Here is a 43,580-nt window from a genome sequence, read left to right as displayed (position 1 = left end):
GCTACGGCCGGCTTCGTGCATTAACTCGTCGATGCTGGCGCGGGTGTTCTGAATCAGATCGAGCATGGGCAACAGGAGCTGACTGTTCTCGGCAAAACAGGCGCGCAGCCCGTCCGGGTCCTGCTTGGGCACCACGTGCAACGGCGCGCTGGCGCTTTGGGGCTTCTTCTTGGTACGCTTCATTTGGCGGTTCTCCTTGGTCCCCTGTCCGGGAAGTTGGTCGTCGAAACCCGATTCTCTCGGATTTCCAACGGGGAACCGCCGCCTTCAACCTTCAACTACGCCCGGGACATTGCCAATTCTTTCCGCGGCCACGGTAAGTGCCATCGTCTTTCCCCAACATGTCGCGGAAACGTTACGGGACGTCGTACGCGCTCGCTACACGCGTTTTGCGAAAATCGTAACGGATGCTTTTTCCGCAAACGGTCACGATGCGAATAAATTAAGGTCATCCGCATTAAAAAGTCAGGGGAATTTGCGGGCATGCCCAGTCATAACAGGCGAGCAGACGTGCTTGAAGCTCCGCACGATGACGGGCAGCGTTCATCCTGTGCCGGGGCAAAGCTAAGTGCTGGCGGATGGGTGCGAAGCGGGAGAGAAATGACTGCGTGCGCCGCAGATCGCGGAAACCCTGCATCTGGCGCTCACGCCGACGTGTCGGTTGGGTGGCTGTTCTCCGCGCGGATGTTCGCCCTGGCCGAGGCCTTCACGAAGACGTGCTTCACGCCGGCCAGCTCCGGCACTTCTTCCTTCGCCGCCGGGTAACTGCGCAACTGGTCGGTGACGATCTTCCGGGGCACCGGGTATGAACGCAGCATCTTTCTGAAGAAGTGCCATCCGGCGCCGCCCTCAATTTCACAGAGCCCTCACCACGCATCAGTTTGGCTCATGCATGGATCGGTATAACTCGTTTGTGACAAAAAAAAAAGAGTTCTTAGACTGCCCTCAGTCTTAGTCCAGCAGTGCACCGCGGGACTACGGGAGGAGTAACTAAACTAGGAGACTATCGTGAAGAAGCGTTACAGAATTCGCGCCCTTATCGCGGCGGCAGTGTGCACCATCGGCCTTACCGCGACCTTTTCCGCAAGCGCCGCTGGGATCTCCAACGGAGTTGTCAAAATTGGTGTCCTGACCGATATGTCCGGTCCATTTTCGGACTGGTCCGGTAACGGATCGCTTACAGCCGTCCAGATGGCCGTCGCTGATTTCGGAGGCAAGGTAGCGGGTTTGCCGATCGAGATAGTCTCCGCCGACCATCAGAACAAGACCGACGTGGGTTTGAGTATCGCCCGCCAGTGGTATGAGAATGGCAAGGTCGACGCCATCTTTGATATCTCGAACTCCGTGGTCGCACTCGCGGTGATGGGTCTTACGAAAGAAAAGAACAAGATTGTTGTCCTCGGCGGCGTCAGCACACCGCGCGTTACAGAGGATGCCTGCACGCCCAACAGCATCCAGTACATCTATGACGCCAATGCCTTGTCAAACGTAATCGGCAAGGCTCTGGTTAAGCAAGGCGGTAAGAGCTGGTACTTCATTACCGTCGACTTCGCTTTCGGCATCGGCCTCGAGAAAACCACCACCACCGTCGTCGAACAGCAGGGAGGCAAGGTTCTAGGCTCCGTGCGGCACCCGTTGAACACGGCCGACTTCTCGTCCTACCTCCTGAAAGCACAAGCTTCTGGCGCAAACGTCATCGCGCTTGCCAACTCGGGTACCGATACTGTCAACGCCATCAAGGGCGCGAGCGAATTCGGCCTGTCAAATGGCGGCAAGCAACACGTTACCTCCCTCCTGACGTTCATCACCGACGTGAACAGTATGGGCCTCGATCAGGCCGGTGGACTCGTGTTGACCACGCCCTTCTATTGGGATGCGGACGATGCTTCACGTAAGTTCGCCAAGCGCTTCTTCGACCGGACAAAGAGGATGCCGACGATGGTCCAGGCAGGCATGTATTCCGCCGTTACGCACTACCTCCAGGCAATTGCAGCGACTGGCACCGATGATACGGCAACGGTCATGGCCAAGATGAAGTCAACTCCGATTAACGACTTCTTCTCGCGCAACGGTCACATCCGCCACGATGGTCTCGCACTACACGACATGTACCTGATGCAGGTCAAGACGACGGGCGAATCGAAGGGACCGTGGGACTACTACAAACAGATCACCACTGTTCCTGCAAGCGAAGCGTTCTCGCCGGAAAAGCCCGGCGCTTGCAAGATGTAACAGCAACAGATATCCCGCCACCCATCCCTTCCTGCACAGACGGCACTGATCGTTTGTGCAGGAACACACCGTCGTCATCAAGAGCCCGCCATGTTTGTTGATTCCTTATACCGGTATCCGGTGAAGGGGTTGTCCGCTGAACACCTCGGCAGCGTTTGTCTTAAAGAAGCGCAAGGCTTCCCGTTCGACCGGGCATACGCAATTACCGATGGGTCATTCTCGTTCGATCCGTCAGACCCCAAGCCAGAGCCGAAGACGAAGTTTTTGATGCTCGCCAAGTACGAACGACTGGCCAAGCTCAAAACACGATTTCTCGAAGAGACGTCAGAACTTGAGGTGACACACGAATCGGCCACGTCCCGCTTCAATCTTGCCTCTGATATCGGACGAGAAGAAGCAGCGTCGTTTGTGAGTGCGTTCCTCGGAGCCTCTTTCCCCGGCAAACCAAAATTCGTACATGCGCCCGGTCATCAGTTCACTGACGTCAGCGTCCATTCTGTCGCCTTGATGCGAAGCATCTCTTTCATCAATCTCGCGACGGTACGCGACCTCGGCGCCCGAGTCGGCATGGAACTGGCCCCCCTTCGCTTCCGCGCGAACGTTTACTTCGATGGATTCCCTGCGTGGTCCGAGATGGAATGGCTAGGCCGTCACATCCGCATCGGCGACGCTCGCCTCAAGATCGTCCGTCGTACGAAGCGCTGCGCGGCGACGAGCGTCAATCCCGCGACCGGTGAGCGAGACGTAAATCTGCCGATCGAGATCAGGGAGTACGTCAACCATGGTGACCTTGGGGTCTACGCCGAGGTATTGCAAGGCTGCACCATCAAGCCCGGCGATGCAATCATGCTGGCGGAGCATTGATGGATAACCACCAAATCGAGCTAACCAGCTATGCGTTGGAAACGCACTCCCTTAACAAGGAGTTCCTTGGCTTTCGTGCGATTTGCGACGTAAACCTCAGGGTACGTCGCGGTGCTATCCATGCGCTGATCGGCCCGAACGGGGCAGGCAAGACCACCATGTTCAACCTGCTCACCAAATTTGTTTCGCCATCTTCCGGAAAGATTCTGCTGAACGGGAAAGACATCACGACCGCTTCACCGGCTTCAATTGCCGAACAGGGCATGGTTCGCTCTTTCCAGATCTCCGCAATTTTTCCGGAAATGTCTGTCCTGGACAACGTCAAGATTGCCCTGCAAAAGCGCCACCGGTTGTCTCGGAACCTCTTCGGCAGCGCCAAGGCAACTCAACATCTCGATGATGAAGCGATGGCGTTGCTCTCCGAAGTGGGATTGAGCAGATGTGCCCGCTCGCTGGCGAAGGAGCTTCCCTATGGACAACGCCGCAGCATTGAGCTCGCCGCGACCCTTGCGATGGATCCGCAGGTTCTCCTGCTTGACGAGCCAACCCAGGGCATGGGGATCGAAGACGTCGACCTCATCTCACGACTGATCAAGAAGATTTCGGCTAATCGCACGATCGTAATCGTCGAACACAACCTCAAGGTCATCGCCAATATTTCCGACAGGGTGACAGTTCTGGCGCGAGGCAGTCTGCTTGCCGAGGGCACATACGCTGAAGTGTCCAAGAATGCCGCCGTGACGAGTGCCTACATAGGAGCCGCTCATGGATAACGTTCACACCAACGTGCTCGAGGTTTCGAATCTGCACGCGTACTACGGAGATTCGCACATTCTCCACGGTATCAACCTCAGCGTCGCTCAAGGCGAACTGGTCTGCTTGTTGGGGCGAAATGGGAGCGGTCGCACCACCACCCTCCGAGCGATCATGGGCTTGACCGGGAAGCGGACCGGTCAGATTCGGTTCGCGGGACGCTCAACCATGTCGCTTGCTCCACATTCGGTGGCCCGCTTAGGCATCGGCTACTGCCCCGAAGAGCGTGGAATCTTCGCTTCGCTGTCCACTGAGGAGAATCTGCTTCTCCCGCCGGTGGTAGCCAAAGACGGGCTCGGACTGGACGAAATCTACAAGCTCTTCCCTAATCTTCTCGAACGGAAAAACAGCCCGGCCGGGCGGCTCTCTGGTGGCGAGCAGCAGATGCTCGCGCTTGCCCGCATCCTGCGCACCGGCGCCCGCACGCTTCTTCTCGACGAGATTACTGAAGGCCTTGCGCCGGTCATCGTGCAGGCCCTCGAAGCCGCTGTCGTACAGCTCAAGCTGCGTGGCTTCACGATCGTGATGGCGGAGCAGAACTTCAACTTCGCTAGCAAGGTTGCTGACCGGCACTACGTACTTGATCGGGGCAATATCGCAATGAGCGTTACATCTACCAAGCTCGACTCGAATCGCAGTTTGCTCGACGAACTGCTGGGAGTCTAATCATGACCGAAATACTTGGCCAGCTGTTCATCGGCTTGATCAACGGATCTTTCTACGCATTGCTTAGCCTTGGTCTCGCGATCATCTTTGGCATGCTCAACATAGTCAATTTTGCCCATGGCGCCATCTACATGCTCGGGGCGTTTCTTGGATGGATTGGGCTCACACAGCTTTCAGTGTGGACAGGAATCAACGGCCTCAAAATCAACTACTGGCTCGCCCTGCTCATCGTTCCCGTCATTGTCGGCTTTCTCGGTGCCGGCTTTGAGCGGTCGTTGCTCCGGCGTCTACGCAAGGCCGATCCCGTGTACGGGATGTTGTTGACCTATGGCCTCGCCCTAGTGCTGGAGGGTGGTTTTCGGCACCAGTACGGCGTCTCGGGCCAGCCGTACGAAATCCCTGAAGCTTTTCGCGGCGCAATCAATTTCGGTTTCATGTTCTTGCCGAAATATCGTCTCTCGGTAGTTCTCGTGTCTCTCGCCGTCTGTGCCGCTGCGTGGTACCTCATCGAACGCACGCGCATCGGTGGCTATCTTAGAGCCGGTACCGAAAACCCTGTCATCGCTCAATCACTCGGTATCAATGTCCCAATGCTGGTCTCACTGACCTACGGCGTAGGCGTCGCACTCGCAGCACTCACTGGCGTCTTGGCCGCACCGATTCTCCAGGTGAGTTCTCAAATGGGATCGGAGCTGAACATCATCATTTTCGCCGTCGTCGTTGTCGGGGGAATGGGCTCTATCACAGGCGCCATTATCACGGGCATCACACTGGGGCTGGTTCAGGCAGTCGCCACGCTCGTGTATCCAGAGGCCTCATCCATCGTCATCTTCATCCTCATGTCGGTAGTGTTGTTCTTCAGGCCGGCCGGACTTTTCGGGAGAGAAGCATGAGCCATCGCTCCGGTTTCACTATCGGCCTCGCGCTACTGGTTGCGTTCGGCATCGCAGCGCCCTGGATCGGTTTTTACCAGTCGTTCCTGATGAAATTCTGGTGCTCCGCCCTCTTCGCCTGCGCGTTCAATCTTCTGGCTGGATACGGCGGTCTGATTTCATTTGGACATGCTGCCTTCTTTGGCGGTGCGGCTTACATCGCAGGCTACACGATCAAATCGCTCGGATTTCCGCCCGTCCTTGGGATTCTCGCAGGAGGCCTCTGTGGCGCCGGTTTTGGCGTGCTGGCCGGTTATCTGTCTGTGCAGCGCAAAGGAATTTACTTCTCCATGGTCACCCTCGCGATGGCACAGCTGATTTACTTTGTCTTTCTGCAAGCACCCTTCTCGGGAGGCGAAGACGGTCTGCAGAATATTCCTCGCGGACACCTGCTACCCGGTGTGAGCCTTGATAACAATGTGACGATGTACTACTTCGTCTTCGCGATCTTCCTGGCCGGGTTTCTCGCGATAGCCAGACTTGTCGACTCGCCGTTCGGCCAGGCCATCAAGGCGATTCGTCAGAACGAGCCGAGGGCAATATCACTCGGCTATCAAGTTCCCAACTACAAGGTCGCTGCGTTTGTCATCTCCGCGACGATTTCAGGAATCGCAGGTGCGACCAAGAGCGTCGTCTTCCAACTCGCTTCGCTCAGTGACGTGCACTGGATGATGTCCGGAGAGATCATTCTGATTACTCTGGTCGGCGGCCTAGGCACGCTCTATGGTCCGGTAATCGGTGCCTTCCTCATTGTCTCGCTTGAAAACCAGCTTGCAACCACGGCCGGCTCATGGAGCCAGGTGATTCTCGGCCTCGTCTTCATCGCGTGCGTCTCCGGATTCCGGCAGGGCATTGCTGGAACGTGGAATGAGTGGGCACGTATGCGGCTCACGTTCAAAGCGAAAACCGAACGATTCGTTCCACCAGACGGCCAGGCCGGGCCGCCAGCTCACTAAGAATTTCCTGGCCTTGTTGGAAGGGAAACTCTCGGAGTTGCAAAGAAAGCGATTCGGGCGTCCCTATCAACAATTTCTCTCCTGACAAGGTGATCGATCAGAGTTTCATCGCTGTTCGCTGCCTGGATTCTTTGGCGCGCGCCGACGAATGAATAGCCGTAATAGATAGACGAGAACAAATCATTTGTTAGTCGTCCATTACTTGTAGAAACTAGTCTTATTGCCACTGCAATTTGAATAAGTCAATCATGCAAAGCACTCCCCGAACGATGATGCTTCAGATCCAGAAGATTCGCTCAGTTGGTGCGAACGTCAAGGAATATGAGCTTGTATGCCCAGACGTAGCTTCTTTGCCTGAGTATGAGCCAGGGGCGCACATTGATTTGCATATCCCCGAACTTGGAGAGCGCCACTATTCGCTCGTCCAGCCGTGGACGCCACAGGGGGCCTACATCATCGCCGTCCAGAGCGAACCGATGGGGCGCGGTGGCTCTCGTTGGTTACACGCGAATCTCGCCGTCGGGTCGGTGATCGAGGCCGGCCTTCCGCGAAATCAGTTTCGGCTTCTCGAAGATGCCAAACACAGCGTTCTCATTGCGGGTGGGATCGGGCTCACTCCGTTGCTTTGCATGGCCAAGGTACTCAACGACCGACGGGCATCCTTTGAGCTTATCGTCTGCGCGCGCGACGAATCGCGATTGATATATGCGCACGAATTGCTCACACACGGCTTCGCACAGCATGTTCATTTCGTGCTGGATGGGAACGATCCCGACAAATTCCTCGATGTTCGAGAACTTCTGCAAGCCCAATCAAAAGGTACCGCAATCTATTGTTGTGGACCGAACACCTTGATGGACGCCGTACGCGCAGCAGGTTCGGACTACCCGCATCTCAGCCTTCATTTTGAGGCGTTCGGTGCAGCGCCAGCATCGGGTAACGCAGGGTTGAAGAACGAACCCTTTCAAGTCGTGTGCCAGGAGAACGGCATGACGATCGATGTGCGCGAAGACCAGTCATTGCTGGACGCACTTCTTGAGGCTGGCCTTGACGTTGACCACTCCTGCAAAGAGGGCTACTGCGGCACTTGTGTCACAAGGTGGGTTGAAGGCGATCCGATTCATCGAGACAGTTGCCTGTCTGAGAAGCAAAGAGAGAAGTACATCGCTGTATGCAGCGGACGGGCCGCGCGGGGCGAAACAATCATTCTCGATATCTAATATTTTCATGGAGAGAGAAAAATGACCAAGAACATTACCTGCGCATTCGGCGTGGATGTTGACGCGGTCGCCGCCTGGATTGGCACTTTCGGCGGCGCTGACTCTCCGCACGACATTTCCCGGGGGATGTTCGCCGGGGAAGTAGGCAGCTTGCGCCTGCTCGAACTTTTTGAGCATTTCGGGTTGAAAACGACGTGGCTCATTCCCGGTCACTCAATCGAAACGTTTCCCGAGCAGATGACGAAAGTGGTAGCTCACGGCCATGAAGTCGCGTTGCACGGGTATACGCACGAGAACCCGCTGGCCATGACCCCGACACAAGAAGCTGACGTCATCGACCGTTGCATCGAGCTGATTGTTGATCTCACCGGCCGCCATCCGGTCGGCTATGCCGCACCATGGTGGGAGCTGAGCAACTCAACACCAAATCTACTGCTTGAACGCGGGATTATTTACGACCACAGCATGATGCACAGGGACTTCTCATGCTATCGCCTGCGCACTGGCGATCGCTGGACAGCAATCGACTACAGCAAGCCCGCTAGCTCATGGATGAAGCCGTTGGAACGCGGTGTCGAATCGCGCCTCATCGAGATTCCGGTCAGCTGGTACCTCGATGACCTGCCCCCCATGATGTTTATCAAAAAGTCGCCGAATAGTCATGGCTTCATGAACCCCAAGGACATCGAGGAACTCTGGCGAGAGCAGTTTGATTGGGTGTATCGGGAGAAGGATGAAGCAGTATTCACCTTCTGCCTCCACCCCGATGTTGCTGGCCGTCCTCAGGTGTTACTGATGCTCGAGCGCCTCATCGGGCACATGATGAAGCACCCCGGTGTTCGCTTTACGACGCTTGAGAATATCGCAATGGAGTTTGACAAGAAGCATCCCTTCCAAAGGTAAATAAGTCATATGTGTGGAATGTGCGGCATCTGGGGCAATTCGTGGCACTGGACGGTCATCGCAGCGCCGACCGAAGGAGTCTCAACGGACCGCCCCCGGATGGCAGTTCGTGCTGAGCAGGCAAAGACCCTGTCGAAGGTAGCCGCAACGCTGCACGTCAACATCACCGACTGGTCGGGTTCGTCCTGGACAGTACAAGGGCCCTCAGGCAGCACAGAAGTGGTAGAAACCTTGCCTCAGGTTTGGGAGAGCATCGAGCGTGTGAGTGGGCGAAAACTCGAGCCACTCTCCGACGCAATCATCAATGCGTTCGCTCCCAACGCCTGATTCTCAGGAGCAGTCGATGAACACGTATGGTTCCGGGAAAAAGCGAATCCCCGTTGTAATCGTGACGGGAGCCTTGGGGAGTGGGAAGACAACTTTTCTAAGACGCTCCCTCAATCACCGAGCGCTGGCTTCCTCGATGCTGCTAGTCAACGAAGCTGCAGAGTATGGCGTAGATGATCTCCTGTTGAGGCAAAGCAGCGCATCCGTTGGATTGCTCTCTAATGGATGCCTTTGCTGCACCGTTAATGACGATCTTAAGGAAAGGCTCTGCGCAATAGTTGAACAAGTGGATACCGCACAGGCAGTCGACCGCGTAATCATCGAAACTACCGGGCTTGCGGACCCAACGCCCGTGATCGCGACGATAACCGGGAATCCTCTGCTCAATGGCAACCTCTCCGTCGAACTGGTCGTCACAACGCTCGATTGCCTCTTGGCGAGCAGCGACGTCTTTGATGACGCTGCTGCTCAGCGCCAAGTCCAGCTCGCTGACGTCATTTTGCTGACCAAGTCAGATCTGGCGCAACAGCGGCAAGTCGCCGACGCTAAAGCTCGAGCCAGTTCTTTCAACGCATTGGCGCCGTGCATAGATTCGTCGGAAGCCCTATTGCACGATATCTTGGAATTGCATTCGCCACGGAACTCGCCGAAGTTACAGCTAGGACTTTTCAGTTCTCTTTCCGAAAATTCGATCGAATGTCAGGACGAGAAAAATTGGCAGATTGAAGCGAGTCAACGTCATCTTGCAACTCGAAAGTCGGACGTAAGGACATTTACTGTTGAAATCAAATCATCCATTAGTTGGTCTCAGTTTGCCATCTGGCTATCGATGCTTCTACATACGCATGGCGACGACATACTGAGAATCAAGGGTATTCTTGCTCTTGGCGACGCAACCACTCCAATCTTGGTAAATTGCGTGCGCCATCTAGTCTACTTTCCAGAGCACCTTTCGGGCTGGCCTGATGCGAGCAGATCTTCGCGACTTGCCTTCATTGTAAAAAATCTTGATCCTGCGCGAATCGTGCGTCCTCTGAACGCCTTCGCAAATCCGACAGTCTCTGAATAACTAGACACATCTTCCCGTTGAGCAAGTTCAATGAGCATCGAGAACGCAAAAAACTATCGCTTTCAGACGGCACTACGACTGGCAAGATCGTTCTCAGAGGGGAAAGTCGATCCGGTTGAGGTCACAAGGCATGCACTCGCGAAAGCCGAAGAGTCCCCTTCTGTCTTTCTAACGGTCACGGCCGAACGTGCGTTGAATGAGGCTGCGGAATCGGCTGCTCGCTGGCAAAACGGTAAACCGTTATCTGCACTCGACGGTGTTCCCATCGCATGGAAAGACCTCTTCGATATTGCGGGCACGGTCACGACCGCAGGTTCTCGCGTATTCTCGGAACGCCCCATTGCGACGGCAGACGCGCCGCTCGTCGCAATGGCGGCTGCATCCGGTATGGTCTGTATCGGCAAGACGACACTCAGCGAGTTTGCATACTCTGGCCTTGGTCTAAATCCCCACTTTGGGACTCCCACCAACCCGTTTCTCGACAATGGGAGGCGCGCCCCCGGGGGATCTTCCTCGGGGGCAGCAATAGCCGTGGCGATGGGAATTGTCCCGATTGCGGTCGGCACGGACACCGCCGGCTCAATCCGTGTGCCATGTGCTTTCAATGGACTTACCGGCTATCGCTCAACCCGCGGCCGCTATGACGCCCGTGGCACGATTTCACTTGCCGCATCGTTCGACACAATTGGCCCGATCGCACGCAACGTTGCCGACTGCGTGGCATTTGATGACGCATTGAAGCGTGCAACTACACCTCAAACTCCTCATACGCTTGAGGGCGCGCGATTTATTGTTGATCCGTCGCTTGTGGCTCGCTATGACGTCACCCCGGACGTAGAACGAAATTTCCATGGATACATCACGCGGCTCAAACATCTCGGGGCATTTGTCGGGGAGCGCGAGCTCAATTCCCTTGGAGACGTCTTCAAGCTGATTCGAGAAAGAGGATGGATGGGCGGCCTTGAAGCGTTCGCGCTCTATCGAGATCTGCTCGATTCCCCTGATGCGCAGCGCATCGACCAGCACGTTCGAGCACGCCTGGAACTGGCCAGGGACGTGCCAGTGAGCAGATTGGAAGAACTACAGCTGCGGCGTACGGAATTAAGGAAATCGTTCGCTCTGGACCTCGGAGGCGCGACGCTCGCTATGCCGACAGTTGCCCACGTCGCTCCGGACCTGTCGAAGCCCGAGCGTGACCCCGAACTGTTCATCCGGGTAAACCTCGCTACACTGGCAATGACCATGCTTGGAAGTTTCCTCGACACCCCGACCATTGCGATGCCGACTGGTGCGGACCCTTCGGGGCTTCCAACGGGCGTTCAGTTGATGCGCCAGGAAGGAGATGACTTGAAGCTGTTGAGTCTCTGCCTTTCGATCGAAGCAGCATTTCGTAGTTGAAAAGAATGTACTGCAGTGTTCTAGTCGAATTTCGGTAATTCCAGTAAATGACGCTTCCCTTAAAAACGGCACACCGCACGGCCGCTTCGACTACTGAGCAAACAAACATCCGCCCGACCGACCCGGTGTGAAGATAAGAGTGATTAACGGCGACGTCATTAGCGCCGCCACGTCAGCCGGTAGCGGCGTATTGTCCGATAAGCCAGCTTGAAAAAAGTTTAACTTCTGCCGAGAGTGCCTTGTCCTTCGGGCACAACAAGTAATAGGCACCGGCACTACGTAAACGCGGCCCAAACGGTTGCAATAACTCATCCCGCCAGTCCAGATTGTCGACCTCGATAACCGGAACACATGCTACTCCTCGTCCTTCGCGAGCAGCCACGATCGCCATAAAAGAGTGACCAACGTCTAGCCGGCCAGCACCGTCACATTGGTCGATGCCGACTGCAGCAAACCAGGCCTGCCAGCAGTCTGGTCGTCGCATATTGTGGATGAGCGGCATCTTCGCGAGATCTAGAGGCGAGTCGAGAGGACCATGTTCCGCGAGAAACGAGCGACTGCACACTGGAGTGATGAAATCATCCCAAAGATGCATCACCGCAACGTCATCCCACGATTCAGTCATGCGAAATGTAATCTGCGAACCGTTGCGGCTATATTCGACCCCTGGAACCTTTCCAACACGCAGTGCTACATCTATACCGTCCCGCTTAAAGTTTACCGGCTCCAATGATGAAGAAACTTCAAGTCTGATCTCAGAATGCTCTGTCATGAACGAGGTAAGTCTCTGCATCAACCAGAGCGCACCAAGCGTCGGCAGCACGCTCACAGACAATGCCTTCGCCTCTTGCAAGCTCTGGACTGTCGCGCGTTCGATACCATCGAGGGCAGCGACTGCTGCTGACAGATAGTTCTGGCCGAACGGCGTAAGCTCCACCTGACGGGTCAGGCGACGAAATAACGGTGCACGCAAGAACTCCTCTAGCAACTTGATCTGCCGGCTGATGGCGCTTTGGGTGACATTAAGCTCGTCGGCGGCTTTCGAGAAGCTCATGTGCCGTCCGGCCGCCTCGAACGCGCGGAGCGCAAGGAGTGGAGGAAGTCGTCGTTTCATCTTTCGATTTACTCGAATCAGTCTTGGCGAAAACGTCACTGCATCAGGACAGAGTATTAGCGTTCGCTTAGCGTGGGCTCCTTCTGCAGTGACTTTGGCCCACTGTACGCCTTGCCCACGTCCGAGAACTCAGAAGGCCAGCTTTTTAGCACGGTGGTGACGACCTGGCGTAGGTGACGGCGCGTTGCGCCACCCTTTGCCTGAACAGCTAGCCCTTGAATTAACGTCGAAAGCAGAGCGGCTGCCTCGCTACTCGTCATGCCATCCGGTAGCGGACCTGCATTCTTGACCGACTCGAAGCGCTCTCGCAGTCGTCGCTCAAAATCATTGCGGCTCGCCGAGAGCTCTTCGCTAAGCGGCTGTGCTTCCGCACTGCAGGCGAGAACGGCCAACGTGACAAGGCAACCGGGTGGAGTGTTATCGCCAGTGTGTAGCCGGACAGTCCCTTGGAGTAAAGCTTCCGTGATCAGCCTTGGCGTCGGTTTCGACAACGCGACTTTCCGGAAACCCAGATGATCCCGTTCGTAGACGTCCACGACCCGTCGGAAAAGCCCTTCCTTGCTTTCGAATGCCTTATAAAGGCTCGACTTCGTAAGCCCGGTTGCTTCCAGCAGATCGGACAGCGACGTGGCTTCGTAGCCCTTGTCCCAGAATAGATACAAGGCCTTTTGCAACACGTAGTTTTCGTCGAACTCTCTGGGCCGTGCCATTATCGTTTCCTTAGTCAGCTTACATTGTAGACCAAATGGTGCCAAATGTACCTGCCGACAACCTCTTGTGACCCGGCACAATTTCTTCTATCCGAAGCGCACGCCGGATTCGGGTGCGTCCGAATTGCCTCACACCTTTGCGTTGCCACGCACTGGTCGCCACGGCTTTGTCAAATTGAGGGCATTCTATCCGGCGCTGCCCTCAATTTGACAAAGCTCTCACCACGCATCAGTTTGGCTCGTGCATGGATCGGTATAAGTCGTTTGTGACGAAAAAAAAGAGTTCTTAGACTGCCCTCAGTCTTAGTCCAGTCGCAGGACTACGGAAGGAACCGAGCTAACCAGCCATGCGTTGGAAACGCACTCCCTCAACAAGGAGTCCCCTTGGCTTTCGTGCGATTTGCGACGTAAACCTCGGGGTACGTCGCGGTGCTATCCATGCGCTGATCGGCCCGAACGGGGCAGGCAAGACCACGATGTTCAACCTGCTCACCAAATTTGTTTCGCCATCTTCCGGAAAGATTCTGCTGAACGGGAAAGACATCACGTCCATTTCGCCGGCTTCGATTGCCGAACAGGGCATGGTTCGCTCTTTCCAGATCTCCGCAATCTTTCCGGAAATGTCTGTCCTGGACAACGTCAAGATTGCTCTGCAAAAGCGCCACCGGTTGTCTCGGAACCGCTTCGGCGGCGCCAAGGCGACCCAACATCTTGATGACGACGCGATGGCGCTGCTCTCCGAAGTGGGATTGAGCAGATGTGCTCGCTCGCTGGCGAAGGAGCTTCCCTATGGCCGATTTCCGTCAGAAGCCACGGGATCGCCACGCCGCTGACGTTGCAATCAATAACCGCTACTCCTAGACATTAGGAACTGTGTGGTCCACAATGCAAGCGAATTGCCGATGGCGCGAGCGTTACAGCATGCCAATCCTGTGAAGGAGCGTTGAAAATGGTCAGTCGGGTGGAAGATGACATCGTCATACATGCGTTATTGGGCGTCTTGATGTCAAGGCCGATGGATTCGGGCAGCCGAGACCGCCGTAGTCGCGAGAAGAAGGTGCGCCTGAAAAAGTCAGTAATGTCAGGTGCATTTGAGCCAGTGGATCGCGGACGCCCCCCGACGCAGATTTGCATTCTTGAGCAGCCGTCGTCGATAACATTGAGCGTGTATTGGAGCGATGCGTGTTCAGGCCATTATGCGGATCAGGAATGGCGGATGGGCGTTGCGCGAGAAGATTCGCTTTGTGTACTGACGGGCATGTCGATTCGCCGCGGGGATTCGGTCTTCCGTCCGCGCGTTCACGGAACGCAGTGTCCGGGCAATTACGGTCGAATGATCTTGGCTTCTGCCGTTCCGGGTTATCTTGGAACTTAAACATCCTCTCTTTTAAGTGCCGCGACGAGGTCGGCTATCGGAAGAGCATCGAGCGTCTATTGGGGACCAATCAGTTTATAACTATGTGAATCGAGGTACGCCTTATGGCACAACCACAAGAGTTCGATGTAGACCAGGTACTGGAAAAGGCAATGCTTCTCGCCTGGAACAAGGGCTATGAGTCAACGTCGCCCACTGACATTCAAGATGCAACGGGAGTCAGCTGGCCCAACCTTAACAAGGCGTTCGGAAACAAGGAGGGGTTGTTTCGCACGGCTCTTGACCGCTATAAACAGAAGAATCTGGCTTTTCGTGCTAATGCTTTCGCTCAGCCCACGCCGAGGTTGATCGTGCGAACACTGCTGCTCGGTTTCGTCGATTTGGATACGGAGAGTAGCACGCCCTCTGGGCGCCTTGTGGCGTTATCGGCGCTTGCCTGCATGGGTAATATGGGTCCATTGGGAGACAGTCTCTTGCAAATCCGTAACGAATTCGAGCGAAACCTGCGGGAGCGGTTAAAATCCGTGATGGATGCGGGACCGCTTCCTGACGGTATGACGGCACATGATGCGGCTGCTTTCATCTCGACAATGATCCAGGGCATGGCAGTCCAGGCAAAAAGCGGAGCGACGCGGCGTCGTCTGCGTGAAATCGTAGACGCAGTGCTTGCGAACTGGCCTGCCGATTTTCGCGACCCCGAACAACACCAGGCGGGAGCAGGCTAGCTACTCGTTACAGCGTTCCGCGAACTCATCAATTTTACCGGCTTTGTCAAATTGCCTTATCACGGCTTCCCCGCAGCGGTCATCGGCCCAGGCTCGAATCGGTTGATCGACGAACTGCTTCACAACGATATCCGTGACGTGGTTACATGACGCAGGGAAGCAACGCGTGGCCAGATGGACTTCTTGTGGCCGCCACTTCGAAGTGCGTAGATCGCCGCTCAGATGACAACAGCGTCGCCACCGGATCGCTTGAGTGTTGCCCCGAACGGAATCTCGCCATATTGCAGATAGGGGTAATCGTCCGAATCGTGCAAGATCTGGCGGTTGCTGCCCGTAGCGGCGCTCGCAGCAAGGCTCCGTGATGGCTCGGTGTTCGGCTCAACGAAAATTTTGCAACTCGTTGATAAGTAATCGCGTTTTCGACAAAAGCGCCATTTTTTGCACGATTCGGACGATTACCCCTCATCAGGCATGCGTGCAAGTTGCCGCAGGAACTGTATAAATCGCTGACCTGGGATCGGGGAACGGAGATGGCTGACCACAAACGTTTCACCGTGGCTACGGACATCAAGGTTTATTTCTGTGACCCAAAGCATCCGTGGCAGCGTGGGTCCAATGAAAACACGAACGGGCTGCTAAGACAGTATTTCCCCCAATGGCACAGACCTGTCCGTGTATTCGCAGGCGAGACTCAATGCCGTGACGAGGCGATTGAATGAGCGTCCGAGGAAGACCCTGAACTACGAGACGCCAGCCGAACCGTTTTACCAAACTATTGCATCCACCGGTTGAATCCGCAAATTAACAGCGGCCGATCGCCCGTCGGGTAATCAGGCGGCGGCCCTTCTCTTGAACCGCCGATCGTAGCTGATTACTTCACGGCCTGAAAGGCATCGTGACGAGTGGCGGCATGCAGCCCGCGATCAACCGAGCCATTCGAGGCCTCAATATCCGACTGCATTATCTCTCGCGCCTCGCCCCCGATGCGCGCGCCTTGCGAAACGTATCGAGTACCGTTGCGGCCTCGAAATGCGTTGTCGCCGCGCAATTGCTCTTCATCAGTGCCTCGATGCGCTGCGCAGTATCTGTCGATGGTGCCGGCGTGTAGACCATGATGCGCATGCCTGGCGCATCCGGCACTTCGAGCGACAACGCATCCAGTTCCAGCACGCCTGCAATGGGATGCTCAATGACCTTGCGCCAGTCGCTGCGCTTGAGAACTTCGTGCTCGGCCCACCAGCGGCAGAAGTCTGCATCCGTATCGTTCAGTTCTTCGACGAGATCGCGCAAAAACACCTCGCCCGAGGGTCGAAGGATGTAGTCGCCGCGAAACTGCGCAAGCACGCATTTCGCGTATGCATCCCATCCTCGAAAGAGCGAACGCGCGCCTTCCTGCTGGAACGTGAACCACAGCAAATTGCATCGGCCTGCAGGCATTTTGCGGAAATCGGCGAATACGCGCACGGCAGCGTCGTTCCATGTCACGTAATTCCAGTTGCCGTCGATGACATACGCCGGCATGTTGCCCAGTTGATCGAGCATGCGTCGAACGGTATCCGTCACGTTCTGCGCAATCGGATATGGACCGGGCGGCGTGTAATGGTTGGCCAGTTCGAACAGATGCGTGCGCTCGTGCGGCGAAAGCTTCAACGCGTTGGCGAGGCTTTCGATCGTCTTGAACGACACATTCACTTCCCTGCCCTGCTCGAGCCATGCATACCAGGTGACGCTGATGCCGGCGCGTTCGGCCACCTCTTCGCGGCGCAGTCCCGGTGTCTTGCGGCGGCTGCCGCTCGGAAAGTCGATGTCTTCCGGCCGAAGACGCGCGCGGCGCGTCCTCAGAAAATCGGCAAGTTCGTTAAGGCGCTGCTGCTTTTCCATGTCTCGCTCCTTATGCCTTCCCTGTTATTGCCATTACTAGTAATGGCAATTGCTAGATGCGCTTCGTCAACCGTGCCACATTGGCGCGGTCGGGAAGCACGCTGTGTCCAGCCTGGTAACGCCAGATTATAGAACCCGTTACCCGTGCATGTGGCCGCCAGCCGCGTCGAAGATTGCCATCGCTACACGCGTGTCTCCCGACAGATATCAGAACATTTACGGAGACATTCATGCGTCGTTCGACCCGCTTTCACCGTGCGAGCGTTTTCGCCGCTGCGGCCTTCATCATGACGGCTTCATTTGCCGCGCGCGCGGACTACACCGGCGCGCCGCGCACGTTTCTGTTTAATCCCGCCGTGCAGATTCCGTTCTCCGACACGACGAAGTTCAAGAAGAAGCCGCCGTACGTGATCGGCTTTTCGAACGCAGGGCTTGGCGATAGCTGGCGCGTCGTGATGCAGCATTCGCTGATGAAGGCCGCGGCCGAACACCCCGATCTCATCAAGCAGTTGCTGATCACCAACGGCAACATGGACGACGCAAAGCAGGCCGCCGACATTCAGGACCTGATCTCGCGCGGCGTGGACCTCCTGATCGTAAGCGCGAACACGCAGAAGGCACTCGATCCCGTTGTCACGCGCGCAATGAAACAGGGGATTCCCGTCGTCATGGTAGACCGGCGCATTTCATCGGACAACTTCGTTTCCTTCGTCACGGGTTCCGACGCGATGATGGGCCGTGTATGGGCACAATGGATCGTCGAAAAGCTGCACGGCAAGGGCAACGTGATCATGCTGGCAGGCCAGGCAGGCTCCAGCGTCAGCGCCGATCGCGAGGCGGCTGCGCATGAAGTGTTTTCGCAATACCCCGGTATAAAGGTGCTCGATACCGTCTATTCCGACTGGAGCCCTGTCAAGGCCAAGCAGCAGATGCAGGCGATGATCGCGAAGTATGGGCACAGCATCAATGCCGTCTGGTGCGCGCATGGGTTACCCGTTGCCGGTTCGATCGAAGCATTCCTCGCTGCCGGATTCAAGCCGGGCGAAATCCCGCCGCATACGACCGCCGACCTCAACGGGCCATTGCAGCTTGCGCTGAAGTACAAGATTCCGATGCTCGAAATCGGCTATCCGCCTTCGATGGGCGGCACATCGCTCGACGTTGCGCTCAAGGTGCTGCAAGGGCAACCGCTTCCGAAGATCTACGAGATCAGCCCGCAGATTGCGTTGACGCGGGGCGACGAAACCGCATCCGTCCCGCATCCGGACCAGTACATCGATCAGGTGGTCGATGCGAAAGGGCCGCCCGACAAGATCATCGACGGCGGCATGGGCCCGGACTACAACCCGTCGACGTTCAAGATCAAGCTGCCGGGTGAGAAATGAGTACGCCTGCATCCACTCCCTCAACCATTGGCCTTGAGACGGCGCAGCCCGACGTAATCGAAGTCAGCGGTATCACCAAGCGGTTTCCTGGCGTGAAGAGCCTCGATGCGGTGAGCTTCGGTGTGCGCAGCGGCGAGATTCACGCACTGGTCGGCGAAAACGGCGCCGGCAAATCGACGTTGATGAAAGTGCTCGCGGGCGCCTACCTTGCCGATGAAGGTGAGTTACGTTTCGACGGAAAGCCTGTCGCATGGAAGTCTCCGGCTGATGCGAAGGCGCACGGCGTTCACATCATCTATCAGGAACTCGTGCTGTTTCCGCAGTCGAGCGTCGCGCAGAACATCTTCGCGGGAATCGAGCCTCAAACGCGGCTCGGCGTCATCGATCATCGCGCGATGAACGAGCGCGCCGCGACATTGCTGCGCGAACTGGGCGTGCATCTCGATCCGCAGGAGCGCGTCGGTGCCCTCTCCGTCGCCAGTCAGCAAATGGTCGAGATTGCGAAAGCGATGGCGAGCGAAATACGCGTGCTGATACTCGACGAACCGACGGCCGTCATTGCCGGCAAGGAAGTTCAGCTGTTATTCGAACGGCTGCGAGTGCTGCGCGAGCGCGGTGTCGCCATTGTCTATATCTCGCACCGGCTGGACGAAATATTCGAATTGTGCGACCGCGTGACGGTGATGAAAGACGGTCGCAAGATCGACACGCAGCCCGTGTCGGAAACGACGCGCGCCGATCTTGTGCGCATGATGGTCGGCCGCGAGATGCGGGACGTCTATCCTCCGAAGCCCGGTATGGAGCCCGCCGGTACGGTGCTAATGAAGGTCGACAGACTGCACGTCGGCAATCGCGTGTTCGATGCTTCGCTTTCGGTGCGCGCGGGCGAAATCGTCGGGCTGGCCGGCATGGTCGGCTCAGGCCGCACGGAACTCGCTTCAGGCATCTTCGGTGCACTACCTGCGCGCGGCACGATCGAAGTGCGTGGCGCACGCCATGCACGAATGACGCCGGCAACGGCCATCCGCCTCGGTCTCGGCTTCGTCACGGAAGACCGCAAATCCGAGGGCTTGCTGATGTGTCTGAATGTCGCCCAGAACGTCACCGCGACCACCCTGCAACGCGTGTCTCGCCTGGGCTTGCTGAACGCGAAGGAAGAGCGGACGGCGGGCGCCGATGCCATCCGCGAATACGGCATTGCTGGCGCGCGGCCCGCGGGCAGCGTTGCAACGCTGTCGGGCGGAAATCAGCAGAAGGTGCTCATCAGCAGATGGGTGCGCGTGTGCACCAGCGTCCTGATTCTCGACGAACCGACTCGCGGAGTCGACATCGGCGCGAAGGCGGAAATCTATCGACTGATGCGGCAGCTGACCGACCGCGGACTCGGCATCCTGATGATCAGTTCCGAGCTGCAGGAAGTGATCGGCATGTCCGACCGCGTGCTCGTCATGCGAGAAGGTCGGATTGCGGGCGAAGTAAGCGGCACGCAGATGACCGAGCACGACATCATGGCGCTCGCGACGGGCGGCGCGCAACGCGCTCAGACGGGAGGCACCCATGCATTCGCACACTGAAGGACGAGCCCGGTTCATCAGACGTCACGTCGCACCGCATGGAGTCGGCTACATCGTCGCTGGACTGATCGTCGTGCTTTTTGTCGCAGGGGCGAGCGTCAGTGATCGATTTTCGACGCTCTCGAACCTGTTGAACGTTCATCAGCAGGCGACAGGCCTCGCGCTCGTCGCACTCGGGCAGACACTCGCCATACTCACGGGCGGCATCGATCTGTCCGTCGGCTCGCTCATCAGCGTGACAGCGACGCTGACCTCCGGACTCTCGGACGCGACGCAGGGCGAGTGGGGCATGGCGATCGCGCTCGCGCTTGGGCTGTCCGTGCTGGTGGGACTCGCGAACGGTCTGCTCGTGCTCTGGCTGCGCGTGCATCCGTTGATCGTCACGCTCGGCATGGGCGCCGTGCTGCAAGGCGGCATCCTGTATTACGCAAACGGACCGGCCGGCAGCGTGCCTGATGGATTCGACGCGCTGGCCTACGGCCGCTACGCGAATGTGCCCGTCACGGCGACCATCGTGCTGCTGCTGTATCTCTGCGTGTCCTACTTCATGCGCAATACGCGGCTTGGCCGATACGTCTATCTCGTGGGTGACGACGACAACGCCTCAACGCTGTCAGGCATCCCGCACAAACGGGTCATTCTGTTCGTCTACACGTTCTCCTCGCTCTGCGCGGGTCTGACAGGCATCTACCTCGCTTCGCAGTTTGGCTCGGGGCAACCGTATCTCGGGGTCAACTACACGCTCGCATCGATCACGCCCGTTGTCGTCGGCGGCACGATTCTGAGCGGAGGACGCGGCGGCGTGATCGGCACGCTGCTCGGCGTGTATCTGCTCAGCATGCTCAACAACCTGATCAACTTCGCGGGCGTGCCGTCGCAGTATCAGCTCATCGTGCAGGGCATCGCGATCATCGCGGCCGTCTGCGTCAACGTCCAGCAGAAACGGAGGCTCGCATGAATTCGGTCGCCCCGCGCCGCGACGCCACCCAGGCCCGCGCGCTTTCACTCGACTTCGCGCGCCGCTACGGCATCTACCTGTTTCTCGTCGCACTCGTCGCGCTTTCCGGCGCATGGTCGCCCACTTTCCTGCGGCCCGGCAACGTGCTCAACATGCTGGTGCAGTTCGCGCCGCTCGGCATTGTCGTCATCGGTCAGGTTTTCGTGATCCTCGTGGGTGGGCTCGATCTGTCGGTTGCATCCGTGATGGCAACGGCGGCCGTGATCGCCACCGCGTTCGACGACACGAACCATTCGGCTCCCGCCATCTTCGGCGTCACGTTCCTGCTATGCATCGGCGCCGGGCTTCTCAACGGCCTGCTCGTCACGAAGCGCCAGGTGTCGCCGTTTCTCGCGACCTTCGCCTCCGCCGTCGTGCTCGACGGCCTGCGCTTCGCCTACACGCAGGGCGCACCGTCGGGCAACGTGCCTCCACTATTTCACCTGATGGGAACACGTTCGATAGCGGGTGTGCCCGTCAATGTGCTGATGCTGGGCGCGTGCGCGATCGTGTGCGGGACGCTGCTGCACCTGTCCACGTTCGGACGACGCGTGTACATGGTGGGCGGCAACGCCGTCGCAGCGCGACTGGTGGGTGTCAGTCCCGACACCGTGCGCATCGCCTGCTATGTGATCAGCGCGCTGCTGGCGGGACTCGCAGGACTGACGTTGTCGGGCTATGTCGGCATCGTCGACAACTGGGTCGGCCGCGGCTTCGAACTCGATTCGATCGTCGCTGCGGTGATGGGCGGCCTCGCGCTCTCCGGCGGTCGTGGCTCGCTGCCGGGCGGCCTTGCAGGGGCTGCGATTCTTGTCATCGTCTTCAACATCGTGCTGCTGATTGGCATGCCCGTGCAGGCGCAGATCATCGTCAAGGGCGCCATCATCATCGGCGCATCGGCCTGCTATGTGAGCCGCCGGCAGCGCTGAACCTTCGACATTCACATGAGGCCATTCGAAACGGCCCGACTAACCAAGGAGTCAGACATGAGAGCTGTGCGTTTTCACTGTGCACACGACATCCGGGTCGAAAACGTACCGGACCCGACGGGCATGGGCGCGAACCAGATGATCGTCAAGCCGCTGTGGTGTGGCATCTGCGGTACCGACCTGCATGAATATCAGGCGGGTCCCATTGTCGTTCCGACTGAACCGCATGCATTGACGGGCGCAAAAGCGCCTCAGGTATTGGGCCACGAGTTCAGCGCGGAAGTCGTCGAGGTCGGAAAGGAAGTGAAGAACGTGCAACGCGGCGACCGCATCTCGGTGATGCCGCTCGCGTCGTGCGGCCAGTGCTACTACTGCGCACGCGGCATGCGGCACCTGTGCACGAAGATGGGCTGCGTCGGCCTTAGTTGGGACGGCGGCGGCATGGCCGAATATACCGTGCTCAACGACTATCACGCGAACCGTCTTCCCGACAGCGTCAGCGACAAGCAAGGCGCGCTGATCGAACCTGCCGCCGTCGCGCTGTATGCGGTCGACCGGGGCGGCGTCACGGTCGGCTCGACTGTGCTGATCACGGGCGCGGGACCGATCGGCGTGCTTGCGGCGCTCGCCTGCCATGCAGCGGGCGCCACGAAGATTTTCGTCAGCGAGCCGAATGCGGCGCGCGCAGCGAAGATGGCCGGTTTCGGCGTGACGATGGAAATCTTCGATCCATCCGACGGCGAGTTGCCGCAAAAAATTCGCGACCTCACTGAGGGCGTGGGCGTGGATGTCGCGATCGAATGCGCTGGAAACCAGCACGCGCTGAACGCCTGCGTCGATGCCGTGCGCTCGGCAGGTGCTGTGGTGCAAGCGGGGCTGCATGTCGGCACGGCGAGTGTCGATCCGATGAAATGGTCGTTGAAGGATATCCGCATCGAGGGGACGTGGTGTTACCCCGTCACCATCTGGCCGCGCATCATCGGCATGATCGCGAACGGAAAATTCCCGGTGGAGAAGCTGATTCACGATCTGATCGATGCCGACGATGTTGTCGAAAAAGGCTTCGACGTGCTGAGTGACAAAGGCAGCGACAAGATGAAGATCCTCATCAATCCCCAGACACGGTGACGACATGCCGCACACGCAAGAAAAACATAACACTCAACGGATAGGCTGGATCGGACTCGGCAAGATGGGTACGCCCATCGTGCGCAATCTGCTCAATGCAGGGTTCGATGTGACCGTGTACGACGTCGACGCTGCACGCATAGACGAGGCCGTGCGACTCGGTGCGCACCGTGCTGAAGACGTCCGCAGCGTCGCACGTTCGGCGCACGTCATCTTTTCGATCATCCCCGACGACGCTGTGCTGCGAACGATCGCACTCGGTGGCGAGGGCTTGATCGACAGCGCGAACGACGGGGCCACCTACGTTGACATGAGTACGGTGTCGCCCGCAGCATCCGGCGACGTGCGGAATGCCGCGCTCAAACGAGGTGTCGGCTATGTCTGCGCGCCCGTCTCGGGCAGTACCGTCCTTGCCGAAAAGGGCCAGCTGACCGTTTTCGCATCGGGTCCGCGAGACTCATACGCACAGGTTGTCCCAGCCTTTCAGGCCGTTTCGGCGCGACAGTACTACGTCGGCGAGGATCAGCAGGCGCGATATCTGAAGCTCGCCATCAATCATCTCGTCGGCTCGACAGCTGTGCTGCTTGCCGAGGCGCTCACACTCGGCACGAAGGGTGGACTCGACTGGTGCGACATGCTGGATGTAATCGGCGATAGTGTCGCGGCATCGCCGCTCGTCAAATACAAACTCGATCCATTGAAAAAAAGGGACTTCTCGCCGGCCTTCTCGTCGCGGCAAATGCTCAAGGACATGTCGCTCGTGGTCGATGCGGGCATAAGTGCCGGCGTTCCCATGACAGCCGCAGCGCTCGTGCGAGAGCAGTTCGCGCGCTACGCACAGGGCGACGGCGCAGAGCTGGATTTCTTCTCCATCGTGCGTGCTGTCGAAGCACAAGCCGGCCTCGACCACTGAACCGCTCACATTTCATTCCGGAGTCGCAATGCACTACACCGTCTACTGCCTCGATCACGACAACATGGTCGAGCGCCGTCTTGCCCATTACGAACAGCACAAAACCTATCTCGCCACTTCGCCCGTCAGGATGGTCATGTCGGGCCCGCTGCTGGCAGGCGATCAGGAAACAATGATCGGCAGTTTCTTCCTTTTCGAAGCCGACGAAATCGGCGAGGTGATGCGCTTCAACAGTAACGATCCTTTCAACAAGGCGGGGATCTGGCGCTCGGTGGATATCCGGCCGTTCCTCAAGCGCGTCGACAACCGCTAGTCAGACCAACGGATTCGATTCATGCGAAATCTCGACGAGAACTCCATCACGGATGCCGTCCTCGCGCGCCACGAACATGCACCCGACGAGCGGCTCAAGGCGATCGTCACCAGTCTCGTGCGGCATCTGCACGCCTTCGCTCGCGAGGTCGGCCTGACCGAGCGCGAATGGGAAGCCGGCATTCGCTTTCTCACCGATGTCGGCCATATCACTGACGAGCGACGCCAGGAATTCATCCTGCTGTCGGATACGCTTGGTCTTTCGATGCTCGTGACGGCGATGGCCCATCGCAAGCCCGATGGCTGCACGGAAGCGACAGTCTTCGGCCCGTTCTTCGTCGGGGACGCGCCGGACTACCGTAACGGTGACGATGTGGCCAACGGCGCGTGCGGCGAACCCTGCTTCGTGTCGGGCGTGGTGCGCGGTCCGGACGGCGAGTCGGTGAGCAGCGCACGCATCGAAGTCTGGCAGGCGGACGCCGACGGTTTCTACGACGTCCAGTACGGCCATGCTGACACGCATCGGGCAAGAGGCGTGCTGCATAGCCTGCCCGATGGGCGCTATCACTTTCGCTCGATCGTGGCGGAGCCCTACCCGATTCCACACGATGGTCCCGTGGGACGCATGCTCGAAGCGCTGGGGCGTCATCCCTGGCGTCCAGCGCACCTGCATTTCATGATTACGGCGCCCGGCTACGAACGGCTCGTCACACACGTGTTTCGCGAAGGCGACCAGTACCTCGACTCGGATGCCGTATTCGGCGTACGCTCGTCGCTCGTCGCACCGTGGGTCCGCCATGAATGCGGCACGGCGCCCGACGGCACGGTGATGGCAACGCCGTTCAGCACGCTCGCATTCGACTTTGTTCTGAGCCGATCCTCATGATTGCCTTTACCTACACCAGCCGGCCGGGTCGTATCGTGTTCGGCACAGGTGCGATCGACCATCTCGCGGACGAGCTCGATGAGCTGTGCATCCGCCGGGCGCTCGCGCTGTGCACGCCCGAACAGCGCTTCCTCGCCGACCGCGTCAGGAAACTCGCGGGCGAGCGCTGCGTGGATGTGTTCGACCGGGCCGTCATGCACGTACCCGTCGAAACGGCACAGGAAGGCGTCGCGGCGGCGCTCGCAGCGGGCGCAGACGGACTGATCGCGGCGGGCGGCGGTTCGACGCTCGGACTCGCGAAGGCTATCGCACTCGAAACCTCATTGCCGATACTGGCCATCCCGACGACCTATGCCGGCTCGGAAGTCACGCCCATCTACGGCCTTACGTCCGGCAGCGAGAAAAAGACAGGCAAGAGCTATCGCGTGCTGCCCCGCACTGTGATCTACGATCCGTGCCTCACGCTGACGTTGCCCGTGGCGCTGTCGGCCACCAGTGGCCTCAACGCGATTGCGCATGCAGCCGAGGGACTCTATGCACAGGACGCCAATCCCGTGATGTCGCTCTTCGCGGAGGAAGGCATACGCAGCCTCGCACGCGCGTTGCCTCGCATTGTCGAACGACCGGACGACATTGCCGCACGCGAAGGTGCTCAATACGGTGCATGGCTGTGCGGAACCGTGCTGGGCAGCGTCGGTATGGCGTTGCATCACAAGCTGTGCCATACCCTTGGCGGCATGTTTAACCTGCCGCACGCTGAAACGCATGCGGTGATCCTGCCTTACTCGATGGCGTTCAACCTGTCGTCCGCCCCGGTGGCGCACGAGCGGCTGTGCAAGGCGCTCGATACGCCGGAGCCTGCTGGCGCGCTTCATGATCTCGGCCGCGCGCTGCATACGCCCGCCTCTCTCAAGGCGCTGGGTTTTAGCGCAGTCGATATCCATGCAGCCGCATCGGCGGCAATGCAGGCGCCCTACTTCAACCCGCGTCCACTCTCATATGAAGCGGTACATCGCTTGCTGACCTGCGCTTTCGAAGGCATACGCCCCGACAGCGGAACGTTCGACGGTGTATAGGCGCTCGCTTTATCGCAAACTTAACCACGCTTACTCTTTATGGAAAAACGAGCTCTCATCATCGGCGCGACGGGCATCGTCGGCGGTAACCTTGCGCAGCATCTCGTCGCGCGGGGCGACTGGAATGTGACAGGCCTCTCGCGCGGCCGCACGGCGACAGATAGTGGAGTCGATTCTGTCACGGCGGATCTGACTTCAGCCGACTCCGTCACCCGTGCACTGCACGGGCGGCAGTTCACGCATGTCTTCTTCACCGCGTGGTCGCGGCAGGCGACGGAGCGCGAGAACATCGAGGTGAATGGCGCAATGGTCCGTCACGTGCTGGACGCGCTGGGGCCATCCGGCGCGCTCCAACATGCCGCACTTGTCACAGGGCTCAAACACTACCTCGGACCCTTCGAAGCGTACGCGCAAGGCAGCGTGCCGCTCACGCCGTTTCGCGAGGAACAGGGGCGACAACCCGTTGACAACTTCTACTATGAACAGGAAGACAGGCTGTTCGAAGCAGCGCGTCGATATGGCTTCAACTGGAGCGTGCATCGCCCGCATACGATCATTGGTTTTGCACTCGGCAATGCGATGAACATGGGCACCACGCTCGCCGTATACGCGACATTGTGCAAGGAAACCGGGCAACCATTTGTGTTTCCCGGCTCCGAAGCCCAATGGAACGGTCTCACGGATATGACCGACGCACGTCTGCTTGCGCGTCATCTCGAGTGGGCAAGCGCTTCACCTAATGCGCGCAACGAGGACTTCAACGTGGTGAATGGCGACGTGTTTCGATGGAAATGGATGTGGACGCAGGTCGCGCAATACTTTGGCATCGAGCCGGCGCCATTCGATGGCAGAATGCGCCCGCTCGAAAACCGCATGCACGAAGCAGGCAAGCAATGGTCAGGGATCGCCGAGCGCCATCGATTGAAGGAACCGGCTATTGAAAGACTCGCGTCGTGGTGGCATACGGATGCCGACCTCGGGCGTCCAATGGAAGTGCTGACCGACATGAGTAAAAGCCGCAAGGCAGGATTCCTTGATTACCAAAGTACATCCGATGCGTTCTTCGCTCTGTTCGATAAGCTAAGGCACGAGCGGATCATCCCATCATAAGCCTTTCGAAGGCGCCGTTGACAAGAAAGTACGGCGCCCCTTACCGGTCGTGACCACCCCCATTCTCAGCGCGTCGTCAGCTTCTGGTTCATCCTTTGCCAGCGGTGGCCGACTCGGAAATCCCGCCATGTTACTCAACTGGCAAGCTCATTGTCTGCTTCGCGCAGAAGCACCGAGTGCGCATGAATCTTTTCGGTAGTCAACCGCACCTGCGGACCCGCCAGACTGATGACGCCGACGCAAGGTGAACCACTCACTACGGGCGTCCAACGGCTGACTTCGCCGTATTGTTCCATCTATGAGCTGTGAACATTATCGACGGCGGCTGCTCAAGAATGCAGATCTCAATAGGCGGCCGTTTTGAAATGCCAACTGCGTACGCATTCGGCGGCAGCGCGAGCCTCATGTGCCGCCAGGTCTCGCTATCGCGTCAATCCGATCCGGTGAAGCTCATTAGTCTTCGCATCAAAAAGGCCACTAACGCATGCGTGGCGAGTGTCATCGTCCATCCGACTAGCCAATGCTCCTTTCCGTCAAGAGATTGACTGACGCGGTGGCGTTGACTCTATAGCCCTACAGCGCAGACGCGACGTCGTTTAACGTGCGTACTACCTGGTACATAATGTTCCGAATCCCTGTTTGCGGTTGCCTCGACAGCGTTGCGATGGTGAAATACTCCGAACTTCACGATCCCACCTACTACCGAAGGCGTTGTCACGTTGCCGATGAGACGGCCGCGTAAAATGGCGCGATGAAAAATGCGAAATCTCTCTACCACGGGTACCGCTTCCCACCGTCGGTAATCAGCTGTGCGGTGCGCTGGTACTTCAGGTTTCAGTTGAGTCTGCGCGACATTGAAGAATTGCTATTCGAGCGCGGCGTCGTTGTCAGCTACGAGACGATCCGGCGCTGGTGCGACAAATTCGGCAAGGGCTTTGCCCATTGCGTCAAGGCTGCTCGCCGTAAGCCGAGTGCCACATGGCATCTCGATGAAGTGTTTGTTTCGTTGCGCGGCGAACCTTACCTGTTGTGGCGAGCGGTCGACCAGCACGGCGCCGAAGTCGATGTCCTGCTGCAGAAGCGCCGCGACAAGGCGGCAGCCAAGCGGTTTTTCAAGCGCGTGTTAGACGTCGAGTCGTGGCAACTGCTCGCCTAACAGGTCGGCCACGGCGCAAGCTAGACATCGTCGGACACGGCATTGGAAAAATTTGCCGTCTCCATCCAGCACCAATTTGAAGATCACCGAGTCGAGACGACGGGTCGGCGAGAGTTACTGCCAGCCCACAGTTATTGACTATCAAAATTGGTGCACTGCAACCAAGTTTTGGCGTTTGGAGCAGACTTTGTTGCACGTGAATGCAGCTCAGGCCTTTGGTGCAGACTTTGTTGTGTGTCAATAGACAAAAAAAAGGCGCCATGTTGCCATGGCGCCTTCAAAAAGTTCTAGCCATTCCGAGGGCCGTGCTAGAACCTGAGAGACGGTACTGCAGAAATCCTGCCTTCGAAGCCGCTGCGAAGCGAGCCAAACCGGGCTAACGCCGGCTTGCACACTGGTTGTACGCGCAATTATAAATGGGCGCGAGCCCACCTTTTCGGTTTCGAAATACAGTTCCATTTTTTATGGTAATGCTGACTAAGTCAAGCAAAATTTGAGCAGTTCGACGGACCTCCATCTCACACTTCGATACAATGAATGGTCGTACGAAAAAAGGAACTTAGGCCTTGCTGAGAGAGGGCCGAGCGCGGCCCGGAGGCGTCTGCCTTTCGGCGCGCGTTCGACTATAGTGAAATAACGTTTCATAAAAACCACATGAACCAGTCATCGACGCGTCCGTCCGCCACCGATCCGTTGAAGGAAAAAGACGGCTCCGGCGACGAGGTCACTGCGCTCGCGCGCGGCCTGACCGTGCTCCGGCGCATTGCCGCGGCCGACGCGCCGCTCTCCAACCGCGAGCTGACGGAACTCACTGGCATTCCGAAACCGACCGTCTCGCGGATCACCGCGACGCTCGTCAGCGCAGGCTTTCTGTTTCGCCTGCCCGACAGCGAGCGCTTCGTGCTCACGTCGTCGGTGCTCGAGCTGAGCAATGGTTTCCTGCGCAACTTCGATATCCGCGCGCGCTCGCGGCCCTTCCTGATCGAACTGGCCGAACGCACGTCGCTATCGGTGCATCTCGCCGTGCGCGACCGGCTGGACATGGTCGTCATCGACGCGATCAAGCCACGCTCGGCCGTGCTGGTGTCGCGACTCGAGGTCGGCTCGCGGATAGACCTGAGCCGCACGGCCGTCGGCCGCGCGTATCTCGCCGCGCTCTCCGAGACGGATCGCCAGAGTCTGCTGACGGGCCTGCAGGCCGCGGCAGGCGACGAGTGGGGGCACATCAGCAACCGTCTCGACGCGGCGCTGCAGGAAACGGTCGCGCAAGGCTTCGCGATCGCGACGGGCGAATGGTACGAGGGGCTCAACGCGATCGCGGCCGGCTTCATCGGACCGTCGGGCGAGCGCTACGCGGTCAACTGCGGCGGCTCGGCGCATCAGTGTCCGCGCGACTGGCTCGTGTCGCGCGCGGCGCCCATGCTGCTCGAAACGATCGAAAAGATCGTCCATGAGATCGGCGGAACGCCGGGCCGCCGGCTCGACGATTGAGCTTCGCACCGCGCGAGGCGTCGACGCGGCCGCTCTCCCCGCCGATATGCCTGTTGCCGCGCCAACTTGCGCGACACCCGGCTAACCCAGGCTTTCAATTTACCCAACCGTATGTAACGGTCGTAATCCGCCGAAAAATACGCCGCTGGACTGTAACTCGGCCGGAGACGTAGCATCATGCTTTCCCGCGCGCCGACGCTCGGTGCGGCCGGTTTCGGCGCGGCCCGGCCACGATGCCTGTCATATGCACGCGACGCGCATCGGCAACGGCCAGCCCCGTCGAAGCGGCCATCGGTCCGGTCTTTCGTTGCAGCGGCGCGAGCGCTGCTGCGGCAACGCGACGTCGAACGCGCAGCGGGCAAAAGCACGGCCATCAGGGAGGAGCCGTCATTCATGTCGACAACGCGTCAGGCCGCCAGCGCGGCCGCCGTCACCGTCACATCATGGTCATCTCGATGAGCCACGCATCGCGTAGCATCGCGCGGACAAACGCGAGCACGACAACCCGCGCGCGGCAGGCGTCAGTTCGCGCGCCGCGCATCGCACGTTTGCCTCAATCCACGCCAGCCATTTGATCGAACCGATGGACGAACAAAAAAATCAGCCAGAACCTTCACGCAACGCCGGTCCGTCCAGCCCGCCTACCGGACACGAACCCGGACCCGGCGCCGTCAAGCGGCATCGCGGCCGCACGATCGCGCTGATCGTCGTCGTCGTGATCATTGCGGCGATCGTGCTGGTTCGCTGGCATCCGTGGAACAGAAGCGATGCCGGCGCGAGCGCAGCAACGGGCGCGAGCGGCGCGCGGGCCGCATCCGGCGGGCGTCGCGGCGGCGGCGCAGGCGGCATGAACCAGCCACAGCCCGTCCATGTGGCTGCCGTCACGCAAGGCGAAATGCCCGTCGTGCTGAACGCGCTCGGCACTGTCACGCCGCTCGCGAACGTCACCGTGCGCACGCAACTGACGGGTACGCTGCAGACGGTCGCGTTCCAGGAAGGTCAGATGGTGAAGCAAGGCGATCTGCTCGCACAGGTCGATCCGCGTCCATATCAGATCAGTCTCGCCAACGCCGAAGGCACGCTGGCCAAGGACATGGCGCTCCTGCAAACGGCCCGCCTCGACCTGAAACGCTATCAGACGCTGCTGTCGCAAGACTCGATCGCGAGCCAGCAGGTCGATACGCAAGCGTCGCTCGTCAGGCAGTACGAAGGCCAGGTCAAGTCCGACCAGGCGAACATCGATACCTTCAGGCTCGATCTCGTCTATGCGCGCATTACCGCGCCCGTATCGGGGCGCGTCGGGCTGCGCCAGGTCGACCCCGGCAACTACGTGACGCCGGGCGACACGAACGGCGTCGTGGTCATCACGCAGCTGCAGCCGATCAGCGTGATCTTCACGACCTCGGAAGACAACCTGCCCGCCATCCTCAAGCAATTGCACGCGGGCACGAAGATGTCGGTGACGGCGTATGACCGCAGCAATACGACGTCGCTCGAAGCGGGCTTTCTGGAAACCGTCGACAACCAGATCGACACGACGACGGGCACCGTGAAGCTGCGCGCGACGTTCCAGAACAACGAAGGCCTGCTGTTCCCGAATCAGTTCGTCAATACGCGCCTGCTCGTGAACGTCGTGAAGAACGCCGTCATCGTGCCGACGTCGGCCGTGCTCAACGGCTCGATCGGGTCGTTCGTGTATGTCGTGAAGCCCGACAACACGGTGACGGTGCGCCCCGTGAAAATCGGTCCCGTCGACGGCGAGCGCACCAGCATCACGTCGGGCCTGCAGGTCGGCGAGCGCGTCGTGACGGACGGCTCGGACCGTCTGAAGGAAGGCGCGAAGATCACCATTCCGGCCGACCGGCCCCGTGGTGCTTCGGGTGCTTCGGGTGCCCGCGCCGCATCGGGTGCGGCAAGCGCGTCGGGTGCAGCCGGCGCATCGGGTGCGGCGAGCGCATCGGGTGCAGCGGGTGCATCAGGCGCGCATCGTCACCGGCACGCGTCGCAAACGTCGGCGGAATAAGGTAATGGCTTCCGCATGAATCCATCCCGCGCCTTTATCCTGCGCCCGGTCGGCACCGCCCTTCTGATGGCGGCGATCATGCTGGTCGGGCTCGTCGCGCTGCGCTTTCTGCCGCTTTCCGCGCTGCCCGAAGTCGATTATCCGACCATCCAGGTGCAGACGTTCTATCCGGGCGCGAGCCCCGATGTGATGACGTCGTCGGTGACGGCGCCGCTCGAGCGCCAGTTCGGGCAGATGCCGTCGCTGAACCAGATGTCGTCGCAAAGCTCGGCGGGCTCGTCGATCATCACACTGCAGTTCAGTCTCGACCTGCCCCTCGACGTCGCCGAGCAGGAAGTCCAGGCCGCGATCAACGCGGCGGGCAACCTGCTGCCGTCGGACCTGCCCGCGCCCCCCATCTACGCGAAGGTCAACCCCGCCGACGCGCCCATCATCACGCTCGCGATCACGTCGAAGTCGATGCCCCTCACGCAGGTGCAGGACATCGCCGATACGCGCCTCGCGCAGAAGATCTCGCAGGTCGCGGGCGTCGGCCTCGTGAGCCTGTCGGGCGGCCAGCGCCCCGCCGTGCGCATCCAGGCAAACCCGCGCGCGCTCGCGTCGTATGGCCTCAATCTCGACGATCTGCGCACGACGATTTCGAACCTCAACGTCAACACGCCGAAGGGCAACTTCGACGGCCCGACGCGCGCGTACACGATCAACGCGAACGACCAGCTGACGGACGCCGACGCGTACAAGAGCGCCGTCGTCGCGTACAAGAACGGCCGCCCCGTGATGCTGACGGACGTCGCGAGCATCGTCTCGGGCGCGGAGAATACGAAGCTCGGCGCATGGGTGAACAACACGCCCGCGATCATCCTGAACGTGCAGCGCCAGCCGGGCGCGAACGTGATCCAGACGGTCGACAGCATCAAGAAGCTGCTGCCCACGCTTCAGCAGTCGCTGCCCGCCGCGCTCGACGTGCAGATCGTCACCGACCGCACCACGACGATCCGCGCGTCCGTGCGCGACGTGCAGTTCGAGCTGCTGATGTCGGTCGTGCTGGTCGTGCTGGTGATGTATCTATTCCTCGCGAACATCTACGCGACGATCATCCCGAGCCTGTCGGTGCCGCTTTCGCTGATCGGCACGCTCGCCGTGATGTACCTGTGCGGCTTCTCGCTCGACAACCTCTCGCTGATGGCGCTGACCATCGCGACAGGCTTCGTCGTCGACGACGCGATCGTGATGATCGAGAACATCGCGCGCTACGTCGAGGAAGGCGACACGCCGCTCGAAGCCGCGTTGAAGGGCTCGAAGCAGATCGGCTTCACGATCATTTCGCTGACAGTCTCGCTGATCGCCGTGCTGATTCCGCTGCTCTTCATGGGCGACGTAGTCGGGCGCCTGTTTCACGAGTTCGCGATCACGCTTGCCGTGACCATCGTGATTTCCGCCGTCGTGTCGCTCACGCTCGTGCCGATGATGTGCGCGAAGCTGCTGCGCCACACGCCGCCCAAGGAAAGCCACCGCTTTGAAGCGAAGGCGCACGCGGCGATCGACTGGATCATTGCGCGCTACGCCGTCGCGCTGGAATGGGTGCTGAACCGGCACCGCTCGACGCTCGTCGTCGCCGTGCTCACGCTGGTGCTCACGGGCGTGCTGTATGTGTTCATTCCGAAGGGCTTCTTCCCCGTGCAGGACACGGGCGTGATCCAGGCAATCACGCAGGCGCCGCAGTCGGTGTCGTACGCGTCGATGGCCGAGCGCCAGCAACAGCTGGCCACCGAGATCCTGAAGAATCCGAACGTCGAGAGCCTGACGTCGTTCATCGGCGTGGACGGCAGCAACATCACGCTGAACAGCGGCCGCATGCTGATCAACCTGAAGCCGCGCGACGATCGCGACGCGACGGCAAGCGAAGTGATCCGCCAGTTGCAGCGCGACACGTCGCACATTCCGGGCGCGACGCTCTACATGCAGCCTGTGCAGGACCTGACCATCGATTCGACGGTGAGCCCGACGCAGTATCAGTTCATGCTGACCGATCCGAACATCGAAGAATTCGCGACCTGGGTGCCGAAGCTGATGGAGCGGCTGCAACAGTCGCCCGAACTCGTCGACGTGGCCACCGATCTGCAGAACAACGGTCAGTCGGTGTACGTGGAAATCGACCGCGCGTCGGCCGCGCGTTACGGCATCACGCCCGCGACCGTCGACAACGCGCTCTATGACGCGTTCGGCCAGCGCATCATCTCGACGATCTTCACGCAGTCGAACCAGTACCGCGTGATTCTCGAAGCGCAGCCGCAGATGCAACACTACACGGAGTCGCTCAACTCGATCTACGTGCCGTCGTCGACGTCGACGGGCGGCCAGGTGCCGCTCGCGTCCATCGCGAGCTTCCACGAGAAGCCCGCGCCGCTGCTCGTCACGCATCTGAGCCAGTTCCCGGCCACGACCGTGTCGTTCAATCTGGCGCCCGGCGCGTCGCTCGGCGCGGCCGTGAAAGCGATCGAACAGGCGGAAAAGGACATCGGCCTGCCCGCGTCGTTCCAGACGCGCTTCCAGGGCGCGGCGCTCGCATTCCAGGCGTCGCTCTCGAACGAGCTGTTCCTGATTCTCGCCGCCGTCGTCACGATGTATATCGTGCTCGGCGTGCTGTACGAGAGCTTCGTGCATCCCATCACGATCCTGTCGACGCTGCCGTCGGCGGGCGTCGGCGCGCTGCTCGCGCTGCTGCTGACGGGCCACGATCTCGACATCATCGGCATCATCGGCATCGTGCTGTTGATCGGCATCGTGAAGAAGAACGCGATCATGATGATCGACTTCGCGCTCGAAGCCGAGCGCGTGCATGGCAAGCCGCCGCGCGAAGCGATCTATCAGGCGTGCCTGTTGCGCTTCCGGCCGATCCTGATGACGACGATGGCGGCGCTGCTCGGCGCCTTGCCGCTGATGCTCGGCACGGGCGCGGGCTCGGAGCTGCGCCGGCCTCTCGGTATCGCGATTGCGGGCGGCCTGATCGTCAGCCAGTTGCTGACGCTCTTCACGACGCCCGTGATCTATCTCGGCTTCGATTCGATTGCGCGGCGGCTGCGCGCGCGCTTTCATCGTGACGGCCATCCCACGCCGCCCGTCACCGACGCCGACGCCTGAATGAAGAGGCCGAAACGATGAACCTGTCGCGCCCTTTCATCCAGCGCCCCGTCGCGACGACGCTGCTCGCGATCGGCATTGCGCTGTCGGGCCTGTTCGCGTTCGCAAGGCTGCCCGTCGCACCGTTGCCGCAAGTCGATTTCCCGACCATCTCGATTCAGGCGAGCCTGCCGGGCGCGAGCCCGGAGACGGTCGCGACGAGCGTGGCGAGTCCGCTCGAACGGCATCTCGGATCGATTGCCGACGTCACCGAAATGACGTCGACGAGTTCCGTCGGCTCGGCGCGCATCACGATGCAGTTCGGCCTGAACCGCAACATCGACGGCGCCGCACGCGACGTGCAGGCCGCCATCAACGCGGCGCGCGCCGACCTGCCCACGAGCCTCCGGCAAAATCCGACCTACCACAAGGTCAATCCCGCCGACGCGCCCATCCTCATTCTCGCGCTCACGTCGAAGACGATGACGGCGGGCCAGCTATACGACTCGGCGGCGACGGTGCTGCAACAGTCGCTATCGCAGGTGGACGGCGTCGGCGAAGTGGACGTGAGCGGCTCGGCGAACCCGGCCGTGCGCGTCGAGCTCGAGCCGCAAGCCCTCTTTCACTACGGCATCGGTCTCGAAGACGTGCGCGCGGCGCTCGCTTCGGCGAATGCGAACAGCCCGAAAGGCTCGATCGAATTCGGCCCGAATCGCGTGCAGCTCTACACGAACGACCAGGCGAAGCAGGCGTCGCAGTACAAGGACCTCGTGATCGCGTATCGCAACGGCGCGGCCGTGCATCTGTCCGATGTCGCCGAAGTCGTCGATTCCGTCGAGGACCTGCGCAATCTCGGCCTGATGAACAACGAGCGCTCGGTGCTCGTGATCCTGTACCGGCAGCCCGGCGCGAACATCATCGAAACGATTGACCGCGTGAAGGCGATGATTCCGCAGTTGCAGGCTTCGTTGCCCGCCGCCGCCCAGATCACGCCGACGGCCGACCGCTCGACGACGATCCGCGCGTCGCTGAAGGACACCGAGCGCACTTTGATGATCGCCGTCGCGCTCGTCGTGATGGTCGTGTTCCTGTTCCTGCGCAACTGGCGTGCGACGCTGATTCCGAGCGTGGCCGTGCCGATCTCGATCATCGGCACGTTCGCGGCGATGTATCTGCTCGGGTTTTCAATCGACAACCTGTCGCTGATGGCGCTCACGATCGCGACGGGCTTCGTCGTCGACGACGCGATCGTCGTGCTGGAAAACATCACGCGCCATATCGAGAGCGGCATGCCGCGCATGAAGGCGGCGTTCGTCGGCGCGCGCGAAGTCGGCTTCACGGTGATGTCGATCAGCATTTCGCTGGTCGCCGTGTTCCTGCCGATCCTGCTGATGGGCGGCATCGTCGGGCGGCTGTTCCGCGAGTTCGCGCTCACGCTGTCGCTCGCGATCGGCGTGTCGCTGATGGTATCGCTGACGCTCACGCCGATGATGTGCTCGCGCCTGCTCTTCGAGCCGCACGAGAAGCGGGAAGAAGGCCGCTTCGCGCGCTGGCTCCAACGCGGCTTCGACGGAATGCAGCGCGGCTACGCGCGCACGCTCGGCTGGTCGCTGCGTCATCCGCTGCTGATCCTGATGGTGCTGTTCGTCACGATCGCGCTGAACATCGCGCTCTACATCATCGTGCCGAAGGGCTTTTTCCCGCAGCAGGACACGGGGCGTCTGATCGGCGGCATCCAGGCCGATCAGGCAACGTCCTTCCAGGCGATGAAGGTGAAGTTCTCCGAGATGATGCGCATCGTGCAGGCGAACCCCGCCGTCGACAGCGTAGTCGGCTTCACGGGCGGACGGCAGACCAACTCGGGCTTCATGTTCGTGTCGCTCAAGCCGAAGACAGAGCGCAAGATCTCCGCCGATCAGGTGATCCAGCAGTTGCGTGGGCCGCTGTCGGGCGTCGCGGGCGCGCGCACGTTCCTGCAGGCGGTGCAGGACATACGCGTCGGCGGCCGGCAGTCGAATGCGCAGTATCAGTTCACGCTGCTCTCGGACACCACGGCCGACCTGTACAAATGGGCGCCGCTTCTCACGGAAGCGCTGCAAAAGCGCCCCGATCTCACCGATGTCAACTCGGACCAGCAGCAAGCCGGTCTCGAATCGATGGTGACGATCGACCGCCAGACGGCGGCGCGCCTCAACATCAAGCCCGCGCAGATCGACAACACGCTGTACGACGCATTCGGCCAGCGCCAGGTCTCGACGATCTACAACCCGCTGAACCAGTATCACGTCGTGATGGAAGTCGCGCCGAAGTATTGGCAGAGCCCCGACATGCTGAATCAGGTGTGGATCAGCACGTCGGGCGGCAGCGCGAGCGGCTCGCAATCGACCAACGCGACGGCGGGCACGGTCACGTCGGCCACGACGGCCACGACGCGTTCGTCGGCGGGCGGTACCGCGGGCACGGCGGCGTCGAGCGCGGCCGCCATCGCCGCCGACTCCGCGCGCAATCTGGCGAACAATTCGATTGCGGCAAGCGGCAAGTCGAGCGCGTCGACGGGCGCGGCCGTGTCGACCTCGAAGGAAACGATGATTCCACTGTCCGCGATCGCCCGCTTCGGCCCCGGCAACACGCCGCTCGCGGTGAACCACCAGAGCCAGTTCGTCTCGTCGACGATCTCGTTCAACCTGGCGCCCGGCAAGTCGCTCTCGCAGGCCACGCAGATCATCTACCAGACGATGGCCGAGATCGGCATGCCGGCGACGATCCACGGCAGCTTCCAGGGCACCGCGCAGGCGTTCCAGCAATCGATGTCCGACCAGCCGATCCTGATTCTCGCGGCGCTTGCGGCCGTCTACATCGTGCTGGGCATTCTGTACGAGAGCTACATCCACCCGCTGACCATCCTGTCGACGCTGCCGTCGGCGGGCGTCGGCGCACTGCTCGCGCTGCTGCTCTTCAACACGGAGTTCAGTATCATCGCGCTGATCGCGGTGATCCTGCTGATCGGCATCGTGAAGAAGAACGCGATCATGATGGTGGACTTCGCAATCGACGCGTCGCGGCAAGGGCTGTCGTCGCGCGATGCGATCGAGCAGGCATGCCTGTTGCGTTTCCGCCCGATCATGATGACGACCTGCGCGGCTCTGCTCGGCGCGCTGCCGCTCGCGTTCGGGCGCGGCGAAGGTGCGGAGCTGCGCGCGCCGCTGGGTCTTGCGATCGTCGGCGGGCTGATCGTGAGCCAGATGCTCACGCTCTATACGACGCCCGTCGTCTATCTGTACATGGACCGCCTCCGCGTGCGCTGGGAGGCGCGAAAGAACAAGGGGGCGCAGGCGGCGGCTTCGGGGAGCTGATCCCGTTCGGTTCGCTGCAATCGGTGGCTTTTGTTGCGCTTTGCATTGCTGGGCACTGGCGTCCGCGAAGCATCATGCGAATGCAGGCGTTCAGCGAACCGTTCAGCTAACCGTTAAGCGAACCGTTCGACTGACCACTGCCCCGCCCCCGCCTCTCAAAGCTTCTGCGCCATCGCCAGCATGAATATGCGCGTCCACTGACGCGCCTCGCGCTCCGACACCATCGGCAAGCGCCATTCGGGATGCGCCGCATCCTTCACATCGAGCTTGACCTGCCAGCGCTCGCCATCGCGCACCGGCTGCGCGTGCCGAAGGTCCGCGAAAATGTACGAGCCGCGCGTGCCGCTCACCTGCACGTCGCAAAGACGCTTGCCCGCCGCGAGCCGCACGTCGCCCCATTCGCCTTTGAGCTCGTGCGTCCAGTCGCCGTCGCGGATATTGGCCGCGACTTCGTTGCGGCGACGCCACCACCACGCAAGCATCGCGAGCAGCAGCGCGACGACGATCATCGCGACGCCGATCGCCACGCCCAGCCCGAACTGCGCCGACAGCGCGTGAAACGCCTGCACGGCGCCGTAGATCAGCGCGGCCAGCACGAGCAGTCCGACGACTATCGGCATCGTGTATCGACGGTCAGAAGTGGAGCAACGCGGACTGCACGCGATGAAGCAGCGTCAAGGCTGCTTGTGGGTCGCGGCCCACTCCTTGAGCGCCTGCATCGTGTTTTCGACGTGCTTGTCGGGCGACAGGCTCGTGTATTCGTAGATGACCTTGCCGTCGGGCGCGATCACATACGACACGCGGTTGGCCATCGGCGCGTGCATCGGCAGGCCCGCATCATATGCGTTGATGACCTTCGAATCGGGATCGGCCGCAACCGGGAATTTGCTGCGGCATTCGCTGACCGAGAACTTCGTCAGCTTGTCGATGTTGTCGTGCGACACGCCGATCACGGTCGCGCCGTACTTCTTGTACTCGTCGACGGCTTCCGCGAATTCGTGCGCCTCGATCGTGCAGCCCTTCGTGAAGGCGGCGGGATAAAAGTACAGGACGACGGGCCCTTTCTTGAGCGCATCGGCGAGTTGGTACTGATAGGTCTTGCCTCCGAGCGACGCCTGCGTCGTGAAGTCCGGCGCGTCGTCGCCGGGCTTGAGCGTGGCGGAAGCCGTCAGCGCATACAGCGATAAACTCGCGCACAGCGTAGCCGCCAGCGCGAACGGCACAATCTTCTGCTTCATGTCGAGTCCTCGAAATCGTGAGCGCACGATGCCCGTGCGATGCCGCGCAACGCCCGCATCAACCATGCGAGCCGTCGCAACCATAACCTGCCGTCCAATATTGGACCACGTTTGGCGAATGTGCGTCGGCGCGCAGCATGAACGCTGTCGATGAGTCCACGAACTTTGCAGTCCGCTGACATCGCGCACCATCACCCGCCAATGCATGAAACGAACGGGATGCGGACTTTAATCCATGAGATGCGCGCCGAACCACGCGGCCGCCGACAGGTTCAACTCGGCGAGCACAACGGGCGTCAGCGCCGCGAATTCCGCCGGCGATGCCGAGCTCGCGATCGCTGCAATCGCGGCGGCGTCCTGCGCTTCGCCCGCCGCTTCCGCGATCCGCAGCAGCGCGCCCATTGGCCCTGCGCGTGCGACGATCGCATCGCGAATGATGGGCGACAGGTCCAGCGGATCGAGCGTCTCATCGGGCGTCGAATCGACGAGCACATGCACCAGCGAGAACACGCCCGTCAGAAACGCTGCATCGGCGAAGGCTTCGTCGTTCGGACGTATCCAGCGCGCGGCCAGTTCCATGAAGCGCGCGCGCGTGCCCGCCAGCTGCACGAGAGGATCGGAGCGCCACGGCAGGTCGCCGCCGTCCGCGTACAGCAACAGTTGCGCCCAGCGCGCGATCTGCCGCGTGCCTGTCGCGATGATCGCTTCGCGCAGCGACGAGATATTGCGTCCGAGCCCGAACGCACTCGAATTGACGAGGCGCAGCAATTGCATCACCACATTCGGATTGCGCTTCAATTCGTCTTCGAGCTCGACGATGCCCGCGTCGCGCGCGAGCAGCGCAAGCAGCCGCAGCAACGACGTGCGCGATGAATGGTTGCGGCGCGTCGATAGCACTTGTGGCCGCGCAAAGAAATAGCCCTGGAACAGATGGAAGCCCAACTCGCGGGCAAGCGCGAAGTCTTTGCGCGTCTCGACCTTTTCGGCGATCAGCGTCTTGCCGTGCATGCGCAGTGTCCGCGTGAGCGTGCGCAATTGCGCGCGGTCCGTCTGCAGGAAGTCGATCTTGACGATGTCCGCGTGCGGCAACACGGTCAGCAGATTCGGCGACAGCTCGCACACGTCGTCGAGCGCAATGCGAAAGCCCGCGCGCCGCAATTCGGCGATGCGCGCAATGAGCCGCGCATCGAACGTGACCGTTTCGAGGATTTCGAGCACGAAGCGCTCGGGCTGCATCAGATGCACGATGTCGTCGAACAGCAGCTTGCGGCCGATGTTCACGTAGCCCCGATGTGTGCCGAGCACCGACTGCACGCCGATGCCGCCGATCGTGCGCACGACGACCTGTGCAGTCGCTTGCGCATCGTCGAAAACTTCTGCGTAGTTGCGCGCGCTGCCGCGAAAGAGCAATTCGTACGCATGCAACGCGCCGTTGCGGTCGAGAATCGGCTGACGCCCCACGTAGACGAACTGCGACGACAGTAGCGCATCATCGTCCCCACCCGTTTGCGCAAACGTTTGGAGGCGAACGGCTTCATCGTTGTCGTGGGACGGATCGGACATTTTTCCCGGCGGCCTGAATTCCATAGCGAGTTGAATGGGGTGGCGCGCGCCACCCTTCGGACAACGCGCGTGCTTCGCCAACGCGGCACATCAGCCGCATTAACGGTGCACGATCGCCGCGACTTTAGCGGAATTCATCGGCGCATGCATGGTCGGCTGCCTCTACCACACGTTATGGCGCTTTTTATGTGCGAACGCTAAAGATTCCGCTGCGAGGGTCGTTATCCCGTTCTGATGGATGGCCTTACGCCCTGCACGGACCCATCGTCCCGCGGGCATTGCGCGGCCGTCCCGCCTCACGACGAACCCGGGTAGTCAGCGACATACATGGAAGCGACCAGGATCACCCCACCCCGCCGGGGCTTGCTGCGCACGGCTATCGACCGATTCCGCGCGGTCCGTCAGCCCGCGCGCACGACGGTCGCGCAAAGCCTCGCGGCCGGCCTCGAGCAGGCTGCGGGCGCGGTCGACTTCCTCGCGCACGTGGCGCGCAACCTCACGTTTTTGTATGTGTCGGAAGCGAGCCTGCGCTTCATCGGCTATCACCGCGAATACCTGCAGACCGTCACGCTGCACGAACTCGTCGCGCCCGCCGACGTCGCGTCGCTGGACGCCGCCTTGCGCCGCGCCGACGAAACGGGCGCCGTCGAAAAGGTCACGCTCGATCTGATCAAGTCGCTGACCTACCCCGTGCCCGTCGAGCTGCGCATCGTGCGCAACTGTCACGACGGCATCGAAGGCTACGCGATCGCGGGCTTCGACGTATCGAGCTGGCGCGCAGCAGAGGCGAACCTCAGGCATCAACTGCATCACGATCATCTGACGGGCCTCGCGACGTTGCCCGCGCTGATCGAGGACATGCGCAACGCACAGCGAAAGGCCGACGCGACGGGCAAGGCCGCCGCGCTGCTGCTGCTCGATCTCGACGACTATCAACGCGTGAACCGCGCGCTCGGCTATGACGCGGGCGACGAGATGCTGCGCGACACCGCGCGGCGCCTCGCCAATATGGCGACACAAGGCGAAGTGATCGCGCGCATTTCCAGCGACGAGTTCGCGATCCTGCTGCCGCCCGTGCATGCGCGCGCCGATGCGGCGATCGCCGCCGAAGCGCTCGCGCGGCGCCTGCTAACGGCGATCCAGCAGCCCTATACGTTCAATCGTCAGCCCGTGCATCTGTCGGCGAGCGTCGGCATCGCGCTGTATCCCGATACGCAGCGCATGCCGGACATGCAGCACATGCCCGACGCGCAGCGCATTCCTGACGCGCAGCGCATTCCTGACACGCAGCGCATGCCCGACTCGCCCGACGCCTCGCCGCGCGACAGCCAGCTGTTGCGTTGGGCCGATCATGCGCTGCTGCGCGCGAAGGCGGCGGGCGGCAACACGCTCGCCTTCTACGTGCCCGACGACAGCCCCGCCGACGCCGAGCGCCTCAAGCTCGAATCGGACCTGTACGACGGCGTGCGCAACGGCGAATTCTCGCTTCACTTCCAGCCGATCACGAGCAGCCAGACGCGCGGCGTAGTCGGCGTCGAAGCGCTGATCCGCTGGCAGCATCCCGTGCACGGGCTCGTGCCGCCGTCGATGTTCATTCCGCTCGCCGAATCGGTCGGCCTCATCAACTACCTCGGCAACTGGGTGCTGAAGGCCGCGTGCATGCAGCTGATCCGCTGGGACGCGCAAGGCATCCGGCTGCAATACGTCGCCGTCAACGTGTCGCCGCAACAGTTCCGCGATCCGCGCTTCAAGGAGAGCGTGCGCGAAGCGATTTCACTGACGGGCATCGATCCGCGCCGCCTCGTGTTCGAGATCACGGAAAGCCTGCTGATGCACGACCCGCAGCACGCGACGACGTTGCTCGAAGAACTGACGGGCCTCGGCATCCGCTTCGCCGTCGACGACTTCGGCACCGGCTATTCGAGTCTTGCGTACCTGCAACGCTTTCCGCTGGCCAAACTGAAAATCGACCGGAGCTTTGTGGAGAATCTGCTAACCTCGCGCAACGATCAGGCCATCGTGAGCGCTGTCGTGGGCCTTGCGCAGACGCTCGATCTCGAGCTCGTCGCCGAAGGTGTCGAGACGGAAGAACAGCGCAATCTGCTCACCGAGATGGGCTGCGATCACATTCAGGGCTGGCT

Annotated in this window: 35 protein-coding genes and 4 pseudogenes (1 of these 39 only partly in view); 31 read left to right on the top strand and 8 right to left on the bottom strand. The window is 60.3% G+C overall.

All coding sequences use genetic code 11. The features are described 5' to 3' along the window. A pseudogene (locus GCT13_RS20745) lies at positions 1 to 183 on the bottom strand (IS256 family transposase); the annotation flags it as partial. A gap of 274 nt (positions 184 to 457) precedes the next feature. Further along, positions 458 to 842: pseudogene (locus GCT13_RS20740) on the bottom strand (DDE-type integrase/transposase/recombinase); the annotation flags it as partial. Between the two features lie 166 nt (positions 843 to 1,008). On the opposite strand from GCT13_RS20740, the gene GCT13_RS20735 reads away from it, so the two are divergent. The 11 genes from GCT13_RS20735 to GCT13_RS20690 all read left to right on the top strand — a co-directional run bounded on the left by GCT13_RS20735 (position 1,009) and on the right by GCT13_RS20690 (position 11,380). Continuing rightward, complete coding sequence (locus GCT13_RS20735; RefSeq protein WP_321574504.1) at positions 1,009 to 2,232, top strand: ABC transporter substrate-binding protein; 1,224 nt, start codon at positions 1,009 to 1,011, stop codon at positions 2,230 to 2,232. Positions 2,233 to 2,322: 90 nt separating this feature from the next. Beyond that, complete coding sequence (locus GCT13_RS20730; RefSeq protein WP_152761100.1) at positions 2,323 to 3,096, top strand: MOSC domain-containing protein; 774 nt, start codon at positions 2,323 to 2,325, stop codon at positions 3,094 to 3,096. After that, complete coding sequence (locus GCT13_RS20725; protein ID WP_152761098.1) at positions 3,096 to 3,869, top strand: ABC transporter ATP-binding protein; 774 nt, start codon at positions 3,096 to 3,098, stop codon at positions 3,867 to 3,869. The genes GCT13_RS20730 and GCT13_RS20725 overlap by 1 nt, the downstream gene beginning before the upstream one ends. Then, positions 3,862 to 4,575: an ABC transporter ATP-binding protein gene (locus tag GCT13_RS20720; RefSeq protein WP_152761096.1), complete on the top strand. Its 714-nt coding sequence runs from the start codon at positions 3,862 to 3,864 to the stop codon at positions 4,573 to 4,575. Before GCT13_RS20725 ends, GCT13_RS20720 begins: the two co-directional genes overlap by 8 nt. Before the next feature lie 2 nt (positions 4,576 to 4,577). Next, on the top strand, positions 4,578 to 5,468 hold the full coding sequence (locus tag GCT13_RS20715) for a branched-chain amino acid ABC transporter permease (protein ID WP_152761094.1): 891 nt from the start codon (positions 4,578 to 4,580) through the stop codon (positions 5,466 to 5,468). Next, positions 5,465 to 6,463, top strand: a complete 999-nt coding sequence (locus GCT13_RS20710; RefSeq protein WP_152761092.1) for a branched-chain amino acid ABC transporter permease — start codon at positions 5,465 to 5,467, stop codon at positions 6,461 to 6,463. Before GCT13_RS20715 ends, GCT13_RS20710 begins: the two co-directional genes overlap by 4 nt. Positions 6,464 to 6,711: 248 nt before the next feature. After that, positions 6,712 to 7,683: a PDR/VanB family oxidoreductase gene (locus GCT13_RS20705; RefSeq protein WP_152761090.1), complete on the top strand. Its 972-nt coding sequence runs from the start codon at positions 6,712 to 6,714 to the stop codon at positions 7,681 to 7,683. Between the two features lie 21 nt (positions 7,684 to 7,704). After that, positions 7,705 to 8,586 (top strand): polysaccharide deacetylase family protein, encoded by an 882-nt coding sequence (locus GCT13_RS20700; RefSeq protein WP_152761089.1) that lies wholly within the window; start codon positions 7,705 to 7,707, stop codon positions 8,584 to 8,586. Positions 8,587 to 8,685: 99 nt separating this feature from the next. Beyond that, a complete protein-coding gene (locus GCT13_RS48455) occupies positions 8,686 to 8,913 on the top strand; it encodes a hypothetical protein (protein ID WP_193727710.1) in 228 nt (75 codons plus the stop codon). A 16-nt stretch (positions 8,914 to 8,929) separates the two neighbouring features. Next, positions 8,930 to 9,982 carry a CobW family GTP-binding protein gene (locus GCT13_RS20695; protein WP_193727709.1) on the top strand — a complete coding sequence of 351 codons (1,053 nt, stop codon included), beginning with the start codon at positions 8,930 to 8,932 and terminating at the stop codon, positions 9,980 to 9,982. 30 nt (positions 9,983 to 10,012) lie between these two features. Further along, positions 10,013 to 11,380: an amidase gene (locus tag GCT13_RS20690; protein ID WP_152761085.1), complete on the top strand. Its 1,368-nt coding sequence runs from the start codon at positions 10,013 to 10,015 to the stop codon at positions 11,378 to 11,380. Between the two features lie 172 nt (positions 11,381 to 11,552). On the opposite strand, the gene GCT13_RS20685 is transcribed toward GCT13_RS20690, so the two are convergent. Both GCT13_RS20685 and GCT13_RS20680 read right to left on the bottom strand, forming a co-directional pair. After that, positions 11,553 to 12,494: a LysR substrate-binding domain-containing protein gene (locus GCT13_RS20685; protein WP_152761083.1), complete on the bottom strand. Its 942-nt coding sequence runs from the start codon at positions 12,492 to 12,494 to the stop codon at positions 11,553 to 11,555. A gap of 56 nt (positions 12,495 to 12,550) precedes the next feature. Next, positions 12,551 to 13,204 carry a TetR/AcrR family transcriptional regulator gene (locus tag GCT13_RS20680; RefSeq protein ID WP_152761080.1) on the bottom strand — a complete coding sequence of 218 codons (654 nt, stop codon included), beginning with the start codon at positions 13,202 to 13,204 and terminating at the stop codon, positions 12,551 to 12,553. Between the two features lie 347 nt (positions 13,205 to 13,551). On the opposite strand from GCT13_RS20680, the gene GCT13_RS20675 reads away from it, so the two are divergent. From GCT13_RS20675 to GCT13_RS20660, 4 genes and pseudogenes are all read left to right on the top strand, one after another. Then, on the top strand, positions 13,552 to 14,037 hold the full coding sequence (locus tag GCT13_RS20675) for an ATP-binding cassette domain-containing protein (RefSeq protein WP_152761079.1): 486 nt from the start codon (positions 13,552 to 13,554) through the stop codon (positions 14,035 to 14,037). Positions 14,038 to 14,153: 116 nt separating this feature from the next. Continuing rightward, positions 14,154 to 14,579, top strand: coding sequence for a DUF3331 domain-containing protein (locus tag GCT13_RS20670; RefSeq protein ID WP_152761116.1), 426 nt, complete (start codon positions 14,154 to 14,156; stop codon positions 14,577 to 14,579). 104 nt (positions 14,580 to 14,683) lie between these two features. Continuing rightward, positions 14,684 to 15,304, top strand: coding sequence for a TetR/AcrR family transcriptional regulator (locus GCT13_RS20665; protein ID WP_152761070.1), 621 nt, complete (start codon positions 14,684 to 14,686; stop codon positions 15,302 to 15,304). Between the two features lie 461 nt (positions 15,305 to 15,765). Further along, positions 15,766 to 16,096, top strand: a pseudogene (locus GCT13_RS20660) (IS30 family transposase); the annotation flags it as partial. Between the two features lie 168 nt (positions 16,097 to 16,264). Here the strand turns inward: GCT13_RS20660 and GCT13_RS20655 are convergent. Continuing rightward, positions 16,265 to 17,185 carry a helix-turn-helix transcriptional regulator gene (locus GCT13_RS20655; protein WP_152761068.1) on the bottom strand — a complete coding sequence of 307 codons (921 nt, stop codon included), beginning with the start codon at positions 17,183 to 17,185 and terminating at the stop codon, positions 16,265 to 16,267. Between the two features lie 230 nt (positions 17,186 to 17,415). Here GCT13_RS20655 and GCT13_RS20650 point away from each other — a divergent pair, with 230 nt between their 5' ends. The 15 genes and pseudogenes from GCT13_RS20650 to GCT13_RS20575 all read left to right on the top strand — a co-directional run bounded on the left by GCT13_RS20650 (position 17,416) and on the right by GCT13_RS20575 (position 38,638). Further along, complete coding sequence (locus GCT13_RS20650; RefSeq protein WP_152761066.1) at positions 17,416 to 18,570, top strand: ABC transporter substrate-binding protein; 1,155 nt, start codon at positions 17,416 to 17,418, stop codon at positions 18,568 to 18,570. Then, the gene (locus GCT13_RS20645) at positions 18,567 to 20,144 is read left to right on the top strand and encodes a sugar ABC transporter ATP-binding protein (protein ID WP_152761064.1); all 1,578 of its coding nucleotides are present in this window, start codon (positions 18,567 to 18,569) and stop codon (positions 20,142 to 20,144) included. Before GCT13_RS20650 ends, GCT13_RS20645 begins: the two co-directional genes overlap by 4 nt. Next, the gene (locus GCT13_RS20640; protein WP_152761062.1) at positions 20,128 to 21,102 is read left to right on the top strand and encodes an ABC transporter permease; all 975 of its coding nucleotides are present in this window, start codon (positions 20,128 to 20,130) and stop codon (positions 21,100 to 21,102) included. Before GCT13_RS20645 ends, GCT13_RS20640 begins: the two co-directional genes overlap by 17 nt. After that, on the top strand, positions 21,099 to 22,070 hold the full coding sequence (locus tag GCT13_RS20635; RefSeq protein WP_152761060.1) for an ABC transporter permease: 972 nt from the start codon (positions 21,099 to 21,101) through the stop codon (positions 22,068 to 22,070). Before GCT13_RS20640 ends, GCT13_RS20635 begins: the two co-directional genes overlap by 4 nt. Positions 22,071 to 22,127: 57 nt before the next feature. Continuing rightward, entirely contained in the window at positions 22,128 to 23,198 is a 1,071-nt protein-coding gene (locus GCT13_RS20630) for a 2,3-butanediol dehydrogenase (protein ID WP_152761058.1), read from the top strand. Between the two features lie 4 nt (positions 23,199 to 23,202). Beyond that, a complete protein-coding gene (locus tag GCT13_RS20625; RefSeq protein WP_152761056.1) occupies positions 23,203 to 24,111 on the top strand; it encodes an NAD(P)-dependent oxidoreductase in 909 nt (302 codons plus the stop codon). Positions 24,112 to 24,139: 28 nt separating this feature from the next. Beyond that, complete coding sequence (locus GCT13_RS20620; protein WP_152761054.1) at positions 24,140 to 24,424, top strand: YciI family protein; 285 nt, start codon at positions 24,140 to 24,142, stop codon at positions 24,422 to 24,424. 21 nt (positions 24,425 to 24,445) lie between these two features. Next, complete coding sequence (locus GCT13_RS20615; RefSeq protein WP_152761052.1) at positions 24,446 to 25,309, top strand: intradiol ring-cleavage dioxygenase; 864 nt, start codon at positions 24,446 to 24,448, stop codon at positions 25,307 to 25,309. Then, on the top strand, positions 25,306 to 26,385 hold the full coding sequence (locus GCT13_RS20610) for a maleylacetate reductase (protein WP_152761050.1): 1,080 nt from the start codon (positions 25,306 to 25,308) through the stop codon (positions 26,383 to 26,385). Before GCT13_RS20615 ends, GCT13_RS20610 begins: the two co-directional genes overlap by 4 nt. 39 nt (positions 26,386 to 26,424) lie before the next feature. Then, positions 26,425 to 27,495 (top strand): SDR family oxidoreductase, encoded by a 1,071-nt coding sequence (locus GCT13_RS20605; protein ID WP_152761048.1) that lies wholly within the window; start codon positions 26,425 to 26,427, stop codon positions 27,493 to 27,495. A gap of 751 nt (positions 27,496 to 28,246) precedes the next feature. Then, positions 28,247 to 28,621: pseudogene (locus GCT13_RS20595) on the top strand (IS6 family transposase); the annotation flags it as partial. 684 nt (positions 28,622 to 29,305) lie between these two features. Further along, entirely contained in the window at positions 29,306 to 30,142 is an 837-nt protein-coding gene (locus GCT13_RS20590) for an IclR family transcriptional regulator (protein ID WP_152761046.1), read from the top strand. A gap of 583 nt (positions 30,143 to 30,725) precedes the next feature. Next, positions 30,726 to 32,165 carry an MdtA/MuxA family multidrug efflux RND transporter periplasmic adaptor subunit gene (locus GCT13_RS20585; RefSeq protein ID WP_152761044.1) on the top strand — a complete coding sequence of 480 codons (1,440 nt, stop codon included), beginning with the start codon at positions 30,726 to 30,728 and terminating at the stop codon, positions 32,163 to 32,165. Between the two features lie 15 nt (positions 32,166 to 32,180). Next, the gene (locus GCT13_RS20580) at positions 32,181 to 35,306 is read left to right on the top strand and encodes an MdtB/MuxB family multidrug efflux RND transporter permease subunit (protein WP_152761042.1); all 3,126 of its coding nucleotides are present in this window, start codon (positions 32,181 to 32,183) and stop codon (positions 35,304 to 35,306) included. Positions 35,307 to 35,323: 17 nt separating this feature from the next. Further along, positions 35,324 to 38,638, top strand: a complete 3,315-nt coding sequence (locus GCT13_RS20575) for an efflux RND transporter permease subunit (RefSeq protein ID WP_152761041.1) — start codon at positions 35,324 to 35,326, stop codon at positions 38,636 to 38,638. Between the two features lie 155 nt (positions 38,639 to 38,793). On the opposite strand, the gene GCT13_RS20570 is transcribed toward GCT13_RS20575, so the two are convergent. The 3 genes from GCT13_RS20570 to GCT13_RS20560 all read right to left on the bottom strand — a co-directional run bounded on the left by GCT13_RS20570 (position 38,794) and on the right by GCT13_RS20560 (position 41,439). Further along, positions 38,794 to 39,258 (bottom strand): hypothetical protein, encoded by a 465-nt coding sequence (locus tag GCT13_RS20570; RefSeq protein ID WP_152761039.1) that lies wholly within the window; start codon positions 39,256 to 39,258, stop codon positions 38,794 to 38,796. 54 nt (positions 39,259 to 39,312) lie between these two features. Continuing rightward, positions 39,313 to 39,876 (bottom strand): redoxin domain-containing protein, encoded by a 564-nt coding sequence (locus GCT13_RS20565; protein ID WP_152761037.1) that lies wholly within the window; start codon positions 39,874 to 39,876, stop codon positions 39,313 to 39,315. 228 nt (positions 39,877 to 40,104) lie between these two features. Then, positions 40,105 to 41,439: an EAL and HDOD domain-containing protein gene (locus GCT13_RS20560; protein ID WP_152761035.1), complete on the bottom strand. Its 1,335-nt coding sequence runs from the start codon at positions 41,437 to 41,439 to the stop codon at positions 40,105 to 40,107. A gap of 327 nt (positions 41,440 to 41,766) precedes the next feature. On the opposite strand from GCT13_RS20560, the gene GCT13_RS20555 reads away from it, so the two are divergent. Further along, positions 41,767 to 43,580, top strand: partial view of a putative bifunctional diguanylate cyclase/phosphodiesterase gene (locus GCT13_RS20555; RefSeq protein ID WP_152761033.1) — the 5' portion only. 79 nt of this gene lie beyond the right edge of the window; the window shows 1,814 of its 1,893 coding nt (coding positions 1-1,814); its start codon is at positions 41,767 to 41,769; its stop codon lies off the right edge, out of view.

Source organism: Paraburkholderia franconis (assembly GCF_009362735.1).
Classification (GTDB): Bacteria; Pseudomonadota; Gammaproteobacteria; order Burkholderiales; family Burkholderiaceae; genus Paraburkholderia; species Paraburkholderia franconis.
This window is presented reverse-complemented; position numbering and strand designations above follow the sequence as displayed.

Bases quoted from the DNA above. Each gene is read 5' to 3' on its own strand.
- GCT13_RS20560 (WP_152761035.1), bottom strand. From the start codon at position 41,439: ATGTCCGATCCGTCCCACGACAACGATGAAGCCGTTCGCCTCCAAACG.
- GCT13_RS20705 (WP_152761090.1), top strand. From the start codon at position 6,712: ATGCAAAGCACTCCCCGAACGATGATGCTTCAGATCCAGAAGATTCGC.
- GCT13_RS20640 (WP_152761062.1), top strand. From the start codon at position 20,128: ATGCATTCGCACACTGAAGGACGAGCCCGGTTCATCAGACGTCACGTC.
- GCT13_RS20715 (WP_152761094.1), top strand. From the start codon at position 4,578: ATGACCGAAATACTTGGCCAGCTGTTCATCGGCTTGATCAACGGATCT.
- GCT13_RS20685 (WP_152761083.1), bottom strand. From the start codon at position 12,494: ATGAAACGACGACTTCCTCCACTCCTTGCGCTCCGCGCGTTCGAGGCG.
- GCT13_RS20680 (WP_152761080.1), bottom strand. From the start codon at position 13,204: ATGGCACGGCCCAGAGAGTTCGACGAAAACTACGTGTTGCAAAAGGCC.
- GCT13_RS20610 (WP_152761050.1), top strand. From the start codon at position 25,306: ATGATTGCCTTTACCTACACCAGCCGGCCGGGTCGTATCGTGTTCGGC.
- GCT13_RS20700 (WP_152761089.1), top strand. From the start codon at position 7,705: ATGACCAAGAACATTACCTGCGCATTCGGCGTGGATGTTGACGCGGTC.
- GCT13_RS20620 (WP_152761054.1), top strand. From the start codon at position 24,140: ATGCACTACACCGTCTACTGCCTCGATCACGACAACATGGTCGAGCGC.
- GCT13_RS20675 (WP_152761079.1), top strand. From the start codon at position 13,552: ATGCGTTGGAAACGCACTCCCTCAACAAGGAGTCCCCTTGGCTTTCGT.
- GCT13_RS20670 (WP_152761116.1), top strand. From the start codon at position 14,154: ATGGTCAGTCGGGTGGAAGATGACATCGTCATACATGCGTTATTGGGC.
- GCT13_RS20570 (WP_152761039.1), bottom strand. From the start codon at position 39,258: ATGCCGATAGTCGTCGGACTGCTCGTGCTGGCCGCGCTGATCTACGGC.
- GCT13_RS20650 (WP_152761066.1), top strand. From the start codon at position 17,416: ATGCGTCGTTCGACCCGCTTTCACCGTGCGAGCGTTTTCGCCGCTGCG.
- GCT13_RS20690 (WP_152761085.1), top strand. From the start codon at position 10,013: ATGAGCATCGAGAACGCAAAAAACTATCGCTTTCAGACGGCACTACGA.
- GCT13_RS20590 (WP_152761046.1), top strand. From the start codon at position 29,306: ATGAACCAGTCATCGACGCGTCCGTCCGCCACCGATCCGTTGAAGGAA.
- GCT13_RS20580 (WP_152761042.1), top strand. From the start codon at position 32,181: ATGAATCCATCCCGCGCCTTTATCCTGCGCCCGGTCGGCACCGCCCTT.
- GCT13_RS20665 (WP_152761070.1), top strand. From the start codon at position 14,684: ATGGCACAACCACAAGAGTTCGATGTAGACCAGGTACTGGAAAAGGCA.
- GCT13_RS48455 (WP_193727710.1), top strand. From the start codon at position 8,686: ATGGCAGTTCGTGCTGAGCAGGCAAAGACCCTGTCGAAGGTAGCCGCA.
- GCT13_RS20630 (WP_152761058.1), top strand. From the start codon at position 22,128: ATGAGAGCTGTGCGTTTTCACTGTGCACACGACATCCGGGTCGAAAAC.
- GCT13_RS20625 (WP_152761056.1), top strand. From the start codon at position 23,203: ATGCCGCACACGCAAGAAAAACATAACACTCAACGGATAGGCTGGATC.
- GCT13_RS20565 (WP_152761037.1), bottom strand. From the start codon at position 39,876: ATGAAGCAGAAGATTGTGCCGTTCGCGCTGGCGGCTACGCTGTGCGCG.
- GCT13_RS20730 (WP_152761100.1), top strand. From the start codon at position 2,323: ATGTTTGTTGATTCCTTATACCGGTATCCGGTGAAGGGGTTGTCCGCT.
- GCT13_RS20720 (WP_152761096.1), top strand. From the start codon at position 3,862: ATGGATAACGTTCACACCAACGTGCTCGAGGTTTCGAATCTGCACGCG.
- GCT13_RS20710 (WP_152761092.1), top strand. From the start codon at position 5,465: ATGAGCCATCGCTCCGGTTTCACTATCGGCCTCGCGCTACTGGTTGCG.
- GCT13_RS20605 (WP_152761048.1), top strand. From the start codon at position 26,425: ATGGAAAAACGAGCTCTCATCATCGGCGCGACGGGCATCGTCGGCGGT.
- GCT13_RS20645 (WP_152761064.1), top strand. From the start codon at position 18,567: ATGAGTACGCCTGCATCCACTCCCTCAACCATTGGCCTTGAGACGGCG.
- GCT13_RS20695 (WP_193727709.1), top strand. From the start codon at position 8,930: ATGAACACGTATGGTTCCGGGAAAAAGCGAATCCCCGTTGTAATCGTG.
- GCT13_RS20585 (WP_152761044.1), top strand. From the start codon at position 30,726: ATGGACGAACAAAAAAATCAGCCAGAACCTTCACGCAACGCCGGTCCG.
- GCT13_RS20655 (WP_152761068.1), bottom strand. From the start codon at position 17,185: ATGGAAAAGCAGCAGCGCCTTAACGAACTTGCCGATTTTCTGAGGACG.
- GCT13_RS20615 (WP_152761052.1), top strand. From the start codon at position 24,446: ATGCGAAATCTCGACGAGAACTCCATCACGGATGCCGTCCTCGCGCGC.
- GCT13_RS20635 (WP_152761060.1), top strand. From the start codon at position 21,099: ATGAATTCGGTCGCCCCGCGCCGCGACGCCACCCAGGCCCGCGCGCTT.
- GCT13_RS20575 (WP_152761041.1), top strand. From the start codon at position 35,324: ATGAACCTGTCGCGCCCTTTCATCCAGCGCCCCGTCGCGACGACGCTG.
- GCT13_RS20725 (WP_152761098.1), top strand. From the start codon at position 3,096: ATGGATAACCACCAAATCGAGCTAACCAGCTATGCGTTGGAAACGCAC.